The sequence below is a fragment of the Pseudoxanthomonas sp. SE1 genome (genome assembly GCF_029542205.1).
Taxonomy (GTDB): Bacteria; Pseudomonadota; Gammaproteobacteria; order Xanthomonadales; family Xanthomonadaceae; genus Pseudoxanthomonas_A.
The window spans coordinates 2,470,816-2,528,486 of the sequence record NZ_CP113783.1 but is presented as its reverse complement, the minus strand read 5'-3'; the positions used below and the strand labels follow the sequence as shown (position 1 = coordinate 2,528,486).

General features: G+C 66.6%; 44 protein-coding genes (2 of these 44 only partly in view). 30 read left to right on the top strand and 14 right to left on the bottom strand.

Translation table 11 applies throughout. The features are described 5' to 3' along the window. Together OY559_RS11885 and pbpC are read left to right on the top strand one after the other, a co-directional pair. Positions 1 to 1,240: the 3' end of an alpha-2-macroglobulin family protein gene (locus OY559_RS11885; protein WP_277729994.1), read on the top strand. 3,659 nt of this gene lie to the left of the window's left edge; the window shows 1,240 of its 4,899 coding nt (coding positions 3,660-4,899); its start codon lies beyond the left edge, outside the window; the stop codon is at positions 1,238 to 1,240. A gap of 804 nt (positions 1,241 to 2,044) precedes the next feature. Continuing rightward, positions 2,045 to 4,369, top strand: a complete 2,325-nt coding sequence (gene pbpC / locus OY559_RS11880) for a penicillin-binding protein 1C (protein ID WP_277729993.1) — start codon at positions 2,045 to 2,047, stop codon at positions 4,367 to 4,369. Between the two features lie 123 nt (positions 4,370 to 4,492). On the opposite strand, the gene OY559_RS11875 is transcribed toward pbpC, so the two are convergent. Further along, positions 4,493 to 4,972, bottom strand: a complete 480-nt coding sequence (locus OY559_RS11875; protein WP_277726465.1) for a peroxiredoxin — start codon at positions 4,970 to 4,972, stop codon at positions 4,493 to 4,495. A gap of 148 nt (positions 4,973 to 5,120) precedes the next feature. On the opposite strand from OY559_RS11875, the gene OY559_RS11870 reads away from it, so the two are divergent. Together OY559_RS11870 and OY559_RS11865 are read left to right on the top strand one after the other, a co-directional pair. Next, positions 5,121 to 5,561: an Hsp20/alpha crystallin family protein gene (locus OY559_RS11870; protein WP_277726464.1), complete on the top strand. Its 441-nt coding sequence runs from the start codon at positions 5,121 to 5,123 to the stop codon at positions 5,559 to 5,561. Between the two features lie 147 nt (positions 5,562 to 5,708). Then, positions 5,709 to 6,593: a DnaJ C-terminal domain-containing protein gene (locus OY559_RS11865; RefSeq protein ID WP_277726463.1), complete on the top strand. Its 885-nt coding sequence runs from the start codon at positions 5,709 to 5,711 to the stop codon at positions 6,591 to 6,593. 310 nt (positions 6,594 to 6,903) lie between these two features. Here the strand turns inward: OY559_RS11865 and OY559_RS11860 are convergent, their stop codons facing one another. Next, on the bottom strand, positions 6,904 to 9,093 hold the full coding sequence (locus tag OY559_RS11860) for a M3 family metallopeptidase (RefSeq protein ID WP_277726462.1): 2,190 nt from the start codon (positions 9,091 to 9,093) through the stop codon (positions 6,904 to 6,906). 142 nt (positions 9,094 to 9,235) lie between these two features. Between OY559_RS11860 and OY559_RS11855 the strand changes: the two genes are divergently transcribed. Beyond that, complete coding sequence (locus OY559_RS11855) at positions 9,236 to 11,269, top strand: amidohydrolase family protein (protein WP_277726461.1); 2,034 nt, start codon at positions 9,236 to 9,238, stop codon at positions 11,267 to 11,269. 96 nt (positions 11,270 to 11,365) lie between these two features. On the opposite strand, the gene OY559_RS11850 is transcribed toward OY559_RS11855, so the two are convergent. Continuing rightward, positions 11,366 to 11,962 carry a hypothetical protein gene (locus tag OY559_RS11850; protein WP_277726460.1) on the bottom strand — a complete coding sequence of 199 codons (597 nt, stop codon included), beginning with the start codon at positions 11,960 to 11,962 and terminating at the stop codon, positions 11,366 to 11,368. A 126-nt stretch (positions 11,963 to 12,088) separates the two neighbouring features. Between OY559_RS11850 and OY559_RS11845 the strand changes: the two genes are divergently transcribed. Further along, the gene (locus OY559_RS11845) at positions 12,089 to 12,571 is read left to right on the top strand and encodes a glutathione peroxidase (RefSeq protein WP_277726459.1); all 483 of its coding nucleotides are present in this window, start codon (positions 12,089 to 12,091) and stop codon (positions 12,569 to 12,571) included. Next, complete coding sequence (locus tag OY559_RS11840) at positions 12,555 to 12,974, top strand: hypothetical protein (protein ID WP_277726458.1); 420 nt, start codon at positions 12,555 to 12,557, stop codon at positions 12,972 to 12,974. The genes OY559_RS11845 and OY559_RS11840 overlap by 17 nt, the downstream gene beginning before the upstream one ends. Here OY559_RS11840 and OY559_RS11835 read toward each other — a convergent pair. From OY559_RS11835 to OY559_RS11810, 6 genes are all read right to left on the bottom strand, one after another. After that, a complete protein-coding gene (locus tag OY559_RS11835; protein ID WP_277726457.1) occupies positions 12,959 to 13,504 on the bottom strand; it encodes a TlpA disulfide reductase family protein in 546 nt (181 codons plus the stop codon). The two genes, OY559_RS11840 and OY559_RS11835, sit on opposite strands and share 16 nt — an antisense overlap. Before the next feature lie 112 nt (positions 13,505 to 13,616). Further along, on the bottom strand, positions 13,617 to 14,396 hold the full coding sequence (locus tag OY559_RS11830) for a ferredoxin--NADP reductase (protein ID WP_277726456.1): 780 nt from the start codon (positions 14,394 to 14,396) through the stop codon (positions 13,617 to 13,619). A gap of 68 nt (positions 14,397 to 14,464) precedes the next feature. Beyond that, positions 14,465 to 15,577: an NAD(P)/FAD-dependent oxidoreductase gene (locus OY559_RS11825; RefSeq protein WP_277726455.1), complete on the bottom strand. Its 1,113-nt coding sequence runs from the start codon at positions 15,575 to 15,577 to the stop codon at positions 14,465 to 14,467. A gap of 139 nt (positions 15,578 to 15,716) precedes the next feature. Then, positions 15,717 to 17,369 carry a pseudouridine synthase gene (locus tag OY559_RS11820; RefSeq protein WP_277726454.1) on the bottom strand — a complete coding sequence of 551 codons (1,653 nt, stop codon included), beginning with the start codon at positions 17,367 to 17,369 and terminating at the stop codon, positions 15,717 to 15,719. Continuing rightward, positions 17,366 to 18,199, bottom strand: coding sequence for an SMC-Scp complex subunit ScpB (gene scpB / locus OY559_RS11815; RefSeq protein WP_277726453.1), 834 nt, complete (start codon positions 18,197 to 18,199; stop codon positions 17,366 to 17,368). The genes OY559_RS11820 and scpB overlap by 4 nt, the downstream gene beginning before the upstream one ends. 46 nt (positions 18,200 to 18,245) lie before the next feature. After that, on the bottom strand, positions 18,246 to 19,151 hold the full coding sequence (locus OY559_RS11810; protein WP_277726452.1) for a segregation and condensation protein A: 906 nt from the start codon (positions 19,149 to 19,151) through the stop codon (positions 18,246 to 18,248). A gap of 377 nt (positions 19,152 to 19,528) precedes the next feature. Between OY559_RS11810 and OY559_RS11805 the strand changes: the two genes are divergently transcribed. The 3 genes from OY559_RS11805 to bglX all read left to right on the top strand — a co-directional run bounded on the left by OY559_RS11805 (position 19,529) and on the right by bglX (position 22,442). Further along, the gene (locus tag OY559_RS11805) at positions 19,529 to 19,828 is read left to right on the top strand and encodes a YciI family protein (protein WP_277726451.1); all 300 of its coding nucleotides are present in this window, start codon (positions 19,529 to 19,531) and stop codon (positions 19,826 to 19,828) included. Further along, the gene (locus OY559_RS11800) at positions 19,825 to 20,094 is read left to right on the top strand and encodes a BolA family protein (RefSeq protein WP_277726450.1); all 270 of its coding nucleotides are present in this window, start codon (positions 19,825 to 19,827) and stop codon (positions 20,092 to 20,094) included. Before OY559_RS11805 ends, OY559_RS11800 begins: the two co-directional genes overlap by 4 nt. 86 nt (positions 20,095 to 20,180) lie before the next feature. Beyond that, positions 20,181 to 22,442 (top strand): beta-glucosidase BglX, encoded by a 2,262-nt coding sequence (gene bglX / locus OY559_RS11795; RefSeq protein WP_277726449.1) that lies wholly within the window; start codon positions 20,181 to 20,183, stop codon positions 22,440 to 22,442. A gap of 15 nt (positions 22,443 to 22,457) precedes the next feature. Here bglX and OY559_RS11790 read toward each other — a convergent pair whose 3' ends face one another. Further along, entirely contained in the window at positions 22,458 to 23,996 is a 1,539-nt protein-coding gene (locus OY559_RS11790) for a sulfatase family protein (RefSeq protein WP_277726448.1), read from the bottom strand. A 264-nt stretch (positions 23,997 to 24,260) separates the two neighbouring features. Between OY559_RS11790 and OY559_RS11785 the strand changes: the two genes are divergently transcribed. The 8 genes from OY559_RS11785 (at position 24,261) to OY559_RS11750 (ending at position 37,236) form a co-directional block, all read left to right on the top strand. After that, complete coding sequence (locus tag OY559_RS11785) at positions 24,261 to 25,289, top strand: LacI family DNA-binding transcriptional regulator (protein ID WP_277726447.1); 1,029 nt, start codon at positions 24,261 to 24,263, stop codon at positions 25,287 to 25,289. 96 nt (positions 25,290 to 25,385) lie between these two features. Continuing rightward, entirely contained in the window at positions 25,386 to 28,400 is a 3,015-nt protein-coding gene (locus OY559_RS11780) for a TonB-dependent receptor (protein ID WP_277726446.1), read from the top strand. A 93-nt stretch (positions 28,401 to 28,493) separates the two neighbouring features. Further along, positions 28,494 to 30,128 carry a glucoamylase family protein gene (locus OY559_RS11775; protein WP_277726445.1) on the top strand — a complete coding sequence of 545 codons (1,635 nt, stop codon included), beginning with the start codon at positions 28,494 to 28,496 and terminating at the stop codon, positions 30,126 to 30,128. Positions 30,129 to 30,209: 81 nt separating this feature from the next. Beyond that, entirely contained in the window at positions 30,210 to 31,493 is a 1,284-nt protein-coding gene (locus OY559_RS11770; protein ID WP_277726444.1) for a sugar ABC transporter substrate-binding protein, read from the top strand. After that, positions 31,490 to 32,374 carry a carbohydrate ABC transporter permease gene (locus OY559_RS11765; RefSeq protein WP_277726443.1) on the top strand — a complete coding sequence of 295 codons (885 nt, stop codon included), beginning with the start codon at positions 31,490 to 31,492 and terminating at the stop codon, positions 32,372 to 32,374. Before OY559_RS11770 ends, OY559_RS11765 begins: the two co-directional genes overlap by 4 nt. After that, positions 32,371 to 33,192: a carbohydrate ABC transporter permease gene (locus OY559_RS11760; RefSeq protein ID WP_277726442.1), complete on the top strand. Its 822-nt coding sequence runs from the start codon at positions 32,371 to 32,373 to the stop codon at positions 33,190 to 33,192. Before OY559_RS11765 ends, OY559_RS11760 begins: the two co-directional genes overlap by 4 nt. 35 nt (positions 33,193 to 33,227) lie before the next feature. Then, a complete protein-coding gene (locus OY559_RS11755; RefSeq protein WP_277726441.1) occupies positions 33,228 to 36,425 on the top strand; it encodes a discoidin domain-containing protein in 3,198 nt (1,065 codons plus the stop codon). A gap of 133 nt (positions 36,426 to 36,558) precedes the next feature. Beyond that, positions 36,559 to 37,236, top strand: a complete 678-nt coding sequence (locus OY559_RS11750; protein WP_277726440.1) for a hypothetical protein — start codon at positions 36,559 to 36,561, stop codon at positions 37,234 to 37,236. A gap of 157 nt (positions 37,237 to 37,393) precedes the next feature. Here the strand turns inward: OY559_RS11750 and OY559_RS11745 are convergent, their stop codons facing one another. From OY559_RS11745 to glk, 3 genes are all read right to left on the bottom strand, one after another. After that, positions 37,394 to 38,050, bottom strand: a complete 657-nt coding sequence (locus OY559_RS11745; protein ID WP_277726439.1) for a bifunctional 4-hydroxy-2-oxoglutarate aldolase/2-dehydro-3-deoxy-phosphogluconate aldolase — start codon at positions 38,048 to 38,050, stop codon at positions 37,394 to 37,396. Positions 38,051 to 38,167: 117 nt separating this feature from the next. Next, positions 38,168 to 40,078 (bottom strand): phosphogluconate dehydratase, encoded by a 1,911-nt coding sequence (edd, locus tag OY559_RS11740; RefSeq protein WP_277726438.1) that lies wholly within the window; start codon positions 40,076 to 40,078, stop codon positions 38,168 to 38,170. A gap of 232 nt (positions 40,079 to 40,310) precedes the next feature. Beyond that, positions 40,311 to 41,333, bottom strand: a complete 1,023-nt coding sequence (glk, locus tag OY559_RS11735; protein WP_277726437.1) for a glucokinase — start codon at positions 41,331 to 41,333, stop codon at positions 40,311 to 40,313. A gap of 433 nt (positions 41,334 to 41,766) precedes the next feature. On the opposite strand from glk, the gene ugpC reads away from it, so the two are divergent. Beyond that, positions 41,767 to 42,849 (top strand): ABC transporter ATP-binding protein, encoded by a 1,083-nt coding sequence (gene ugpC / locus OY559_RS11730; protein WP_277726436.1) that lies wholly within the window; start codon positions 41,767 to 41,769, stop codon positions 42,847 to 42,849. Between the two features lie 359 nt (positions 42,850 to 43,208). On the opposite strand, the gene OY559_RS11725 is transcribed toward ugpC, so the two are convergent. Continuing rightward, a complete protein-coding gene (locus tag OY559_RS11725; protein WP_277726435.1) occupies positions 43,209 to 44,411 on the bottom strand; it encodes an amino acid aminotransferase in 1,203 nt (400 codons plus the stop codon). Between the two features lie 275 nt (positions 44,412 to 44,686). Here OY559_RS11725 and smc point away from each other — a divergent pair, with 275 nt between their 5' ends. The 11 genes from smc to OY559_RS11670 form a co-directional block, all read left to right on the top strand. Continuing rightward, positions 44,687 to 48,190, top strand: a complete 3,504-nt coding sequence (gene smc / locus OY559_RS11720) for a chromosome segregation protein SMC (protein ID WP_277726434.1) — start codon at positions 44,687 to 44,689, stop codon at positions 48,188 to 48,190. Between the two features lie 34 nt (positions 48,191 to 48,224). Continuing rightward, positions 48,225 to 48,959, top strand: a complete 735-nt coding sequence (gene zipA, locus OY559_RS11715) for a cell division protein ZipA (RefSeq protein WP_277726433.1) — start codon at positions 48,225 to 48,227, stop codon at positions 48,957 to 48,959. Positions 48,960 to 48,986: 27 nt separating this feature from the next. Continuing rightward, a complete protein-coding gene (locus OY559_RS11710) occupies positions 48,987 to 49,604 on the top strand; it encodes a hypothetical protein (RefSeq protein ID WP_277726432.1) in 618 nt (205 codons plus the stop codon). A gap of 150 nt (positions 49,605 to 49,754) precedes the next feature. Then, on the top strand, positions 49,755 to 50,102 hold the full coding sequence (locus OY559_RS11705; protein ID WP_277726431.1) for a DUF2200 domain-containing protein: 348 nt from the start codon (positions 49,755 to 49,757) through the stop codon (positions 50,100 to 50,102). 94 nt (positions 50,103 to 50,196) lie between these two features. Then, positions 50,197 to 50,529 (top strand): low molecular weight protein tyrosine phosphatase family protein, encoded by a 333-nt coding sequence (locus OY559_RS11700; RefSeq protein ID WP_277726430.1) that lies wholly within the window; start codon positions 50,197 to 50,199, stop codon positions 50,527 to 50,529. Positions 50,530 to 50,720: 191 nt separating this feature from the next. Then, a complete protein-coding gene (locus tag OY559_RS11695) occupies positions 50,721 to 51,080 on the top strand; it encodes a GFA family protein (RefSeq protein ID WP_277726429.1) in 360 nt (119 codons plus the stop codon). A gap of 529 nt (positions 51,081 to 51,609) precedes the next feature. After that, complete coding sequence (gene ligA, locus OY559_RS11690) at positions 51,610 to 53,952, top strand: NAD-dependent DNA ligase LigA (protein ID WP_277726428.1); 2,343 nt, start codon at positions 51,610 to 51,612, stop codon at positions 53,950 to 53,952. A 154-nt stretch (positions 53,953 to 54,106) separates the two neighbouring features. Continuing rightward, a complete protein-coding gene (gene epmA / locus OY559_RS11685) occupies positions 54,107 to 55,075 on the top strand; it encodes an EF-P lysine aminoacylase EpmA (protein ID WP_277726427.1) in 969 nt (322 codons plus the stop codon). Positions 55,076 to 55,184: 109 nt separating this feature from the next. After that, entirely contained in the window at positions 55,185 to 55,922 is a 738-nt protein-coding gene (locus OY559_RS11680; protein WP_277726426.1) for a DUF3011 domain-containing protein, read from the top strand. Between the two features lie 48 nt (positions 55,923 to 55,970). Continuing rightward, complete coding sequence (gene mtnA / locus OY559_RS11675) at positions 55,971 to 57,029, top strand: S-methyl-5-thioribose-1-phosphate isomerase (RefSeq protein WP_277726425.1); 1,059 nt, start codon at positions 55,971 to 55,973, stop codon at positions 57,027 to 57,029. A gap of 175 nt (positions 57,030 to 57,204) precedes the next feature. Continuing rightward, on the top strand, positions 57,205 to 57,671 hold the 5' end (the start) of the coding sequence (locus tag OY559_RS11670; protein ID WP_277726424.1) for a GGDEF domain-containing protein. Its footprint extends 673 nt past the window's final position; only the first 467 of its 1,140 coding nucleotides appear in the window; it begins with the start codon at positions 57,205 to 57,207; its stop codon lies beyond the right edge, outside the window.

Below are 57,671 nucleotides of genomic sequence, written 5' to 3'. Positions count from 1 at the left end.
CAATCCGGGCCTGACGCCTTACATCGCCGAGTTCCTTCTGGATGCGCGTGAAGGGGGCTTTGCCGTGCCGGACGCGGTGCTGCAGAAGGCACTGACGCGCCTCAACGAAGATCTGCTGGCCGGTGGCGCGCAGTTCTACGGCTACGATCGGCGCGACCACCTCAAGTTCGCCAACCAGGCCTACGCCGGCTACGTGCTCGCGCGCGTCAACCGGGCGCCGCTGGGTACGCTGCGTGCGTTGTACGACAACGAGCGCGGCAAGAGCCTGACCGGCCTGCCGCTGGTGCACCTGGGCATCGCGTTGTCGCTGCAGGGCGACAAGAACCGTGGCGCGAAGGCGATCACCGAAGGCTTCGCCAGGACGGGCGACCGCCCGGAATACCTGGGCGACTACGGGACGAAACTGCGCGACGACGCCTTGATGATCGCGCTGGTGCACGAACGCAAGCTGGCCAAGCCGGAGTTCGACCGTCGCGCCATCTCGTTGGGACGCGAACTGGATGCACGCCGCAACAGTGGCTGGCTGTGGCTGAGCACGCAGGAGCAGGTAGCCTTGGCGCGCTTGGGTAAGGCGCTGATGGTCGACCAGAAGAAGCTGGTGTCCGGCCAATGGAGTATCGGTGGCGATGCGGAGGCTGTCGCGCCGGTCCGGCTGTTCGGCCGCAGCGTCGACCACGCCGCGCTGGCCCGTGGCCTGCGCTTCGTGCCCGAGGGTTCGCCGCCGCTGTACGCATCGCTCGACGTGGCCGGCATCCCGCGCAGCGCGCCGGCGCCGGACAACCGGCAGATCGGCATCGAGCGTCGCTACTACACGACGGATGGCAAAGAGTGGAAAGGCGGCACGCTGAAGGAAGGCGAGGCGCTGATCGTGCGCGTCGGCATCACCGCCAACGTCGCCATGCCGGATGCATTGTTCACCGACCTGCTGCCGGCGGGGCTGGAAATCGAGAACTTCAACCTGGGCGATGCCAAGCAGTGGGCTGAGGTGGTGGTGGATGGCATCTCGATCAGCGACCGTGGTGGCGCGGCGGACGTCAAGCACGAGGAGTTCCGCGACGACCGCTATGTGGCGGCACTGAAACTGGATCGCGGCGACACCGCCAAGGTGTTCTACCTAGTGCGCGCGGTGACCCCGGGCACGTACACCGTGCCGCCCTCGCTGGTGGAGGACATGTACCGTCCGGACATCCGCGGTGTCGGCAAGGCGTCGCCAGCGACGATCACGGTGGTGCAGCCGTAGCGCGTGCTTCTTCCGTCACCCAGCCGAACGTCGGATCTCTCTTGATCTTCCGAATCGGCAGGGATGACGGTGTGGAGCCGGAGCGGAGATGGATTCCAGCGTGCGCTGGAATGACGGTGTGGATGGCGCGGGAGTTCCTCCGGCCGTCATCCCGGCGAACGCCGGGATCCATCTTGATCTTCAGCCTTCCGTGGTCCCATGACACAGCGGATCAAAAGCAAAATGGATTCCAGCGTGCGCTGTAATGACGGGATCGGAGGGACGAAGGGTTCCCCTGGCGTCATTCCGGCGAGCGCCGGGATCCATCTTGATCTTCAGGCCTCCGTGGTCCCATGACACAGTGGATCAGAAGCGAAATGGATTCCAGCATGCGCTGGAATGACGAGGTTGGAGGAGACGAGTGGTTTCCCTGGCGCCATCCCGGCGAATGCCGGGATCCATCTTGATCTTCAGGCTTTTGTGGTCCCATGACTCAACCGACCAAAAGCGAAATGGATTCCAGCGTGCGCTGGAATGACGGGATCGGGGGGGTGAAGGGTTCCCCTGGCGTCATCCCGGCGCACGCCGGGATCCATCTTGATCTTCAGGCTTTTGTGGTCCCATGACTCAACCGATCAAAAGCGAAATGGATTCCAGCGTGCGCTGGAATGACGGGATCGGGGGGTGAAGGGTTCCTTGGCGTCATCCCGGCGAACGCCGGGATCCATCTTGATCTTCAGCCATCCATGGGCCATGACACAGCGGAGCAAAAGCAAAAGGGATTCCAACGTGCGCTGGAATGACGGAGGTCGCCCACGCCGCTGGCTGACCCGCCTGCGATGGTCGACGGTGGTGGTGCTTGTCGCACTGCTGGTGGCGGACCTTGCGTTCCCGCCGCCGCTGCCGAAGAGCCGCGACACCAGCACCCTGGTCGTCGCACGCGACGGCACGCCGCTGCGCGCCTTCGCCGATCGCGACGGGGTCTGGCGCTATCCCGCATCTCCCGACACGGTATCGCCGCTCTACCTGCAGGCGCTGCTGAACTACGAAGACCGCTGGTTCTGGAAGCATCCCGGCATCAATCCGTGGGCGCTCATGCGCGCGGCCGGGCAGTTCGTCCGTCACGGACGGGTGGTGTCGGGAGGCTCCACGCTGACCATGCAGGTGGCGCGCATGCTGGATCGCCACTCGCGCACGCCCTGGGGCAAAGCCAAGCAGATGCTGCGGGCGGTGCAGTTGGAAGTGCACCTGTCCAAGCGCGAGATCCTGACGCTCTACCTGGAGCGCGCGCCATTCGGCGGCACCATCGAAGGCGTGGATGCGGCGAGCTGGGCGTATCTCGGCAAGCCGGCATCGCGGCTCTCGCATGCAGAGGCAGCACTGCTCGCGGTGCTGCCGCAGTCGCCCAGCCGGCTGCGCCCGGACCGCCATCCGGATGCGGCGCGCATCGCGCGGGACAAGGTGCTGCAGCGCATGGTCGACCTTGGCGCATGGTCGAGGGCCGAGGTTGATGACGCACGTATCGAGCCCGTCGTCGCCCGCAGCCTGCAGGCACCGTTGAGCGCCGCCCTGCTGGCCGAACGCCTGCGCCGCCAGCAACCACGGGCATCACGCATCACGTCCACCATCGACGCGGGCCTGCAGCGCACGTTGGAGGAACGCGTGCAGGGCTACTTCTCCACATTGCCCGCGCGCACGTCGGCCGCGTTGTTGGTGGTCGACAACGCCACGATGGAAGCGCGCGCCTATGTCGGCTCGGTGGCGTTCGGTGACCGCGAACGGCTTGGCCATGTGGACATGGTGCAGGCGTGGCGTTCGCCCGGCTCGACGCTGAAGCCGTTCCTGTACGGACTGGCGCTCGATGATGGACTGATCCATTCCGAAAGCCTGTTGATCGACGCGCCGCAGTCGTTCGGCGGTTACCGGCCCGGCAACTTCGACGCCGCCTTCAACGGCCCTGTCGGCGCGGCCGACGCGCTGCGGTTGTCGCTCAACGTACCGGCAGTGGACCTGCTGGATCGTGTGGGTCCGGCGCGTTTCTCCGCGCGATTGGCGAACAACGGCCTGGTGCTGCGCTATCCGCGCGGCGAGCAGCCCAACCTGTCGCTGATCCTCGGCGGCACGGGCGCGCGCCTGGAGGATCTGGTCGGTGCATATGCGGGGCTCAATCGCGGTGGACTGTCGGGCCGCGTGCGCTACAGCGCGCAGGATCCTTCGTCCGATCGGCGCCTGCTGTCGCCCGGCGCTGCCTGGATCATCCGCGAAGTACTCGAAGCGCACCCGCGCCCCGGTTATGGCAGCGGCGTGCTGGACACCGGCAGCCGGCCGCGCGTGGCGTGGAAGACCGGCACCAGTTACGGCTTCCGCGACGCGTGGGCGCTCGGCAGCACGCGTCGCCATACCGTCGGCGTGTGGGTGGGCAGGCCCGATGGCACGCCGCTGCCGGGCCAGTACGGCGCGGTCACTGCGCTGCCGTTGATGTTCGAGGTGATCGACAGCCTGCCGCGTGGCCAAGGCGATGCGGGTCCGGCTCCGCCACCCGCCGACGTGGCGGAGCGCGCCATCTGCTGGCCGCTGGGCACACAGGTGGAAGCCGAGTCGCCGCAGCTCTGCCAGCGCAGGCGTGATGCGTGGACGCTGGGCGGCAATGTGCCGCCCACGTTCGCCGAACGCGACGCGCGCCTGTGGAGCGCCGGCCGAGAGCGCTTCGAGGTGGATGCGCGGACCGGGCTGCGTCTCTCAGGCGAGTGCGCGCGCACGCACGACGCGCGCGGCACGGAAATCGCGCGCTGGCCTGCATTGGCGTCGCCGTGGCTGCCTGCGCGCGAGCGGACGGCGTCGCGGCTGCCACCGTTGTCGCCGGATTGCCAGCCCGACGGCCGCGATGCGGCCGAGGAACTGCGCATCGAGGGCTTGAATGACCTCGCCACGCTGGCGCGTGCGCCGGGCAGTGAGCATGGCGTCCGGCTGCAGTTGCGCGCACTGGGCACCGACACGCGCGTGCAGTGGTTGCTGGACGGGCGCTGGATCGCGGAGACCCGGGGCGCGCAGGCATTCCGGCGGGACTTCACCGAGGCGGGCGAACACCAGCTCACCGCACTGGCCGACAGCGGCGCGTGGGCGAGGGCGCGGTTCAAGGTGCTGCGGTAGGGCGGCAGAACCCACGCAATCTTGTAGGAGCGGACCATGCCCGCGATGCTTTTCCGTAGCATGGGCGAAAGGCGTCGCGCCCGAGGGCGCTCCTACAGGACAAGCGGTGAGAGGCGCGTTGACTCAGCCGATCTGTTCCAGCACATGCTCCGCGCCGGAGACCTTGTACTCGCCGGGCGCTTCGACGAACACGTTCTTCACCACGCCGTCTTCCACATACAGAGCGAAGCGCTTGGCGCGGATGCCCATGCCGTAGGCGCTGGCGTCCATCTCCAGGCCGAGCGCCTTGGCCAGGTCGGCATTGCCGTCGGCGAGCATCTGCAGGCCATCCGGCACGTGCTGGGTCTTGCCCCAGGCCTGCATGACGAAGGGATCGTTGACGGACACGCAGAAGACTTCGATGCCGCGGTGGCGGAAATCGTCGAAGTGCTGCACATAACTGGGCAAATGCTTTTCCGAACAGGTCGGGGTGAATGCGCCCGGCACGGCGAACAGCACCGCCTTGCGGCCGTCGAACAGGGTGGTGGTATCCACCGTTTCCACGCCTTCTCGGATGCGCTTGAGGGTCACTTCGGGAATGCGCTCGCCAACCTGGATGCTCATGGGAATGCCTTGTGTGGAGGAAAACTGAATGCAGTTTAGCGTGTCGGTGTGGTCGGGCCGTGACGGGCTTGAAATGCTTGGGCAAGCGCCTATTTTCCCGCCATCGGCGCCTGGCGGTAGCGGCGCCACTTCCAGAGGAGAAACCGACATGAGCATCGTGCAGTACAACCCGTGGGGCAATGCCCGTGGCCTGCAGGACGAGATCAAGCAGGTCTTCGACCGCTTCCTGGGCGAGGCCGACGCCGACCAGTCCAACGTGGTGACCAGCCAGTGGGCGCCGCGCGTGGACATCCGCGAGGACAGCGACCGTTTCGTGATCCTGGCCGACATCCCGGGCGTGGACCCGAAGGACATCGAGATCCACATGGACAAGGGCATCCTGACCCTGCGGGGCGAACGGGTGTCCGAGAAGGAAGAGGGCGCGCGTTATTCCCGCATGGAACGCGTCCACGGCACCTTCTACCGCCGCTTCTCGCTGCCGGACAGCGCCAACGCCGACGGCATCACCGCCACCGGCCGGCATGGCGTCCTGCAGATCGACATCCCCAAGAAGCCTGAAACCACGCCGCGCCGCATCCAGGTGCAGTAGCCGTGCCTGGGCCCCGCCGGTCGACACGGCGGGGCAACGGGCGGAGCGATAGAATCGGCCCGTGGCGCCCGCGTCGCGGGCCTTTTCTTTTTCCGGATGCCTCCCCGCCATGGTGGACGGCATCCCGCGTGATCGTGCGGAGATTCCATGCAGTTCAAGGACTATTACGCGGTGCTGGGCGTCGAGCCCACGGCCGGCGACGCCGAGATCAAGACGGCGTACCGTCGCTTGGCCCGCAAGTACCACCCCGACGTCAGCAAGGAGCCCGGCGCCGAGGATCAGTTCAAGGCCGTCAACGAGGCGTACGAGGCCCTGCGTGACCCGCAGAAGCGGTCCGCGTATGACCAGTTGCGTGCGCGCGGCTACCGGCCCGGCGAGGAATTCCGTCCACCGCCGGATTTCGGGCGCGGCGGACCGGGATCGCAGGACTTCGATTACGAGGAGATCTTCGGCGGCGCAGGTGGCGGCAGCGGCGGATTCAGTGATTTCTTCGAAGGGCTGTTCGGCAGGCGCGCCCGCGCGGAGCAGGCGCAGTCGCGCGGACCGCAGCCGATGCGGGATTCGCGCGCGAAGCTGTCGGTACCGTTGCAGGCGGTGCATGACGGCGGCAGCGTGCGGGTGAACGTCAACGGGCGGCAGCTCGATGTCCGCGTGCCGACGGGCGTGAAGCCGGGGCAGGTGATCCGCCTGGCCGGGCAGGGCGTGCAGGGCGGCAACCTGCTGCTGGAAGTGGAGTACGCGCCGCACCCGCAGTTCGAGGTGGACGGCCGCAACATCATCCACGTGCTGTCGTTGACGCCGTGGCAGGCGGCCCTGGGCGCAACCGTCAGTGTCCCCACGCTGGGTGGTGCAGTGGACCTGAAGATCCCGGCGGACTCGGATTCCGGCCGCAAGCTGCGCCTGCGTGGGCGCGGCCTGCCCGGCACGCCGGCGGGTGACCAGATCGTGGAACTGGAGATCACGGCGCCGCGTGCGGAGACCGATGAGCAGCGCCAGGCCTACGCGGCACTGGGCAAGGCCTTCGACGCCTGATCCCACTCGCGGAGACTTCGGGAGGGCCGTGGCGTGCCACGTTCCCGATCGACCCTCAGGACATCGATGGCGCCGTGAAGGTGCGCCAGGGTGCACACGACGTTTGACGGCAAGGGGCGGTGAAAATTTCGCCACCCGTCTTGACACGTCCGCCGCACAAGGCGGGCAGAGGGTTATCCACAGTTTCGTCCAGGTTCCATCCACATGCATTGTGGAAAACCCCGCCGGCCACCCGGCGATTCCCGTGCCCTGAAAGCACCACGCCACCCGAAGGTGGCGTGGGAAACAGCATGCGACTTCGCAGGTTCGCTTACTTGACCTGCGTGGCCGCCGGCGCAGCGCTGGCGGGTGCCGTCAGGCCGCGCTTCTCCAGCAGGGGCTCGATCCTGGGATCGTGGCCGGCGAAGTCGCGGAACAGCTTCATCGCATCCTGGCTGCCGCCCTGCGACAGCAGCGTCTTGCGGAAGTGATCGCCGTTCTCGCGCTTCAGGCCGCCGTTGCTCTTGAACCATTCCACGCTGTTCGCGTCCAGCACTTCAGACCAGATGTAGGCGTAGTAGCCGGCCGAGTAGCCGCCCATGATGTGGCTGAAGTAGGGCGTCTTGTAGCGCGGCGGCACCGGCGTGTAGTTGATGCCGTCGGCGGTCAGCGCGGCGGCCTCGAACTTCATCACGCCGGCGGCGTCCGGCACCTGGTCGGCGGTGATCTGGTGCCAGCGCTGGTCCAGCATCGCGGCGCCCAGGTACTCGGTGGTGGCGAAGCCCTGGTTGAACTTGGACGCGGCGATCACCTTGTCCAGCAGTGCCTGCGGCATGGCCTCGCCGGTCTTGTGGTGCTTGGCGTAGTTGGCCAGGATCGACGGCCAGTCGGCCCACATCTCGTTGACCTGCGACGGGTATTCCACGAAGTCGCGCGGCACGCTGGTGCCGCTGAAGTACGGATACTTCACGTCGGAGAACATGCCGTGCAGCGCATGGCCGAACTCATGGAACGTGGTGGTCACTTCGTCCCACGTCATCAGCGTCGGCTCGCCGGCCGGCGGCTTCGGCACGTTCAGATGGTTGGCGACCACCGGCTTGTCGCCGGTCAGGCCCGACTGCGACACGTACGAGTTCATCCATGCGCCGCCGCGCTTGGAGTCGCGCGCATACGGGTCGAAGATGAAGATGGCCAACTGCGAACCGTCGGCGTTGAACACGTCGTAGGTCCAGGTGTCGGCGTGGTACTTCGGCAGGTCGGTGCGTTCCTTGAACGTCAGGCCGTACAGCTGGGTGGCGGCGTAGAACACGCCGTTTTCCAGCACGTTCTTCATCTCGAAGTACGGCTTCAGCTGCGACTCGTCGAAGTTGTACTTCGCCCCGCGCACCTTCTCGGTGTAGAACGCCCAGTCCCACGGTTCCAGCGCGAAGGTCGGCTCGCCCTTGGCCTTCTGCTCCTGGTCGATCATCGCCTGCAGGTCGGCGGCCTCGCGCTTGGCATTGGCCACGGCGGCCGGGGCCAGCTTGCCCAGCATGGCGTTGACGGCTTCCGGCGTGCGCGCGGTCTGGTCTTCCAGGCCGTAGGCCGCGTGGTTGGGGTAGCCCAGCAGCTTCGCGCGGTCGGCGCGCAGCTTCATGATGCGCGAGACCAGCGCGGTGGTGTCGAACTCGCCGCCGCGGCTGCCGCGTACGACAGACGCTTCGTGCAGGCGCTGGCGCAGCGTGCGGTTGGTCAGTTGCGACTCCGGCGGCTGGCCGGTGGTGTTGAGCAGCGTCAGGACGTACTTGCCTTCCAGACCGCGCTTCTTGGCGACCTCGGCTGCGGTGGCGATCTGGCCTTCGGTCAGGCCGTCGAGCTGCTTCACATCATCGACGACGACCGCCGAGGCGTTGACTTCCTTCAGCACGTTGTCGCTGAAGGTGGTGCCCAGCGACGCCAGTTCACCGTTCATCTTCTTCAGCGTCGCCTTGTCGGCTTCGTTGAGGTTGGCGCCGGAGCGCACGAAGCTGGTGTGGTAGCGCTCGATCAGGCGCACGCCCTGCGCGTCCAGGCCCAGGTCGTTGCGCTGGTCGTAAAGCGCCTTGATGCGGGCGAACAGCTTCGGATTCAGGCTGATGGCGTCGCCGTGGGCGGCGAACTTCGCCGAGTAATCGGCGCGCAGCTTGTTGCGCGCATCGTTGGTGTCGGTGCCCACCAGGTTGAAGAACACGGTGGTGGCGCGGTCCAGCACCTGGCCGCTCTTCTCCATCGCGATGATGGTGTTCTCGAAGGTGGGCGCGGCCGGGTCGTTGGCGATGGCGTCCATTTCCTTCAGCTGCTCGGCCATGCCGGCGTCGAAGGCGGGCGCGAAGTCGCTGTCCTTGATCTTGTCGAACTGCGGGTAGTGCAGCGGCAGCGGGCTTTCGGCGAAGAAGGGATTGGCGGCTTGTGCGGTCTGGGTGGCCGGTGTGGCGGCCTGGCTGTAGGCGGGCATGGCGAGTCCAAGGGTCGCGGCAAGCGCGATGGCAAGGCGGGTGGTCATGAAGCGCAACGTCCTGGCAGAGTGGATTTCCAAGGGTAACCCAGGGGGGCAGACGGGACCCATGACGAAAGGCATGGGCGATGGGGAGGGCAGGGCCTCAATCTGCGGCAGAATGCGCCGAGCGCCCCTTCCGGAGAATCCTGTGAAGCCCGTCCTTGCCCTGTGCTACGCGTTGTTGCTGGCTCCTTCGGCACTGGCCGCCGAAACCCTGAAGTACGTGGCGCTGGTGGATGGCGGCAAGAAGGCCGGTGAGCAGACGGTCACCGTGGGGGATGATGGCGTCACCCGGGTGGACTTCATCTTCAAGGACAACGGGCGTGGGCCGGAGTTGAAGGAGGAATACCAGCTCGCGGCCGATGGCACCTTCCAGCGCTATCAGGTGAAGGGCGTCTCGACCTTCGGTGCGCCGGTGGACGAAACCTTCGCCCGCGACGGCGATCGTGGCCAATGGAAGAGTACCTCCGACGCAGGCACGCATACCTTCACCGGCACGGCGCTGTACACGCCGCTCGGCGGCACGCCGGCCACGTCGTCGGTAGCGCTGGCGGCGCTGGCCCGGCAGGCCGATGGCAAGTTGCCGCTGGTTCCCAGCGGCACGCTGACACAACGCAAGCTCGCGTCGATGGAGATCCGCACTGGCACGCAGTCGCGCACGGTCGACCTGCTGGCGCTGACCGGCATCGGCTTCACGCCGAGCTTCGTATGGGTGACGCGCGATGCCGAGCCGCGCCTGTTCGCCTACATCTATCCGGGCTTCCTGCAGCTGATCGAGGACGGCTGGCAAGGGGTGGCGAACACGCTGGAAGATCGCCAGAAGATCGCAGAGCGCGAGGCGCTGGTGGCGCTGCAGCAACGCTTGGCGCATCCGTTGCCGGGCACCACGCTGATCCGGAACGCGCGGGTTTTCGACAGCGAGAAGGCCGTGCTCGGGGCTTCCTCCGACGTGGTCGTGCGCGATGGCAGGATCGTGTCGGTATCGCCAGCCGGGCAGGCGACGATGGAGGCACAACAGGTTGTCGACGCCGGCAACCGCGTGCTGCTGCCAGGGCTCTACGACATGCACGTGCATGCGGGCAGCTGGGAGGGCGGCCTGCACCTGGCCGCGGGCGTCACCAGCGCGCGCGACATGGGCAACGACAACGCCACGCTGCAACAGTTGATGGCGGAAGAGAAGGCCGGCACGCTGATGCATCCGCGCGTGATTCCCGCCGGCTACATCGAAGGCCAGAGCCCGCATTCGTCTCAGGGCGGTTTCGTGGTGAAGGACCTGGCCGGCGCCAAGCAGGCGATCGACTGGTACGCCGATCATGGCTACCCACAGATCAAGATCTACAACTCCTTCCCGAAGGAGATCCTGCGCGACACCACCGCCCATGCGCACCAGCGCGGCATCCGCGTCAGCGGCCACGTGCCCGCCTTCATGCGGGCGCAGGACGTGGTGGAACAGGGCTATGACGAGATCCAGCACATCAACCAGGTGATGCTGAACTTCTTCGTCACGCCGGAAACCGACACGCGCACGCTGGCGCGCTTCTACCTGGTGGCGGACAAGACGGACGGGCTGGATTTCGACAGCAGGCCGGTCCAGGACTTCATCGCCGAACTGGCGAACAAGCAGATCGTCATCGACCCCACGCTGGCGACCTTCGAGTTCCTGCACCAGCGCGAGGGGCAGCTGTCGCCCATCGTCGCCGATGTAGCCGATCACCTCCCGCCGGATGTGCAGCGGGGTCGCCGCGCTGCGGAACTGAACATTCCTGACGACGTCACCGGCGCCCGGTACAAGCGCAGCTTCGACAAGCTGGTCGACTTCACCGGCCGCATGTATCGCGCCGGCGTGCCGCTGGTCGCGGGCACCGACGAACTGCCGGGCTTCACGCTGCAACGGGAGTTGGAGTTGTACGTGCAGGCAGGCCTGACGCCATCGCAGGTGCTGCAGGTGGCGACCTGGAACGGCGCGAAGTACAGCCGCACGCTGGACGATGCCGGGTCCATCGCACCCGGCAAGCGCGCCGACCTGGTGCTGGTGGATGGCGACCCGACGCAGGACATCAGCGACATCCGCAAGCTCGCGCTGGTGATCAAGGACGGGCGTGCGTACTACCCGGCCGAGATCCACGAGGCGCTGGGCATCAGGCCGTTTGCGCCTGCACTGGAAGTGCAATCCGTTCGCTGACGCAACTGTTGTAGGAGCGACGTCAGTCGCGACCGTATACCTTGAGAATTCCCAGTCTGCGGTCGCGACTGCCGTCGCTCCTGCAGGAGGACAGGGCTACGCCAGGATCTCGTAACGCCGCCAGATCCACGACAACTCGTACAGCAGCGCCATCACCGCGAACGTGGCGTGGAAGCGCGGGTTGCGGGTGGCGATGGCCACCAGGCTGCCGACGATGTACAGCGCATTGCGCACCCAGTACTCCGGGCCGAGTTGCTGCGCGTATGGCTGGCCTTTGATCAGGGTGTCCCCGACATCCACCACGAACATCAGCGCGAGCAGACCGAAGAACCAGGTCCGCCGGTCATAGTAGTAGTCGCGGTAGCCGCTTCCTTCGGCCAATGATTCGGGGAACACCAGCGCGCACAGCAGGTAGAGCAGCAGGGCGTACAGGGTGACGTACAGGTAGAGCATGAAGCTCCAGTGCGCCTGGTGGGAGAGGCTGAATTCCCACCACCAGAAGTGCAGCATGTAGACGAACATGAAACCTGCCCAGACCAGGTGCACGCTGTAGATCCGGTGCGCGCGGGGACGTTCGACGATGCGTGCCACGTGGCGCAGCAGGTGGGTCAGGCCCAGGCCCACGATCATCCCGAGCAGGATGCGGACATGGATGTACAGGTTGGCGTGGCTGGCGGGATCGGCGGCTTGCATGGGCGTCCACGGTCCGGTGCAGGTGGCTACGTTAGCGGATCGTCGCCACGCTGCCCATCCGGTGAAGGGGAGCCTTGCCCTGTTCGCGCGGGAGGTGTCTGATAGCGGCTTTCCCGGAGGGAACGCATGACCATCGCCTACGACTTTTCCGCCCAGGACCTCGATGGCCGGGAGCGCTCGCTGTCCGAGTACCAGGGCAAGGCCCTGCTGATCGTCAACGTGGCCTCCAGGTGCGGCTTCACGCCGCAGTACACCGGCCTGGAAGCACTGTGGCGCGAGTTCGGACCGCAGGGGCTGGTGGTGCTGGGATTCCCGTGCGACCAGTTCGGCCACCAGGAGCCGGGCGATGAAGCCGAGATCCGCAATTTCTGTTCGCTGAACTACGACGTGACGTTCCCGATGTTCGCCAAGATCGACGTCAACGGCGATGGTGCGCATCCGCTGTGGAAGTGGCTGAAGCAGGAGAAGAGCGGGCTGCTCGGCATCAGCGCGATCAAGTGGAATTTCAGCAAGTTCCTCGTGGGCCGCGACGGCAAGGTGATCAAGCGTTATGCGCCGACCGATGCACCGGCGTCCCTGGCGGGCGACGTCCGTGCAGCATTGGCCTGAAGCAGTGGGCGAGCGCGTGGACGGCCGGCTGTTCCATATCGAGTTCGCCACCACCGACTACGGGTTGCGCGCGTGGGTGACCGGCGTCAATGGCACGCTGGAGACCACGCTGGCGTACTGGCAGGTCATCGCGGGGGAGATCCGCAGGCTGGCGCCACGCGCGCTGCTGGTGGTGGATGACATGGAAGGCGAGCCACCGCCGCCGGGACAATTGCTGGAGTTCGTGCAGGCGATGCAGGGCCAGGGCATGGAAGCCGTGCGCATCGCCTACGTCGAACGGCATGTCGACCAGCTGCCGCAGGTCGAGTTCGCGGGCCTGCTGGCCAACGAACACGGGTTCAACGCGCAGGTGTTCGCGGATGAAGCGGCGGCCGTGATCTGGCTGCGCTACGGCGGTGGCTGAGCGGGGACGCGCCGCTGCAGCGCCTCCTCGGGCAGCAGCGCGAGCAACTCCCGGGAGAAGGATTCCAGCACGGCCTCCGAGTAGCCACGATGCGCACGCACGATGAGGCCATCCTGGCCGATGACGAACATGTTCGGCAGTGCGGTGACGCCGTAACGGTCCGTCACCACGCCGCGGACGTCATGGACGAAGGTCAGGTCCAGATCCTTGTTGGCGCGAAGGACGCCGAGGTAGTCGCTGCGCGGTTCCTTCATGTTGATGGCGATGACTTCCAGATGCTCCCGGCCGACGATCTTCTGCATGTGGCCGAGCATCGGCAACTCGCGCCGGCAGGGGCCACACCATGATGCCCAGAACGTCACCACGACCACCTTGCCCTTGAGCGCATCGAGATCGACGGGATTGCCCTCGCGGTCCTTGAGCGTGATGGGGGGCGGCACTTCGCCCACGCCAGGCTGCCGGACGGCATCCGTGGCGTGCGCACACGGGACAGCGGCCAACAGCATGGCCAGCAGCAGATTCCGGATCACGGTACGTCCTCCCCAGGACTTCGTGTCGGCAGCGTAGCAGTTGGCGGCGCGGTCGTCCCGCGTGGCTTGTCTCCGATGCGCGCCGGACATGGATCCGGCGCGTGCCTCGCGCCTATTTCTCGACGAAGGCGCGCTCGAACACGTACTGCCCGGCGGTGCCGATGCGGGGTGCGGCGGTGAAGCCGCGGCCATCCAGCAGGGCGCGGAAGTCGGCCAGCATCTGCGGGCTGCCGCAGATCATCGCGCGGTCGTGCTCCGCATCCAGCGGCGCGATGCCGAGGCTCTCCATCATGCTGCCGGTGGCCATCAGGTCGGTCAGGCGTCCCCGATTGGGGAAGTCCTCGCGGGTGACTGCGGGGTAGTACAGCAGCTTCTCGCGGATGGTTTCGCCGAGGAACTCGTGCTGCGGCAGTTCCTTTTCGAAATAGTCGCGGTAGGCCAGGTCTTCGGCATGGCGCACGCCGTGGGTCAGGATGACCTTGTCGAAGCGCTCGTAAGTCGCCGGGTCCTTGATGATCGACAGCCACGGCGCCAGTCCGGTCCCCGTGCCCAGCAGATAGAGGTTGCGGCCCGGATGCAGGTCGCTGATCAGCAGGGTGCCGGTGGGCTTGCGTCCGATCAGCACGCTGTCGCCCGGCTTGATGTGCTGGAGGCGCGAGGTCAGCGGGCCGTTCTGCACCTTGATGCTGAAGAACTCGAGCTGTTCTTCCCAGTTCGCGCTGGCGATCGAGTAGGCGCGCAGCAGCGGCGTGCCGTCGACTTCCAGCCCGATCATGACGAACTGGCCGTTCTCGAAGCGGAAACCGTCGTCGCGGGTGGTGGTGAAGCTGAAGTAGGCGTCCGTCCAGTGACGGACGTCGAGCACCGTCTCGGTGCCGAACGCAGAGGACATGGGGGAGTCTGGGCTATCGAATCAACGCGCCATTGTAGCCGACCGCCGCAGCGCGGCCTTGATCGTACTCAATCCGCGCCGCCCGGGTCGGGCGCCAGGCCGCCGCGTCGATGGAAGCAGAGGTGCTCGACGGCGCGACGCATGGGGCGTGTTGTCAGCAGCAGGTCCATCGGGGCGTCGAATTGCCCCTGGTCGAACGCCCATCGCAACAGGCGCTTGAAGGCGAAACCCGGGACAGGTGGCGTCATTGAAGCGCCCGATGCCGCTTCGCCGGTCAGGTGGCCGGCCAGCATGCGCCCGATGGCCGCGCCGTGGCGAAGACCGGAATGGATGCCGCCGGCGGTCAGTGGCGACACCATGCCGGCCGCGTCGCCCACAAGCACTACGTCCTCCCCCGACATCGGCCGGACCGCACCACCGCAGGGAATCAGGCCGGCGCGGATGCTGTCCGGTCGCCGTGTCGCCGGCAGTCCCGTCATCGGGGCGACATGGTGCAGGAAGCCGACCATGTCCGGTGCCTGCGTGTTGCCCGGCCGATAACGCCGCGCCAGGCCGGCCTGCACGCCGGTCGGTGTCTGTGCCACCCAGCCCAGGTAGCCGGGAGCGAAGCGCTTGCTGATGAAGCAATGCAGGGCATCGGGTTCGCGCAGGGCGATGCCATCGAACTCGTATTCCACGCCGTGGAGGAACTCGCCCACGCGGCCGAGTCCGAGCCGCTCGGCGACACGCGAGCGTGCGCCATCGGCACCGACCAGGAAACGGGCTTGCCCGACGCCTTCCACCCGCCATCCAGAGGTGGTGCGCACGGCATCGCGGAACGCGTGGCCGCGCTTCAATTCGACGCCGCAAGCCTCGGTGCGCTCGCCCAGCCAGCGCATCAGTGCCGGCGTGTCCGTGGTGTGGAAGCGATACCCGGCCGCACCGAGCCGCACGCTGCGCAGGTTGGGCGCGTACAGGCGGACATGGGGAACGGCACGCACCAGTGCCTGCGGCAGGTCGGCCAGCAGCGGTGCATCGCATGCCTCCTGCACCAGGATGCCGGTGGTGTGGATGCGCTCGCCGAGGTCCTGCTTGCGATCGATCACGCAGGCGCGCAGGCCATGGGAAGCAAGCTCGCCCGCACAGGCGAGGCCGGCGAATCCTGCACCCACCACGATCACGTCGTATCGGTTGTCCTGCATCGTCGGGCATGCGCGCCATCACGGGATGGCGCGCAGCGTGCAGACGTTGCGGGGAGTCGCGATGAAGTCGCCATGAAGTCAGCGCGACCGATCCGCGGAAAACGGAGAAGGCGCCGATGGGCGCCTTCTCCTTGTTGCTTCAACCGTGGCCGCCGCCACCGCGGGGGCCGCGCTGTCCGCCGCCGCCGGGGCGACCGCCCGGACCCCGTCCGCCTGCCGGACGCCCGCCAGGGCGCGGACCGGCGTGTTGCGGACGATTGCCGCCGCCACCCGGACGACCTTGCGGACGCGGACCGCGCGGCTGCTGGCCGTAGGGACTGAAGCCGGGGTTGGCGTGGTCGGACGGGAAGCTGGGTGCGCTGGCGGGATGGCCGTAGGGACGCGCCGCGCGCTGCGGCTTGCCCGCACCTTGCGCGCCACGCGGACCACGTTCGCCCGCAGGGCCTGCACGGTCGCTGCCGAAGCGGTCGCCACCGAAGCCACCCGGCCCACCACCCGGACCGCGCTTGCCCGCGCCGCCGCCCGGCTTGCCACCGGCACCGGGACGTCCGCCCGGCTTGCCGCCGTAGGGCTTCTTCGGGCCGCCGGGGCCGGCGTTGCGGTGACCGGCGGGGCCGGTATCCACACCATCAGGCACGTACCAGCTGCGGAACGCGGCCGGATTGCCATCCGGCAACGGCTTCGGGCCCTTGGGTGTGCGCTGCTTGAACGGACGTTGCGACTGCTTGGCCGCCTGCTCGCCACTGACGGTCAGGCCGCCATGCGGCTTCTTGCCGCGACCACCGCGGCCACGGTCTTCGCGCACGTGGTCGAAGCGGCGCAGTTCGCGGCCTTCGTCGGCGCTGTTGTGGCCGTTGACGTACGCGCTGCCGCTGCGGCCTCCGCCCACATGCACGGTGGACTTGGATGCCTTGCGCTGGCCGATCACGGGCTGCAGCGTCAGCGCGGCGGGCGTGCCGTCTTCAAGGCCCAGTTCCTTGCGCAACGCCTGCACCTGCGCGTCGGCCAGTTCCTGCGACTGGCCTCGCAGCAGCGGCTGCGGCAGGCTGACCTTGCCATAGCGCACGCGCTTCAGGCGGCTGACCTGGCAGCCCTGCGACTCCCACAGGCGGCGCACTTCGCGATTGCGGCCTTCCTTGACCACCACGCTGAACCAGTCGTGCGAGTCGGTGCCGCCGATGCGCTCGATGCTGTCGAACTTGGCCGGGCCGTCTTCCAGCGCCACGCCGCGGCGCAGCCGGTCGACGACGTTGTCCGGCACGCTGTCCTGGCCTTCCGGCGCCCGCACGCGCACCACGTACTCGCGTTCGACTTCGTAGGACGGATGCATCATCGCGTTGGCGAGTTCGCCATCGGTGGTCAGCAGCAGCAGGCCGGTGGTGTTGATGTCCAGGCGGCCGATGGCGATCCAGCGCGCGCCCTTCAGGGCCGGCAGCGCTTCGAAGATCGTCGGGCGGCCTTCGGGGTCTTCGCGCGTGGTCACTTCGCCTTCCGGCTTGTTGTAGATCAGCACGCGGGAGGGTTCGGTCAGTGCGCTGGCGACGAAGGTCTTGCCGTCCAGCTCGATGCGGTCGCCGCCCTTGACCGACATGCCGGTCTGCGCGACTTCGCCGTTGACCTTGACCAGGCCATCGGCGATGCGCTGTTCCAGCGCACGGCGCGAGCCCAGGCCGGCCTGCGCCAGCACTTTGTGCAGGCGCTCTTCCAGTCGGTTCGTTTCAGGCGCGTCGGCGCCTTCGCCGCGCTTCAGCGACAACTTGCCGAGTGAGGGTTTTTTCGGGGTGTTGCTCATTGTTTCTGCTCCGACGGTGCCTGGTGTTCCTCGTTGGAAACTGCGGCGTCGTCATCTTGGGGTTGAGGTTCATCGTGGGAAGCGTGTGCGGCGGTGTCGCCGGCTTCCGTCGGGGTGTCGTCATTGGCGGCCTCGTCCTGCGACGCGTCCGCGGGGTCCTGCGTATCGGTATCCGTTCCGTCGTCCCTGTCGCCGGCATCGTCGTCCGACGGCGCGGCCTGTTCTTCGCCATCCGCGGCATCGCCGCTGGCGATACTGACCGGCAACGGCGCGCCGTCCAGCGGCAGTTGCGGCTCCAGTTCGCCGATGTCCTTGAGTTCGGACAACGGCGGCAATTCGTCCAGGCGCTTCAGGCCGAAGTAGTCGAGGAAGCCCTTGGTGGTGCCGAACAGCGCCGGCTTGCCCGGTACATCGCGGTGGCCCACCACGCGGATCCATTCGCGCTCTTCCAGGGCCTGGATGATGTTGCTGCTCACTGCCACGCCACGGACCTGCTCGATCTCGCCACGCGTGATCGGCTGGCGGTAGGCGATCAGCGCCAGGGTTTCCAGCGTGGCGCGGGTGTACTTGGTCTTGCGTTCCGTCCACAGCCGGGCGACCCAGGCGTGCACGTCGGCCTTGACCTGGTAGCGGTAGCCGGAGGCGACTTCGACCAGTTCCACGCCGCGGTCGGCGCAGGCATCGGCGAGCTGCTGCAGCGCCTGCTCGACACTGCCTTCCGGCGCCGGCTCGTCCTCGGGGAACAGGCCGTGCAACTGCGCGAGTGCCAGCGGCTGGGTCGCCGCCAGCAGGGCGGCTTCCACGATGCGGTTGATGAGCGATTGATCCATGCGGTCCTGTCGTTCGGAAGTGCGGCGGGCGCAAGGCCCGGCCGCGTCACGGGCTGTCGTTGGCGGCGTCGGTATCGTCGAATTCGCTGGAGAACTGCAGCGGTTCGTTGGTGTTGTTCAGCGCCAGCGACTTGATGTAGATCGGGGCAAGCGGGGCTTCCTGCACGATGTCCAGCAACTGCTCCTTGGCCAGTTCCAGCATGGCCAGGAAGGTCACCAGCACGCCCAGCTTGCCTTCCTCCGGTGTGAACATGCTTTCGAAGCGGTGGAACTTGCCGTCCTCCAGCCGCGTCAGCACATCGCCCATGCGCTGGCGCACGCTGAGCGCTTCGCGCTTGATCGCGTGGCCGCTGAACAGCTCGGCGCGCTTCAGCACGTCGTGCAGCGCCAGCAGCATTTCCTTCAGCTCCACCGGGGGCGGCAACCTGACCGCTGCCCGGTCGGGAACCTCCGCGCTGACCGGGGTGGTGTCGCGGTCCTGGCGGGGCAGGGCGTCCAGGTCCTCGGCCGCCTGTTTGAAGCGTTCGTATTCCTGCAGGCGGCGCACCAGCTCGGCGCGCGGATCGCCTTCTTCGCCATCCTCGCTCACCGGCCGCGGCAGCAGCATGCGTGACTTGATCTCGGCCAGGATGGCCGCCATCAGCAGGTATTCGGCGGCCAGTTCGAACCGCAGTTCCTGCATCACATTGATGTAGTCCACGTACTGCCGGGTGATTTCGGCGACGGGGATGTCCAGGATGTCCAGGTTCTGCCGGCGGATCAGGTACAACAGCAGGTCCAGGGGGCCTTCGAACGCGTCCAGGATGACTTCGAGCGCATCCGGCGGGATGTACAGGTCCTGCGGGATCTGCAGCACCGGCTGCCCATGCACCATCGCCAGCGGCATTTCCTGCTGCTGCGGATGCGTGGACGGGGATTGTGGGGTCGCGTCGGACGCGAGTTCTGGGCTCATCAAGAAACAGTCATCGTGCTAACCACCGATCCATCCTGCACGCGGCAGGGCCGGCTTGGTGCCGTCATTCCGCAAACCAACATCATGCGTCGCAGGGCGAACGCTTCCCTTGAAGCAACCAGCAAAGCACACCGCAGGATGCGGCGGCGGACAGCGTGAGGTCGTCGGGCGCGGGCGGGTATGGGCAGCGAATCGAACGTCCCGGTGGTCCCCGTGCCGGGGATCGGGGAGGGCGGCGTGGCCGGTTCTTCCCCTGGACGGGCCGCTGCTTCCGGCCGTGCAATGAAGGACAGGGTAAGCCTTGGCCGGGAGTGTGTCCAGCACCTGGCCCGGGGGAGGGCACGTACAATTCAGGCCCAGCTTCCGGAGTGAACCGCATGTGGTACGCCATCGAAGGGCATGACGCCCCCGACGTCCTTTCCAAGCGCCTGGCTTCGCGGCCCGCGCACCTGGCCCGCCTGACCGCGCTGCGCGACGAGGGTCGCCTGTTGCTGGCGGGTCCGTGTCCGGCCATCGATGCCGAGGATCCGGGTCCGGCCGGCTTCAGTGGCAGCATCGTGATTGCCGAGTTCGACTCGCTGGAAGACGCGCGTGCCTGGGCCGATGCCGATCCCTACGCCGCCGCCGGCGTCTATGCGCGCACCGACGTCCGGCCCTTCCGCAAGGTTCTGCCGTGAACCGGATCGAGCGCATCCGGGCAGCCCTCGAGTCCGCCCTGCAACCGGTGTCGATGGAGGTGCTGGACGACAGCCACAAGCACGCGGGCCACGAAGGCGCCCGCGATGGCCGGGGACACTTCACGGTCCGCATCACCAGCGCGGCCTTCGCCGGCAAGCCCCCGCTGGCCCGCCACCGCGTGGTCTACGCCGCCCTGGGCGAGATGATGCAGACCGATATCCACGCCTTGGCCATCGAGGCACGTACACCCGACGAGGCCCGCTGAGCGCCGCCGGCCTTTCCGGCGCTGCCGCATGCAGTCGCCGCTGAAAACGTTTACATTCGCGCCCTTCGCTATGCCGGGAGGGCGCCATGAAGCATCACAATCCCCGAATCCCCCATGCACTGCTGGCCGGACTGGTGGCGACGCTGCTGGCCTCGACCGCCGACGCCAGGCCGCCGGTCTACGCGACGCCGGCCGAAAAGGCGTTCGTCGACGCCCTGCTGGCGAAGATGACGGTGGAGGAGAAGCTCGGCCAGCTGAACCAGCCGCCCGGCGTGGGCAACAACACCGGGCCGGCCGCGATGGCGGGCAGCGAGGACCAGATCCGTCGTGGCGAGATCGGCTCCTACCTCGGCACGCAGGGTGCGGTGCTGACCTGCCGCCTGCAGCGCATCGCGGTGGAACAGTCCCGGCTCGGGATTCCCCTGTTGTTCGGGTACGACGTCATCCATGGACACCGCACGGTGTTCCCGGTGCCGCTGGGCGAATCGGCCAGCTTCGATCCGGTGGAAGTGCAGCACGCCGCCCGGGTTGCGGCGATCGAGGCCTCGGCGCACGGCATTCACTGGACGTACGCGCCGATGGTCGACATTTCGCGCGATCCGCGCTGGGGGCGCGTCGTGGAAGGCGCAGGCGAAGATCCGTACCTGGGCTCCGTGCTGGCCGCAGCGCGGGTGCGCGGCTTCCAGGGCGACGACCTGCGCGCGCCGGATGCGGTGCTCGCCACCGCCAAGCATTTCGTCGCCTATGGCGCGGCCGAGGCGGGGCGCGACTACAACGTCGCCGACATCTCCGAGCGCACGCTGCACGAACTCTACCTGCCCCCGTTCAAAGCCGCCGTCGATGCAGGCGCGCAATCGATCATGGCCGCCTTCAACGAGATCGCCGGCGTGCCCATGCATGCACACCAGCCGCTGATCGAGGATCTCCTGCGCAAGCAGTGGGACTGGGACGGCCTGCTGGTCAGCGACTACACCGGCGTGATGGAACTGATGCCGCACGGCGTGGCCGCCGACCGCGAACAGGCCGGCAGCCTCGGCCTGCGCGCGGGCGTGGATGTCGACATGGTCAGCCAGATCTACCTGAAGGACCTGCCGGCGGCGGTGAAGGCCGGGCGTGTTCCGATGGCGCAAGTGGATGCGTCGGTGCGTCGCGTGCTGAACGCGAAGTACCGCCTGGGCCTGTTCGATGATCCCTATCGCTCCTGCACCGACGATGGCGCCCGTGAGCGCGCGCTGACGCTGACGCCGGAGCACCGTGCCGATGCGCGCCGGATGGCGCAGAAGTCGCTGGTGCTGCTTGAGAACGACAACCAGGTGCTCCCGCTCGCCAAGTCGGTGCGCACGCTGGCGGTGATCGGACCGCTGGCCGACCATCGCCGCGCCATGCTGGGCAACTGGGCGGTGGCCGGGCGCGAGGAAGATGCGGTCACGCCGCTCGAAGGCTTGAAGGCCGCGCTCGGCGACAGGACGCGCCTTGTCGTGGCGAAGGGTGCCGAGATCGACAGCCAGGACACCCGCGGCTTCGCCGACGCCGTCGCCGCCGCGAAGCAGGCGGACGCGGTAGTGATGTTCCTTGGTGAACACCCCGACATGAGCGCGGAGGCGAACAACCGCACCTCGCTGGACCTGCCAGGCGTGCAGGAGCAGCTCGCGCTTGCGGTCGCGGCCACCGGCAAGCCCGTCGTGGTGGTGCTGTTGAATGGCCGGCCGCTGTCGATCGGAGGGCTGAAAGGCAAGGTGCCGGCGATCCTGGAGGCCTGGTTCCCGGGCATCGAGGGCGGGCACGCGATCGCCGACGTGCTGTTCGGCGACGTGAATCCCTCCGCGAAACTGCCGATCACCTTCCCGCACAATGTCGGCCAGGTGCCGATCTACTACGCGCACAAGAACACCGGCCGTCCGCCGCGCATGGAAGAGAAGTACACCAGCAAGTACCTCGATGTCCCGTGGACGCCGCTCTATGCCTTCGGTCACGGCCTCAGCTACACCACGTTCCGGTACGACGCGCCGGTGGTGTCATCGGCGACGTTGAAGCCGGACGCGCTGGAGCAGCGCGTCAGCGTGCGCGTCACCAACACCGGCAAGCGCGCAGGCGAGGAAGTGGTGCAGCTCTACGTGCGCGACGACGTGGCCAGCGTTACGCGGCCGGTGAAGCAGTTGCGCGGCTTCCAGCGCGTGTCGCTGCAGCCGGGCGAGTCGAAGACCCTCACGTTCACCCTCGGCTTCGACGACCTGGCGATGTACGACGCGCGCATGCAGCAGGTGGTGGAGCCGGGGACATTCACCGTGTTCGTGGGCGGAAGCTCCGACCGCACGCAACAGGCGGAGTTTCGCGTCGCCGGCCCGTAACCTCGGTGGGAAGCCTCATGCCGGGCATTTGCCTGGCGTGAGGGGCGGTGCGACGTAGCCCGGCGGATCCACATCGCCGATGTCGGACCGGAGTTGTACGATGCGTTGCTTCAACGCCGCGATCCTGTCGGCATGCTCCGGCCGGTCAATGAGATTGACCTGCTCGTCGGGATCACTGGACAGGTCGTACAGCGCCCATTCCTCGGGCTGCTCCCAGAAGTGGATCAGCTTCCAGCGTTCGGTTCGCACGCCCCGATGCTTGCGCGCGCAATGCACTGCCGGGTACTCGTACCATTCGTAGAGGAAGTCCTCGCGCCAATCGGTCCTGCTTTCTTCCAGCAGGGGCTTCCAGCTGCGTCCCTGCATCCAGTCCGGGGGCGCCACGCCCGCCAGTTCCAGCAGGGTGGGCGCCACGTCGATGTTCAACACCATGTGGTCGTCCACGCGGCCCGGCTTGATGCGCTTCGGCCAGCGCATCAGCGTCGGTACGCGGATGGAGGGCTCGAGCATCAGGCGCTTGTCGTAGAAACCATGTTCACCCATGAACATGCCGTTGTCCGAGGTGTAGACCACGATGGTGTTGTCGGCAAGGCCGTTCTGGTCGAGGTAGTCCAGCACGCGGCCCACGTTCTCATCCACGCCCAGCAGGACCTGGTAGTAATTGCGGATGTAGGCCTGCAGCACGGCACGCAGGCGTTCTTCTTCGGGAAGATTCTCGTCCACCTGCGCCTTGCGGCGTTCCTTGTCGCGGAAGAAGTCGCCCATGTGGGCGATCTCCTGCGTGGTCTTCGAGAAGGCTGCCGGCGCCCCCTCCGGTTGAGGTTCCCCGAACCCCGGCGGCAGCGGGATATCGATGTCCTTGAAGGCATCGTAGAAGCGCGGGTCGGGTTCCCATGGGCCATGCGGGGCCTTGAACTGGTAGCACAGGCAGAAGGGTCGGTCCTTCGGTCGTTGTTGCAGATAGGCGATGGCCTGGTCGCCGATCACGTCGTCGGTATGGCCGCGGAAGCGGACGGGCGCATCGTTGACGATGAACTGCGGATCGAAATAGCTGCCCTGGCCTCGCAGGATGGCCCAGTGGTCGAAGCCGGTGGGCATCGACTTGATGTGCCATTTGCCGACGATTGCCGTGTGATATCCGGCCTGCTGCAGCAGCATCGGGTAGGTGATCTGGTCGTGGCGCAAACCCATCTGCTCGTACCAGCCCGGTTCCTCGCCGTTGCTGGTCACGCCATGCGTGTGTGCGTACAGACCGGTGAGATAGCTGGCGCGGCTGGGTGCGCAGACCGAGGTGGTGACGAAGGACCGGTCGAAACGGATGCCTTCGTTGCCGATGCGGTCCATGTTCGGTGTCTTGAGGATCGTGTTGCCATAGATGCTCAGGGCGTTCCGTGCCTGGTCGTCGGTCATGATGAAGATGATGTTCGGCGCATCCCGCTGCGGTGTCGCGGCACGCGAGTCGCGCGGCTTGGCCGCCAACGCCCGCAGCAAGGCCAGGCTCGATGCACCTCCACCCAGCAGTTGCAGGGCGCGACGGCGATTGATCCCGCTCATGGCGGCCTCCGGTTCCTGTTCGTTCCGCGGACACCCTAACGCAGGATGGAAACGATTTCAGGCTGTGCATGCCATGCTCGCAGAGCATGGGTGTGTCGCTGCTTTTGCGCTGCAATGCAGCATCTTCCAGGGGCATTGAAAGCCAGTCTATCTCTTTGATTCGAAAGCTTTTTCAAGGCTTCATAACAAGTGCTTTACACGTTTCCGTGAAAACGGTTACAGTCCGCGCCACCAACAGCAGTCATCACCGCGGAGGGGCGGGGAATGGCGCGAACCTCGGTCACCATCAAGGATGTCGCACGTGAGGCCCGGGTATCCGTGGCTACCGTGTCGCGTGCCTTGAACGGGCACGAGAACGTGGCCGAATCGGTGCGCCAGCAGGTCCTGGCCACGGCCGATCGCCTGCGCTACCAGCCGCACGCCGCTGCACGCAGCCTCAGCAGCCGCCGCACCCAGACCATCGGCGTGGTGTTGCCCGACCTGTATGGCGAGTTCTTTTCCGAACTGATCCGCGGCGTCGACCAGATCGCCCGCGCGCGTCGCCAGCATCTGCTGGTGTCCAGCTACCACGGCCACCCGGAAGAGCAGGGCGAGGCCTTGCGCGCGATGCGCGGCCGCGTGGACGGCCTGCTGGTGCTGTCGCCCTATACCGACCAGCCGGGTTTCCTGGTGGACAACCTGCCGTCGTCGCTGCCGGTCGTGCTCATCAACAGTGATGTACAGGACGCGACGTATCCCACGCTGACCATCGACAACTACGGCGCGGCCGTGGCGATGGTGGAACACCTGGCGCAGGCCGGCCATGCCCGCATCGCGTTCATCGGCGGACCGGATGGCAACTTCGATGCGCGCGAACGCCTGCGCGGGTATCGCGATGCGTTGGCGCGTTTCGTGCCGGATGCATCGCCGTTGGAATTCCCGGGTGATTTCAGTGAGTCCATGGGCTACGAAGCCGGCAAGCGCATCGCGCAGATGGCCGAGAGGCCGCAGGCCGTATTCGCGGCGAACGACATGATGGCACTGGGTTGCCTGTATGCGTTCAACGAAGCCGGCGTGCGCGTGCCGCAGGACGTGGCGCTGGCGGGTTTCGACGACATTCCGCTGGCGCGCTTCGTTCACCCGACCTTGACCACGATGCGCGTCAGTATTGCCGAGTTGGGTGGCCAGGCCATGAGCCGCCTGCTGGATGCCATCGACTCGGATGGCGCGCGCGTGGCGCCATCGGCGATGTTGACTCCCGAATTGATCGTCAGGGCTTCGAGTGTGGGAGAGGGCCGGCACGCAAAGACTTAGGCAGAGGCAGGACCGCTTTTTTTTGGGCGGGGATGTAATCGATTACAAGCGGCATCAAGCCGATATGCAGTACATCAATCTTTGGAGGGAGAGCCAATGAAACAGAGCAACCGCACTACGTTCCAACCCAATCGCAAGTTGCTGTCCTGCGCCCTGGCCAGCTGTCTGGCCATGGCCGCGCCGCACGTCATGGCGCAGTCCACGTCGGCCACGCTGCGTGGCGTTGTCGCACAGGATGCAACGGTCACGGTCACCAACGTGGACACCGGCCTGACGCGTACATCGAAGGCTGCCAATGGCAGCTACAACATCGGTGGCCTGCCGCCTGGCACCTATCGCATTGAAGTGAACGCGGGCGGCCAGACCAGCAGCCGCGCGGTGACACTGGCCGTGGGCCAGACCGCGACGCTGAACCTGCAGGAAGCGCCGCCGGTGTCGGCACCCGCGGGTGATGCGACCACGCTGGAGACCGTCCGCGTTACCGCCCCCATACTGGTGGAGACCAAGACGTCGGAAGTGGCCACGTACGTCAGCCAGAAGCAGATCGATGCTTTGCCTCAGGCTTCGCGCAACTTCCTAGCTTTCGCGGATACCGTACCCGGCATGATCTTTGAGCAGGGCGCGGATGGTTCCACCAAACTGCGTGGTGGTGGCCAGAATTCCAACGGCATCAATGTCTTCATCGACGGTGTAGGTCAGAAGAACTACGTCCTGAAGGGCGGCATCAGCGGTCAGGATTCATCCAGCGGCAATCCGTTCCCCCAGTTGGCCATCGGCGAATACAAGGTCATCACCTCCAATTACAAGGCGGAGTATGACCAGATCAGCAGCGCTGCGGTCACTGCGGTGACCAAGTCCGGCACAAACGAGTTCAGTGGAAGCTTCTTTTGGGATTACGCCCCGAGCGATTGGCGCAAACCTACGTTTGCGGAAGAGGTTTCGGGTCAGAAAGTCCGCTCCAAGGAAGAGCAGTACGGCGCCGCATTCGGCGGACCTATCATCCAGGACAGGCTGTTCTTCTTTGTTACTTACGAAGCCAAGGAGATCAACCGTCCGCGTACGGTCGGTCTGGGCACCAGCGCATTTGATCCTTCGTACCTGACGCCGGAAATCCTGTCTTACCTCGGGCCTGCGATCGCGCCGTTCAAGCAGGACAACTACTTCGGCAAGCTGACATGGCAACTGGGCGACAACCACCTGATAGACCTGTCCGCAAAATACCGTGAGGAAGAGGAGATCACGGGCGTCGGCGACGGTCCGAACACGCCGGAATACGGCAGTGCCAAGAGCAACGAGAGCACTCGCGTCGACCTCCGTTGGCAGTGGACCGGCGAGAATTGGCTCAACGACATGCATCTTACGTCCGAGGACGATACTTGGAGTCCGCGTCCCGTCACGATCGCGCCGGGTCGTTCCATCCGGTCCACGCTGACCAACATGAACGACGGCAACACGCTGATCAATCTTGGTGGCGGCGCGGACTATCAGGACAAGGGGCAGAAGGGTATCTCTTTCCAGAACGACTTCACTTTCACCGGCTTCAGCGCTCATACCCTCAAGACCGGCGTGAAGTTCAAAAGTGTCGAGATCAACGCGTTCGAGCAGCAGCCATACAACGCCCAGTTCCGCTACGACCTCGCGGAGAACATCGACGATGGCCGTACTGCGATCGACGATTTCATCCCTTGGCGCGTGGAATTCGGCGCACCGCTGGGTGGGGCTGATCGCGACATCACCTCGAAGAACAAGCAGTACGGCATCTACATCCAGGATGACTGGGAGGTCAATGATCACCTGACGTTGAACCTCGGCCTGCGATATGACTACGAAGAAACGCCGGGCTTCGAGAACTATGTGACGCCTGCCGGCATAGCCTCCGCACTGCGGGGCTGGAGCAACATCCATGGTCCGAACGTCGACTACAACATAGAGGACTACATCAGCAATGGTGGAAACCGGAAGGCTGATGATGACAACTGGGCGCCGAGGCTTGGTTTCTCCTACGACATTGGCGGCGATCAGCGCCACGTCATCTTCGGCGGCGCGGGCCGCTCCTACGACCGAAATCTGTTCGACTATCTTGCGCTTGAGCAGTCCAAGAGCACGTTCCCGCGTTACAACTACTTCTTCAACACCACGGATCACCCGTGCACGGTTGGGGCGGGAACATGCATCGCATGGGATCCGGCGTACTACGACATCGAAAACCTGTATGCGTTGACTACTGCGAATCCGAATCTGGGTTCTGAGGTCAATCTCATCAACAACGATCTCGAGACTCCGTACTCAGACCAGTTCAGCATCGGTATGCGCAACGTCTTCACCGTCTGGGGCAACGACTGGAACACGTCGGCCACCATTGCGCACGTCCGTAGCAAAGACGGCATTGTGTTCACGCTTGGTAACCGCTGGCCCGACGGCAGCTTCCGCAATCCTGCTGTGCCGGGTGCGACGTGGGGCAGCCAACCATGGGGTTTCCCGATCCCGGGTTACGGTACGCTGATCTTGGCCGACAACGGCATCGAAACCAAGACCAACCAGCTTTTGCTGTCCCTTGAGAAGCCGTACACCCAGAGTTCGCCGTGGGGCTTCACGGTCGCGTACACTTTCAGCGACGCCAAGGAAAATCGTTCCAACGCGGTCAACAACGATGAACACTATTCGTTCGACTACCCGAACCTGGACGGCCTGCCGTTCCTGCGGTCGGTCGGAGTGCCGAAGCATCGTCTGGTCGCCACCGGCATTTACGAGATCTACGACATCACGTTCTCGAGCAAGCTGACGCTGGAAAGCCCACGTCCGAAGGACGCGACGGATTGCTTCAACGCCTCCAGTTTCGACAACTGCTTCTTCAACCCGGCGACGCCGCGTGGGACGATCGGATACAAGTCGTTTGATCTTGCCGTGCAGAAGGTATGGAACACGGGCACCGACCTTCGGGTCCGCGCGCGTGTCGACATGTTCAACGTGTTCAACTGGCAAACCTATACGGATTTCGACACATGGCGTGGCGGTGTCGGTTCGCCCAACCCGAACTACTTGAATCGCAACGGCGTTGGAAGCATGTGGTCTCCGCGCATGGTCAAGTTGTCGCTAGGCTTCGACTGGTAATACATACCCGCCCTCGGGCGGCGCCTCAGGGCGCCGCCCGACCGGCGGGTTTGTTTTGTGCTCTTCTGTAATCGGTTACAACGGGAAAACGTTTTGAACAAGATCACCCCAGCCCCGCGCACGTCCTGGTTCATCGGCGTCGCGCTGACTCTGTTGATCGCCGGCTGCCAGAAAGCGCCGGAGGATAAAGCGGCGCCCGTCGCCAAGCCTGCCGCGCCTGCGGTCGCCGCCAAGCCCGAACCCCCGGCGAAACCGGAATTGCCGCCGCTGTTCCGCGACATCGAACGCCGCACGTTCCAGTTCTTCTGGGACACCACCAACGAGGTGAACGGACTTACGCCCGACCGCTACCCGTCGCGCCCGTTCGCCAGCATCGCGTCGATCGGTTACGCACTGACGGCGTATCCCATCGGCATCGAGAATGGCTGGGTCAGCCGCACCCAGGCGGTCGACCGCACGCTGACCACGCTGAAATTCCTGCGTGACGTGCCGCAAGGTCCCCAGAAGGACGGCAAGGGTGGCCACAAGGGTTTCTACTACCACTTCCTGGACATGAACACGGGTCACCGTTTCAACACCTGGGTGGAACTGTCCAGCGTCGATACGTCGCTGCTGCTGATGGGCGTACTGTTCGCGCAGTCGTACTACGACCGCGACGATGCGCGCGAGAAGGAGATCCGCGCCCTTGCCGACACGATCTACAAACGCGTTGACTGGACCTTCCTGCAGAACAACAAGCCGCTGATCTCGATGGGCTGGTTCCCCGAGAGCGGCACCATCCCGCACGACTGGAAGGGCTACAACGAGGCCATGATGGTCTACGTGCTGGCGATGGCCTCGCCGACGCATCCGGTGGGTCCCGAGGCGTGGGAAGTGTGGACGCGCAGCTACAGCGAGCTGTGGGGCGTGTTCCAGGGCCAGGAATACCTCACCTTTGCGCCGCATTTCGGCCACCAGTACAGCCATGTCTGGATCGACTTCCGCGGCATCCAGGACGCCTACATGCGCGAGCGCGGCATGGACTATTTCGAGAACAGCCGGCGCGCCACCTACGCACAGCGCGCGTATGCCATCGAAAACCCGATGAAGTGGAAGGACTACGGCGAGAACGTGTGGGGCCTGACCGCCTCCGACGGTCCGCAGCAGACCACGCAGGAGTATCGCGGCGAACAGCGCCCATTCCGCCACTACTCCGCTCGCGGCGCCGGCTTCCGCGAGAACTTCGACGACGGCACCATCGCGCCGACCGCTGCAGTGGCCTCGCTGCCATTCGCACCGGAGATCGTCATTCCGGCCACCGAGGAAATGCACCGCCGCTACGGCGATTACCTCTACTCCAGTTACGGTTTCCTGGATTCGTTCAACCCCAGCTTCGACTACGACATCCCGCTGAAGACGGGGCGCATCGTCCCGGGCAAGGGCTGGGTGGCCAGCGACTACATCGGCATCGACCAGGGCCCGATCCTGGCGATGATCGCGAACTACCGGAACGACTTCGTCTGGAGCGTGATGAAGAAGAACCCGTACATCCGCGATGGCTTGAAGAAGGCGGGCTTCGAAGGAGGCTGGCTGGACGCGAAGACGGAACAGGCGGCGGCGAACGCCGCGACCACGCCGACGGCGCCGCCCGATCTCGATGCGGCCGCCGCACGCGCGCTGGGTACCGCGGAGTCGCGCGCCAACCAGGCCTCACAGCCCGAGGCGGCGCGTCCGCAGCAGCCAGAGTAAGCTGACCGCATGGATCGGCGTGCGCCAGCAAGGGTCTCTCCGGCACGCATCAGGGTCTTCTCCGGTGGAAGGAGGGCCCTGGTGCGCTGCTGTTTTTTCGTGATCCTGGCGTCCGCGCTGATGATCATCGCGGGGTGCGCACGCCCGCAGGACGACCGCACCACCGTGCGGTTCTGGGTGATGGGCTACGAAGGAGAGGTCGTCGCCAAACTGCTGCCCGAATTCGAGCGCCAGCACCCCGACATCCATGTCGACCTGCAGATCGTGCCGTGGCTGTCGGCGCACGAGAAACTCCTGACGGCGTTCGCTGGCGAATCGCTCCCGGACGTCAGCCCGATCGGGAACACCTGGATCCCGGAATTCGCCGCGCTGGGCGCGCTTGAGCCGCTCGACGACGAGATCGCCGTGACCTCCGGCTTCGACCAGCAAGACTTCTTCCCTGGTGTGTGGGACACGGGCGTGATCGACGGTCGCGCCTATGCGGTGCCCTGGTATGTCGAGACACGGCTGCCGTTCTATCGCCGCGACATGCTGGCCAAGGCCGGTGTGGAGACGCTGCCCGCAAGCTGGGACCAGTGGCGCAGCGCCATGCAGCAGGTCAAGCGGGTCGCGGGGCAGGGCAACTATTCCATCCTGCTGCCTCTCAATGAATTCGAGCCGCTGCTCAGCCTGGCGATCCAGCAACCCGAGCCGCTGCTGCGCGACGGCGGGCGCTACGGCAATTTCCGCAGTGAAGGGTTCCGGCAATCGCTGGGCTTCTACAAGGAGATGTTCGAACAGGGCTGGGCGCCGATCGTCACCAACAACCAGATCTCCAATGTCTGGGACGAGTTCGGCAAGGGCTTCTATTCGTTCTACATTTCGGGCCCCTGGAACATCGCCAAGTTCAAGGAGCGCTTGCCCGTGTCGCAACAGGACGACTGGATGACGATGCCGCTGCCTGGCCCGAACGGCCCCGGTGCATCGCTGGCCAACGGCACCAGTTTCGTCGTGTTCAAGGATTCGCCGAACAAGGCCGCGGCGTGGGAGCTGATCGCGTGGCTGTCGTCGCCATCGGTGCAGGCCGAATTCCATGCGCTGACCGGTGATCTTCCGCCGCGTCGTTCGCCGTGGCAGACGCCTGCGTTGGCGAACGATCCGTATGCCCGTGCATTCCGCGAGCAGCTGGAACGTGCGGTCTCCACGCCCAAGGTGCCCGAGTGGGAGCGTATCGCCACCGAGATGCGGCTGGTCGGCGAACAGGTCGCGAACGGCCGCATGACCGTGGACCAGGCGGCGGAAGAACTGGACCGCCGTGCCGACCGCATCCTGGAGAAGCGGCGCTGGATGCTGGACCAGGCGGCGAAGCCGGGGGCTGCGCCATGAGATCGAGGCACTCCCTTGCCGGCTGGCTGTTCGCCGCGCCCGCATTGACGGTCATCGTGGTCTTCTTCGGTCTGCCGGTGCTGGCCGCGCTCGCGCTCAGCGTGACCGATTTCGACATCTACGCGCTGGCCGACATCGGCAACCTGCGCTTCGTGGGCCTGGACAACTACGTCGGCCTGCTGCAGAACCCGATGTTCTGGAAGTCGCTGGGCAACACCGTCTACTTCGTGGTCGTCGGCGTTCCGCTGTCGGTGGCCCTGTCGCTGGGCGCAGCCCTGTTGCTGCATTCGAAGCTGGGGCGCTTCAAGGGCTTCTTCCGTACCGCGTTCTTCGCGCCGGTCGTCACCACCGTGGTCGCTGTCGCGGTGATCTGGCGCTACCTGTTCCACACCAGGTACGGGCTGGTGAACTGGGGCCTGTCCTGGGTCGGCATTGATCCCATCGACTGGCTGGGCGATCCCACATGGGCCATGCCGACCATCATCCTGTTCGCCGTCTGGAAGAACTTCGGCTACAACATGATCATCTTCCTCGCCGGCCTGCAGAGCATCCCCGAAGACCTGTATGAAGCCGCGCGCATCGATGGCGCGTCGCGCTGGGCGCAGTTCCGCCACGTCACCCTGCCGCAACTCGGGCCGGTGCTGCTGCTGGTCGGCATCCTGACCATGGCCGGTTACTTCCAGCTGTTCGCCGAACCTTACGTGATGACGCAGGGCGGGCCGCTGGAGAGCACCAAGAGCGTGCTGTACCTGATGTACGAAGAAGGCTTCAAGTGGTGGAACCTGGGCAATGCGTCGGCGGTGGCATTCCTGCTGTTCGTGCTGATGACCGTCGTGACCAGCGCCCTGCTGTGGTTCGCGCGCAAGCGGGGGGTGGAATGAACCAGCGCCTGGCTGCCGTCGTCGTCAACGCGCTGCTGGTGGCGCTGGCCGTGATCAGCCTCGGGCCATTGCTGTGGATGCTTTCCGTCTCCTTCATGCAGACCGGCGAGGCGGGCCACTTCCCGCCACCGTTGCTGCCGTCCGCGCCAACGCTGGACAACTACCGCGAGCTGTTCGTGCGCGCCGGCATGGGCCGCTACCTGCTGAACAGCTTCATCGTGTCCACCAGCGTCATGCTGCTGTCGCTGCTGTTCAACACCATGGCCGGCTACGCTTTCGCCAAGCTGCGCTTCAAGGGCCGCGACCGGACGTTCCGTGCATTGCTGGCGGCGCTGGTCATCCCGGCCCAGGTGGCGATGATGCCGCTGTTCCTGCTGCTCAAGCAGATGGGGCTGGTGAACACCTACGCAGGCGCCATCGTGCCCGGCATGGCGGCGATCTTCGGCATCTTCCTGGTGCGCCAGTACGCGCGTTCGATCCCGGACGAACTGCTGGAAGCCGCGCGCATCGACGGCGCCAGTGAAGCCCGCATCTTCTTCCAGATCGTGTTGCCGGGCTTGAAGCCGATCCTGGTGACGCTGGCGATCTTCAGTTTCCTCGGCGCATGGAACGATTTCATGTGGCCGCTGATCGTGTTGAGCGACGACGCCCTGCAGACCTTGCCGGTCGCGCTGGCGGGCCTGTCGCGCGAGCACGTGATGGACTACGAATTGATGATGGCCGGCTCGGTCGTCACCATCCTGCCGGTGCTGTTGCTGTTCCTTGCGTTGCAGCGCTACTACATCCAGGGCCTGTTGCTGGGTAGCGTGAAGGGCTGACCCGGGAACCGGATCGTCGCGGAGCTTGAATCACCATGAACATTGAATCGTCATTCCCGCGCAGGCGGGAACCCAGTGACTTCGCCTTTCGCAAGGCTGCGCTGGCTTGTAGCGTGCTGCTCGCGTCGGCTGCACCCGCGTTCGCTGCGCAGGACGGAGTCCGCATCCTCGACGACTTCAGCGATCCCTCGGCATGGCGCGTGGTGACCTCCAACCAGGTCAGTGGCGCGCTGCGCACGGTGGATGGCGTGGAGGGCAAGGCCCTGTGCCTTGACTACGACTTCAACGGCGTGTCGGGCCATGCCGGCATCCAGCGCGACCTGCCGTTGTCGTATCCGGCCAATTACAGGTTCGGTTTCCAGCTGCGCGGAGATTCGCCGCGCAACGATCTGCAGTTCAAGGTGGTCGACGCCAGCGGCGACAACGTCTGGTGGGTCAACCGGCCGAAGTACGAGTATCCGTCCGTGTGGACGCCCGTGCGCTACAAGCAGCGCCACATCGACAAGGCGTGGGGCCCGGACCCGGACCGCGTACTGCGCCGGAGCGAGAAACTCGAGTTCACCGTCTACAACAACGCGGGCGGCAAGGGGTCGGTCTGCTTCGACCAGCTGACGTTCGAGCCGCTGCCGGTGGACGATGGCGCCCCGTTGACCGGCCAGGCAAGCGCTACCGTCGCGTTTCCCGCAGGCCCGGCGGCGATGGCCATCGATGGCAGACCGGAGACGGCCTGGTCGGCCGACCTGCATGGAGACACGGATCCCCAGCTGACGCTGGACCTGGGCAGGGTACGCGAGTTCGGTGGACTGGTACTGCGCTGGAAAGCCGGTCAGCACGCATCGGATTACCTGGTGCAGCTGTCCGACGACGGCGCTCGCTGGCGCGACGTGCGCACCGTGGTGGGTGGCAACGGCGGCAACGATTATCTGGCGCTGCCGGAATCGGAGGCGCGCTATGTGCGCGTCAATGTCGGCGATGGCCCCGGGCGTTCGTTCGCACTGTCGGCACTGGAAGTGAAGCCGTTGGCATTCGCCGCGCATCCGAACGATCTGATCAAGGCGATGGCGGCCGAGTCGCCGAAGGGCTGGTTCCCGCGTGGCTTCAGCGGCGAACAGCCGTACTGGACGATCGTGGGGCTCGATGGTGGACGCGAGCAGGGGCTGATCGGCGAGGACGGTGCCATCGAGATCGCCAAGGGCGGCATCAGCGTCGAGCCGTTCGTGCAGGTCGATGGGCGCTGGATCGGCTGGGCGGACGTGAAGGCGACGCAGTCGCTGCAGGATGGCTATCTGCCGATCCCGACGGTCGCCTGGACGCACGCCGACTTCGCGCTTTCCACCACGGCTTTCGCCGCGGGCAGGCCCGGCGACTCGCGCGTCGTCGCCCGCCATCGCCTGACCAACACGGGCGTTGCGACGCGCGAGTACGTGCTGGCGCTGGCTGTGCAGCCCTGGCAAGTGAATCCCCCCAGCCAGTTCCTCAACACGACGGGGGGGTTCAGCCCGGTCAACGCGCTGGAGTTGCGTGGCGGCGTGGCCACCGTCAACGGGCGCGACAGCATGCGCTTCGCGCCGCCCGACACGGTGCTGGCATCGCGGTTCGATGAAGGGCTGGTCCGCGAGCGGCTTGACGTCGTCGATGCCGGGAGGGAATGGGGCAGCGCGCAGGTGACGGGCGATGCGACCGGTCTTGCCTCGGGCGCGGTGCTGTACCGGTTCACCCTGGCGCCGGGCGAAAGCCGCGACATCGACTGGGTCGCACCGCTGGAAGGTGCGCTGCCTGCACGCATCGACGCGGCACGCGACCAGCAGGCCACCGCGGCCGTGTGGCGGGAAAAACTCGGCGAAATGAAGCTGCAGGTACCGGCGGAAGGCCAGCCGGTGGCAGACACGCTGCGTACCGCGCTGGCGCACATGCTGATCTCGCGCATCGGCCCGCGCCTGCAACCGGGCACGCGTTCCTATTCGCGCAGCTGGATCCGCGACGGCGCGATGATTTCCGAGGGACTGCTCCGCCTGGGCCGCCCGGAGGTGGTCAAGGAATACGTCGAGTACTACGCGCCCTACCAGTTCGAGAATGGCAAGGTGCCGTGCTGTGTCGACGACCGCGGCAGCGATCCGGTGCCGGAGAACGACAGCCACGGCGAGCTGATCTTCAACATCGCCGAGTACTACCGCTACACCGGCGACAAGGCCTTCCTGCGGAAGATGTGGCCGCACGTGCAGGGCGCCTTCGCCTACATGGAAGAACTGCGCCTCAGCGAGCGCACCGAGGCCAACCGCGCGGTCAATGCAGCGTTCTACGGCATGATGCCGGCCTCGATCAGCCACGAAGGCTATTCGGCCAAGCCGATGCATTCGTACTGGGACAACTTCTGGGCGCTGCGCGGCTACAAAGATGCCGTCGAGGTGGCCGACGCGCTGGGTGAAGCCGCTGTGTCGAAGCGCATGGCCGCGTCACGCGACCAGTTCCGCGATGATCTGTACGCGTCGCTGCGCGCGGCTACGCAGCTTCATCGCATCAACTACCTGCCGGGTGCGGCGGAGATCGGCGACTTCGACCCCACCTCGACCACCATCGCGCTTGCACCGGGCGGCGAGCAGGGCGAGCTGCCTGCCGACCTGCTGCATGGCACGTTCGAACGCTACTGGACCGAGTTCGTGCAGCGCCGCGACGGCAAGCGCGAATGGAAGGATTACACGCCATACGAATGGCGCAACGTGGCGGCCTTCGTCCGGCTGGGCTGGCGGGAGCGGGCGTGGGAGGTGCTGGATTTCTTCTTCAAGGACCGTGCGCCGCAGCCCTGGAACCAGTGGGCGGAGGTGGTGTCGCGCACGCCGCGCACGCCGTTCTTCGTCGGCGACCTGCCGCATGCGTGGGTCGCGTCGGACTTCGTGCGTTCGGCGCTGGACATGTTCGCCTACACGCGAGAGCTGGACGACAGCCTCGTGCTGGCCGCAGGTGTCCCGGCCGCATGGCTGGACGGCGAGGGCATCGCCATCGAGGGCCTGCGTACCCCCAACGGCGTGCTCGGCTATTCGCTGCGCAACGGTGGTGGCGAGGTCGTGCTGGACGCGAAGGCCGGATTGAAACTGCCAGCCGGTGGACTGGTGCTGCCGTGGCCGTACAGGCAGGCACCCGGCGAGACGCGCATCAACGGCAAGCCGGCGCAGTGGAAGGATGGCGAACTGCGCATCTCCACGCTGCCCGCGCGCGTAGTGGTCAAGATGCCCTGACCATAGAGCAGGGCCCGCTCCGCTGCTGTGGTCGGGATGCCTGCTGCATGCTTGAGCCGGGCAAGCCCGGCGCTACGTCGTTCGCGGGACGGAGTACATTGCGACGTACCGCCCGTCCTGCCGCGTCGCCGCCATGCTCGCCGACTCCACGCGCATCCCGCTCTGGCCGCTGCCCCTGCTGATCACGCTGCTGTTCCTGGTCGCCGCGCATGCCGCCTACCTGCTGTCGATCCAGGGCGGCCATGTGCCGGCCTGCATGCCATACACGGAAGGTTGCGTCTCGATCAGTCGTGCGGCTCGGCACGGACTGGGCAATCACCTGTTCCGCTTGATGGTGATTCCGTGCGCGGTACTGCATGCACTGGTGTGGTGGCTGTCCATGCGCTGGTTGCACGGCGGGCGGGCGATGGTGCTGTTGGGTGTCCTGTCCGCGCTCGCACTGGCGGTGTACGCCACGTTTCTTGGCACCGAGGGCGAGACCTACCGTTTCCTGAGGCGCTACGGCGTGGTCGTCTACTTCGGATTCGGTTATCTGGCGCAGCTGGCGTTGATGCGTCGCGCGTCGCGGATGCGCGCACTCTTGTCGGGGACGATCACGGCGATGTCGTGGATCTCGCTGGCAATGCTGTTGCTCGGCGTGGCGAATGTCGCGGCCGGTTTGCTCGTCGCCGACACGGCCGCGAAGGACAGGTGGGAGAACGTCTTCGAGTGGTGGCTCGGACTGCTGATGGTGGGCTGGTATGCCGTGCTCGCATGGGGATGGAGGCGGCAGGGCCTGGCAGCGGACCTCAAGCCCCATGCTCCACTGTAGGAGCGACGTGAGTCGCGACCGCACGGCAGCCGAGTGCGGTGGTGTCAGCACAAGCATGATGCTCCCGGCGGCAGCCCCCCGGTTGCAGCCAACTTCACGATGCCTCATTTCCGCGGTCGCGACTCACGTCGCTCCTACACCCCCGCCAGCGGAGCTGTCAGCTGCGCACGCGCTGCACGATGCCGGCGGCCTTGGCCGAACTCTCGGTGACCTTGTCCCACTCTTCGTTGTCCAGCCAACCCTTCGGGACCATCCACGAGCCGCCGATGCAGACCACGTTGGGCTGCGACAGGTAGTCGGCCGCGGTGTCTTCGGTGATGCCGCCGGTGGGGCAGATCTTCAGTTCCGACAGCGGGCCGGCGAGGCCTTTCAGCATCGCCAGTCCGCCGACGGCGGTGGCGGGGAACAGCTTGCACACACGGAAGCCGCGCGCCATCAGAGACAGCAGTTCGGTCGGTGTGGCGGCACCGGGCACCACCGGGATGTCGGCGGCAGCCAGCGCCTCCGCCATCTCCGGCGGCGTGCCGGGTGTCACCAGGAAATCCGCGCCCGCCGCGATGGACTGCTCCATCTGTTCGATGGTCAGCACCGTGCCCGCGCCGATCACGATGTCCGGCAACTCCTGTTTCAGCATCGCCAGCGCTTCCATCGCCACCGGCGTGCGCAGCGTCAGTTCGATCGCGGGCAGGCCGCCTTTCAGCAGCGCTTCGGACACCTTGCGCGCTTCGCCCAGCGTGTGGACGGTGACGACCGGCAGGATGCCGGCGGCGCGGAGGAGGGATTCGGCTTTCTGCTGGCGGGCTTCGATGGTCATAGTGGAATGTTCGGCTGGAAGGAGAACTGTAGGAGCGCCCTCGGGCGCGATGCTTTTCGGGAATGGCGAGAAGAAGAGCATCGCGCCCGAGGGCGCTCCTACAGAGGGAACAGGATGCTACGCATCCTTGGCTTCATGCGGCGCCTCGGCCGCATGCGCGGCATCGCCCAGTTCGTACTCGGCATCGTATTCCCACGTGCCGTCGTGGTACGGCAGGCCGCAGGAAATCGACATGGCGCCGCGATCGGCAGGCGTGACCACGTCGCGACTGACCGCGAACAGGTTGCGGCCCAGGTCCAGCGCGGCCGGCGAGGTGTTCGGCGCGATGTCGCGTGCCGCCCATTCCGCCGCATCGACCAGGGCTTCCAGCGTGCCGGCCTCCGCATCCAGGCGCACGATGTCGCCCTCGCGCAGTTTGGCCAGCGGACCGCCGCGCGCGGCCTCCGGGGTCAGGTGGATGGCGGCGGGAATCTTGCCCGAAGCGCCGGAGAGGCGGCCGTCGGTCACGAGTGCCACGCGCCGGCCCTGGTTCTGCAGCAGGCCCAGCAGCGGCGCCAGCGAATGCAGTTCCGGCATGCCATTGGCGCGGGGGCCCTGATAGCGGACCACGGCCACGAAGTCCTGCGGCAATACGCCGGCGGCGTGCAGTTTGTTCAGTGCGCGCGGATCATCGACCACCACCGCAGGCGCTTCGATGTAGCGGTACTCCGCCTTCACCGCCGATGTCTTGATCAGCGAACGGCCCAGGTTGCCACGCAGCAGGCGCAGCCCGCCCTGTGGCTCGAACGCACGCGAGACGGGACGCGCGACCTCCTCGTCGGCGCTCTGGGCAACGCCGGGCGCGTAGGCCAGCTTGCCGTCCTGCAGACGCGGTTCGTCGCAGAACGCGCGCAGGCCGCCGGGCACGATGGTGGTGATGTCGTGCATCAGGCCGGCATCCAGCAGTTCACGGAACACGAACTGGGTGCCGCCAGCCGCGGCGAAGCGGTTCACGTCCGCTTCGCCATTGGGGTAGACGCGCGCCAGCAGCGGCACCGTCTGCGCGATCAGGTCCATGTCGTCCCAGGTCAGCACGATGCCGGCCGAGCGCGCGACGGCGATCCAGTGGATCGTGTGGTTGGTGGATCCGCCGGTCGCCATCAGCGCGGCCATCGCGTTGACGATGGCGCATTCGTCGATCAGGCGGCCGATCGGACGGTAGTCATCGCCCAGCGCAGTGATGCGCAGCGCGCGCTCGGCGGCGGCGCGCGTCAGCACGTCCCGCAGTGGCTGGTCGGGATTGACGAACGACGTGCCGGGCAACTGCAGGCCCATCGCTTCCAGCAGCACCTGGTTGGAGTTGGCGGTGCCGTAGAAGGTGCAGGTGCCGGCGGCGTGGTAACTGGCGGCCTCGGCTTCCAGCAGTTCCTCGCGGGTCGCTTCGCCGGCGGCATAGCGCTCGCGGACGGCCGCTTTTTCCTTGTTGGGGATGCCCGGCGACATCGGGCCGGCCGGTACGAACACCGCCGGCAGGTGGCCGAACGCCAATGCCCCCATCAGCAGGCCCGGCACGATCTTGTCGCACACGCCCAGGTAGAGCGCGGCGTCGAACATGTCGTGGCTCAGCGAAATCGCCGTGGCCTGCGCGATCACGTCGCGCGAGAACAGCGACAACTCCATGCCGGGACGGCCCTGCGTCACGCCATCGCACATGGCGGGTACGCCACCGGCGACCTGCGCGGTGGCGCCGAGGTCGCGCGCCACCTGGCGGATGATCTCCGGGTAGTGCTCGAACGGCTGGTGAGCCGAGAGCATGTCGTTGTAGGCGTTGATGATGCCGAGGTTCGGCGTCACGTCAGCGCGCAGCCGGCCCTTGTCGGTGGGGCCGCAGGCGGCGAAGGCATGCGCAAGATTGCCGCAGCTCAGGCGGGCGCGTTGAGGGCCATCGCGATGGGCGGCATCGATGCCGTCGATGTAGGCGCGGCGCAGGGGTGCGCTGCGCTGGCGGATGCGTTCGGTGACTTCCTGGATACGGGGGTGCAGGCTCATGGGCGTAGGGCTAGGCTGCAGACGCGGACATTCTGCATGGCGTGGCGAGATGAGGCCGTGAGGCGCAGCCTTCCGGCATCTCCAGCGCGTGGAGGGGAAGGGCGGGGAACGACGGCGACGGCATGATGCTTTCTACCGCCTTTGACGCAGGCGCGAAAGCGACCAAAGGCAGACCAGTCCCTGCAGCGGAGCATTGCGCGTGTTGCGTTGCAGCGCGCATCTGCGCAAAACCTCAGGCGCGCGCGGGGGGCCTGGGGCCGAACAGTTCGACTGCGTACGCCGCCGCGCCCAGCAGGCCCGGGCGCGGATGCATGTTCGCGAGCGTAGGCACGCGGCCCATCGCGGGCGAGAAGCGCCCCTTGTGTTCGAAGCGCTGGCGGAAGCCGGAATGTTGCAGCGAGGTCAGCAGCTTCGGCACCAGCCCGCCGGTGAGGAACACGCCGTCCCATGCGCCCGTGGTCAGCACCAGGTCGCCGGCAATGGCGCCGAATACCGCACAGAACACATCCAATGTGCGCACGCAGCGCGGATCGCCAGCGGCGGCGCGCGCCGTGACGTCCTTCGGTTCCAGCGGGCCGCCGGGATCCTCACCCGCGATCTCGCTGAGCGCGCGGTACAGGTTCACCAGGCCCGGGCCGCAGATCAGGCGTTCGTTCGACACGCGGCCGAACTGCGCGGACAGGATGTCGAGGATGCGGATTTCTTCCGGCGTACCGGGCGGAAAACTGACGTGGCCGCCTTCGGTCTCCAGCGGATACGCGCGTCCGTCGCGGATTACCAGCGCCGCCACGCCCAGGCCCGTGCCGGGGCCGATCACCGCATACGTGCGCGGTACCGACAGCGGCGCCGGCGCCCACTGCGCGCCGCCGATGGCGACCACATCGCGGGGCGTCAGCAGCGATACCGCCATCGCCTGCGCGGCGAAGTCGTTGACCAGCTTCAGGCCCTGGAATCCCAGTGCCTGCCGCGTGCGGTTCACCGAGATCACCCACGGATGATTGGTGATGCGGGCTTCGTCGCCATCGACGCGCCCAGCAACGGCGAACACGCCATTCAAAGGCTGGCCGTTCTGCGCCGTGGCGCCGGTTTCATCGAGGTAGTGCTGCGCGGCCTCGGCGAGCGACGGGAAATCGGCCACCACGAACTCGCGCACGCTGTCGTCCAGCAGCGGAACGGATGCCGCGGCATCGGCCAGCGCGAAGCGCGCATTGGTACCGCCGATATCGGCGAGAAGGACGTGCTCGGCGTTGCTCATGCGGCAAACATCCTGTTCGATGCGGGGTGGCTTCCAAAACGGGTCCGCTGCATTCGCCTGGTCGATCCTGTGCTGCCGGAGAAGGGCCACATCGCGTGGGCGGCGCATGATAGCGCGCACCTGCGCCGGCGGGATGTCGGCGTGCGCGTCCATGCGGCATCCGTATACGTATGCGCCATTCCGGAATAGGAGGACGTGCGGTCGGAGGCGCAGAGAGACGTGGGGGACATGGCGTGCGTGGGCTGTGCGACCCGCCCATGTGCACCAGCGCGCAGGGGACGGCTTGCGTTGTGAAAACGGTTACATGGCAGAATAGCCGAACTTCCCCGCCTGCGGAACGGGAAGCCGAACGCATCGCCCGCGAGGGCATGCCTGCACCCGGGAGGGCCGGAATGCAGCGAACCAGCACGGGCGACGCCCGACCGGAGCAATGATGGCCAGTGTCCAACTCGACCGCGTGCGCAAGGTGTACGACAACGGCCAGGTGGCCGTGCACGGGGCCAGTTTCGAGATCGCCGATGGCGAACTCATGGTGCTGGTCGGCCCGTCCGGCTGCGGCAAGTCCACGCTGCTGCGCATGATCGCCGGGCTGGAGGAAATCTCCGACGGCAACCTGCTGATCGGCGAACGGCGCGTCAACGACGTGGCGCCGAAGGACCGCGACATCGCGATGGTGTTCCAGAGTTATGCGCTGTACCCGCACATGACGGTGGCCGAGAACCTGGCCTTCGGACTGAAGCTGCGCGGGGCGCCGCGTGCCGAGATCGATCGGCGCGTCAACGCCGCTGCCGAGACCCTGGGCATGACGCACATGCTGGGCAAGCTACCGCGCGAAATGTCCGGCGGCCAGCGCCAGCGCGTGGCGCTGGGTCGTGCGCTGGTGCGCGAGCCGTCGGTGTTCCTGCTGGACGAGCCGCTGTCGAACCTGGACGCCAAGCTGCGCCATTCCGTGCGCACCGAGATCGGCCGCCTGCACCGGCAGCTCGGCGCCACCATGGTCTACGTGACCCATGACCAGGTGGAAGCCATGACGCTGGGCCAGCGCATCGTGGTGCTGAAGGATGGCGAGATCCAGCAGATCGACACGCCGATGGCGCTGTACGAGAAGCCGGCCAACCTGTTCGTCGCCGGTTTCCTCGGTAGTCCGGCGATGAACGTGCTGTACGGCACGCTGCACCAGGCCGATGGCCTGCATCTGTCACTCGAAGACGGCACCCAACTGCCGCTCGGCCATGCCCTGGCGGCCGATGCATGGAGCGGACGACGCGTGGCGCTGGGCCTGCGCCCCGAGCACCTGCTGCCCGCCGGCATCGGCAAGCCCGCGTTCGAGGCGCAGGTGGAACTGATCGAACCGGTGGGCAATGAAGTCTTCGTCAACCTGACCTATGCCGGCCACGCGCTGGTTGCCCGCATGCCGCCGCAGCGCCTGCCGGAACCCGGCGAGACGCTGCGCGTTACCGTCGAAGGCGCGACCTTGCATTTCTTCGACCCGGATACCGGATTGCGGCTGTCGTAGAGACGCATCTTGCCTACGCCGTAAAGGGCCAGCGTGCCGTTCCGCATCGCTGTCATGGTAGGGGCGCCCTGGGGCGCGATGCTTTCCTATCCGCTTGACGAAGAGCATCGCGGGCATGGCCCGCTCCTACAATGAAGGGAAGCAGGGTCGCCTCGGTGTTGTAGGAGCGCCCCATGGGCGCGATGCTTTTCGATCAGGTTGCGGAAGAGCATCGCGGGCATGGCCCGCCCCTACAATCAGGGTCGCTTCGGTGTTGTAGGAGCGCACTCGGGCGCGATGCTTTTCAGTACGTTGTGCAAAAAGCATCGCGGGCATGGCCCGCTCCTACAGTTTCTCTTGCGCGGGGCAGGGCCCCAGGGTCAGCCGCGGCTGACCGTGCGCACCGCTTCCGCCACATACCCGAGGTTCTGCTGGTTCAGCGCCGCCACGCAGATGCGGCCGGTGCCGACCGCATAGATGCCGAACTCGTCGCGCAACCGATCCACCTGCGTCTTGCTCAGGCCGGAATACGAGAACATGCCCGCCTGCCGCTGGATGAAGGCGAACTCCGGCGCGCCAAGGGCGGCCAGCTTGTCCACCAGCCCGGCGCGCAGGGCATGAATGCGCTCGCGCATGCCGCCCAACTCGCTTTCCCAGACCGCACGCAGTTCGCTGCTCGCCAGCACCCCGGCCACCAGTGCGGCGCCGTGCGTGGACGGGCTGGAGTAGATGGTGCGGATGATGCGCTTGACCTGCGACTGCACGGCCTTGGTCGCGTTGGCGTCCGGCCCGACCACCGACAGCGCGCCGACGCGCTCGCCGTACAGCGAGAACGACTTGGAATACGAGTTGGCGACGATGAAGCTGTCGATGCCGGCCTCGGCGACGATGCGCACGGCGGCCCCATCTTCAGTGATGCCCTTGTCGAAGCCCTGGTAAGCCATGTCGATGAAGGGGAACAGCCCGCGGTCCTTCATCAGCGCCGCGACCTGCTTCCACTGCTCGACCGTCAGGTCGGCGCCGGTGGGGTTGTGGCAGCAGGCGTGCAGCAGCACGACGGTGCCCGGCTTCAGCTGGCCCAGGTCGGCGAGCATGCCCGCGAAATCCAGGCCATGGGTGGCGGCGTCGAAGTAGGTGTAGTCGACGATGTCGAACCCGGCCGCGCCGAACACGGCGCGATGGTTCTCCCAGCTCGGATTGCTGATCGCGATGGTGGCGTGCGGCAGCAGCTTCTTCAGCAGGTCCGCGCCCACGCGCAGCGCGCCGCTGCCGCCGACGGTCTGCGTGGTGGCCACGCGGCCGGCGGCGACCAGGTCGGACTCCTTGCCGAACACCAGTTCGCGGGTGGCGGCGTCATAGGCGGCCAGGCCGTCGATCGGCAGGTAGCCGCGCGGTTTGGCGGCCTCGGCGAGAGCCTGTTCCACCTGGCGGACGCAATCGAGCAGGGGGATGCGGCCCTGTTCGTCGTAATAGATGCCGACGCCCAGGTTGACCTTCTGGGTGCGGGGATCGGCGTTGTAAGCCTCGGTCAGCCCCAGGATGGGGTCGCCGGGCACCAGTTCGACGGATGCAAAAAGAGACACGGAGTGGGGACCGTTGTTGAGTGAGGAGGAGGGGTGAAGCGGCCTGCGATGCTAACAGGCGCAGGCCTCTCCGTACGCCGGCAGTGGTGCGGCGTGCGTCACCGGACGGCCCGGGCATCCCATGGCAGGGGCGGCTATACTCATCCGTTGGCGTGCCCCAAGGCAGGCCTGATTGCCAGTCAAATCAATGAATTGGCAATCGAAGCTGATCCCACTTCACACTTGCGGCAGCGCGCCGGCCCGGTCCGGTCGCGGTGCCCGGAAGACACCGCCGCATGCGCCTTTCCACCATCAAGCTGTCCGGTTTCAAGTCGTTCGTCGATCCCACCGTGCTGCACCTGCCGACCAACATGACCGGCGTGGTCGGCCCGAACGGCTGCGGCAAGTCGAACATCATCGACGCGGTGCGCTGGGTCATGGGCGAGAGTTCGGCCAGCCGCCTGCGCGGCGATTCGCTGACCGACGTGATTTTCTCCGGCTCGGCTGCGCGCAAGCCCGTCTCGCAGGCCTCGGTCGAACTGATCTTCGACAACAGCGACCACACCATCAGCGGCGAGTTCGCCGCCTTCAACGAAATCTCGGTCCGGCGCCTGGTCAGCCGCGACGGCCAGAGCAACTACTACCTCAACGGCACCAAGTGCCGCCGCCGCGACATCACCGACCTGTTCCTCGGCACCGGTCTGGGCCCGCGCAGCTACTCGATCATCGAGCAGGGCATGATCAGCCAGATCATCGAGGCCCGCCCGGAAGACCTGCGCGTGTACCTGGAGGAGGCCGCCGGCATCTCCAAGTACAAGGAGCGCCGCAAGGAAACCGAAACCCGCATCCGCCACACCCGCGAGAACCTCGACCGCCTCAACGACCTGCGCGAGGAGATCGGCAAGCAGCTCGAGCACCTCAAGCGCCAGGCCAAGCAGGCCGAGCAGTACAAGGCCCTGCAGGAAGAACGCCGGGTCAAGGACGCCGAGTGGAAGGCGCTGGAATACCGCGGACTGGACGGCAAGCTGCAGGGCCTGCGCGAAGCGCTGTCGCAGGAAGAAACCAGGCTGCAGCAGCTGATCGCCGAACAGCGCGAAGCCGAGCGCCTGCTCGAAACCGACCGCGTGCGTCGCGAGGAAGCCGCCGACGCGCTCAACAAGGCGCAGGGCGAGGTCTACCAGGTCGGCAGCACGCTGGCCCGCATCGAACAGCAGATCCAGCACCAGCGCGAACTCGGCGACCGCCTGAAGAAGGCCCGCGACGAAGCCCACAACGCGCTGCAGGAACTCGGCCAGCACATCAGCGGCGACGAAACGCGACTCAACGTGCTGCGCGAGTCGGTCGCCGATGCCGAACCGCAACTGGAGCAGTTGCGCGAGGAAGACGTGTTCCGCCAGGACGCGCTGCGCGAGGCCGAGACCCGGCTTTCCGACTGGCAGCAACGCTGGGAAACCCATAGCCGCGAATCCGCTGAAGCCTCGCGTGCGGGCGATGTCGAACGCACCCGCGTGGATTACCTCGACCGCCAGTCGCTGGAAGCCGAACGTCGCCGCGAGGCATTGGCCAACGAGCGCCTCGGGCTGGACCTCGACGCGCTGGCATCCGCCTTCGAACAACTGCAGCTGCAGCACGATACCCAGAAGGAATCACTGGACACGCTGGCCGAGCAGGTCGAGGCGCGCAAGCAGGGCGCCGCCGACATGCAGGAACAGCAACGCGCCACCCAGACCGAACTGTCCGACGTGCGCAAGCGCGCGCAGGAAGCCCGCGGCCGTCTGTCCTCGCTGGAGACCCTGCAGCACGCCGCGCTGGGCCAGGAGCAGGGCGCCGCGATGAGCTGGCTGAAGGCGCGCGGACTGGACAACGCTTCACGCGTCGGCGAAAAGCTGACCGTCGAGCCGGGCTGGGAGAACGCCGTCGAAGGCGCGCTCGGCCAGCTGATCGAAGGCGTGCTGGTGGATGCCCCCGAAGCGCTCGTCGATGCGCTGGGCGAACTCGGCGACGGCCGCATCGCACTGGTATCCGATGACCGCAGCGATGTCGCGTTCGCACCGACCTCCCTGGCCGCCAAGGTGCAGGGCCCGGCGGCGATCCGTCGCCTGCTGGCCCGCCTGCACGTGGCCGAGGACCTGGGCGAAGCCCGCCGCCTGCAATCGCAGCTCGGCGAGGGCGATTCCGTCATCACCCGCAACGGCGAACGCCTCGGTGCAGGCTGGGTGCGCGTGCTGCGCTCTGGCGCGGCCAAGCAGGGCGCGCTGCTGCGCGAGCGCGAGATCCAGGCGCTGCGCGGCGAGATCGAAACCCTGCAGGCGCGCGAAGCCGAACTGGAAGAGCGTCTGGCGCAGTTGCGCGACCAGCTGCTGGCCGCCGAGCAGCAGCGCGAAGACGCGCAGCGCACGCTCTACATGGCCCATCGCGGCGTGTCGGAACTGGCCGGCCAGCTGCAGAGCCAGCAGGGCAAGGTGGAGTCCACCCGCACCCGTCTGGAACGCATCGATGGCGAGATCGCGCAACTGGTCGAAACGCTGAACACCAGCCGCGAACAGGCCCGCGAGGCGCGCGCCAAGCTGGAGGATGCAGTCACCCGCATGGGCGACCTGGAATCGGCCCGACAGGCACTGGAAGGCGAACGCCGCCAGCTGGTCGACGCCCGCGACCAGGCCCGCGAGGCCGCCCGCAGTTCGCGCGACACCGTGCACGCGCTGGCACTGACACTGGAATCGCAGCGCGCCCAGATCGTCTCGCTGAGCCAGGCGCTGGACCGCATGGGCGGGCAGCGCGGGCAGCTGGACTCACGTCTGGAAGAACTCACCCTGCAGCTGAGCGAAGGCGATTCACCGGTGCAGGAGCTGGATGCCCAGCGCCAGGCCGCGCTGGAACACCGCGTCACAGCCGACCGCCAGCTGGCCGAAGCGCGCTCGCTGCTGGAAGGCATCGACAACGAACTGCGCCAGTACGAACAGACCCGCCAGCAGCGCGACGAACAGGCGCTGGCCCAGCGCGAGCGCATCTCGCAGCGTAAGCTCGACCAGCAGGCGCTCGCGCTGAAGGCCGAGCAGCTGTCCGAAGCCGTCGTCGCCGGCGGTTTCGTACTGGACGACGTCATCAACACGCTGCCCGAAGTTGCCGACATCCGCGAATGGGAGCAGGCCGTCACCCAGATCGACGGCCGCATGCGCCGGCTGGAGCCGGTCAACCTGGCCGCCATCCACGAGTACGGCGAAGCCAGCCAGCGTTCGGAGTACCTGGATGCGCAGAACGTCGACCTGACCACCGCACTGGAAACGCTGGAAGAAGCCATCCGCAAGATCGACCGCGAGACCCGCGGCCGTTTCAAGGACACTTTCGACCGCGTCAACGCTGGCGTGCAGCAGCTGTACCCGCGCTTGTTCGGCGGCGGCCATGCCTATCTGGAACTCACCGGCGAAGACCTGCTTGATACCGGCGTGGCCATCATGGCGCGCCCGCCCGGCAAGCGCGTGTCCAACATCTCCCTGCTGTCCGGTGGCGAGAAGGCGATGACCGCCGTGGCGCTGGTGTTCGCCATCTTCCAGCTCAATCCCGCGCCGTTCTGCCTGCTGGACGAAGTCGATGCACCGCTCGACGAGGCCAACGTGGGCCGCTTCACCAACATGGTGAAGGAGATGAGCGAGAAGGTGCAGTTCCTGTTCGTGTCGCACAACAAGGCCACGATGGAAGCCGCACACCAGCTCAGTGGCGTTACCATGCGGGAACCCGGTGTCAGCCGGCTGGTGTCGGTGGACCTGGAAGAGGCCGCCCGCCTGGCCGGCGCCGCCTGACCCTGATCGATCCCACCCTGCCGGAGAAACCCCTGTGTCCGACATGGCCATGCTTCGTTTCGGAATCATCATCGCCGGCGTCCTGCTGGTGGCGGCGATCTTCCTGTTCGGTCGTCCCAAGAAGCCCGCCCAGGGCCGCCGCATCGAGAGCACCGAGCGCGACACCGCCCGCGTCGAGCCCAGCCTTGCGGGCGACGACACCAGTGAGCAGTTGCAGGACTACAGCGACGACCGCGTCAGCCAACCCGAGCTGGGCCTGCCCGGCGGCACCCCGGTGGCAGGCGTCGAAAGCGACCTGGGCAAGCGGCCCAGCCAGGATTTCGACAAGATCGTCTCGCTGTACGTCGCGGCCAAGGCCGGGCAGGTGCTGCGCGGCGAGGACATCGTGGTCGCCGCCGAGAAGACCGGCCTGACCTTCGGCCACATGAATGTCTTCCACCGGCTGGTGGAAGGGCATCCGGAACGCGGCCCGGTCTTCAGCATGGCCAACATCATGCAGCCCGGCAGCTTCGACATGGCCAACATCCGCACCCTGGAAACCCCGGCCATCGCGTTCTTCCTCACGCTGCCCGCGCCGATGACCGCACTGGAAGCCTGGGAGAAGCTGCTGCCCAACGTCGAGCGCATGGCCGAACTGCTCGGCGGCGTGGTCCTCGACGACAGTCGCAACACCCTCGGCCGCCAGCGCATCCAGCACATCCGCGAAGAACTGCGTGCGTACGACAGGCAGCATGAGGCGCCGCCGCTGACTAAGGCGCCGCGGTGGTGAGCCGCGCGGCCCGTTAGTTCCATTCGCATGACGTCCTCACTCGATACTAATCGCGAGTTGTATCTGGCGATCACACGACTCGCTGGTGAGCACAAGGAAGACGAGCGTTCCCTCGAAGTCTTTCTCCTCGCTCTGCTCCGGAAGGCCGAGGCGTTCGGCGCACACCGTTCGCTAACGCTAGTGGAAGTCTACGATCTGATAAGCGCCGGCTTCACGCACGACCCGGCATCGTTCCAGGAGGAGTGGCGTCAAGCGTATGACGGGCTACCTGCTGAGGAAGAGGGCTACGCGGGCTGGCATGCCACGCTCGTGCGTCAGATCGTGGACCTGCGCGAAATGGATGAGAGTGGCGCATTGGAAGACAAGATGAGGTATTTCGGCCTCACTTCGCCGCGAGTGACGTCCTGGTACAACTTCGATCCGTGCGGATACCTTGAATGTGCGATGGCGGGCTCGTTCGGGGGCTGGGAGCCGGGCGATGCGACGGGCCGGAGCTTCGTTCCGGGCTTGGTGGCAGTGCTCGCAGAGGACGGCTCGACGGTGGCCGTGGATCCCGCCACGCTGGAAAGGCGAGTGTCCTTATTGCCTGAAATAAGCTGGGACCAATTCAAGGATTTCCTCGTATGCGGTCAGATCTACGAGTAGGGGTATCTGACCGGTAGCACGTAGGATGGGTTGAGCGAAGCGATACCCATCATCTTGAATCCTGAGGTATCTTGATGGGTATCGCCTGCGGCTCAACCCATCCTACGATTGCGTTCCATCGCTTCGTTGCGTGCCTCTGAAGGAATGACGATGTCCGGCCACCGCATCTTCACCACCTCCTTCGCCAGCGTGTATCCGCTGTACGTGCACAAGGCCGAGCGCAAGGGGCGGACGAAAGCCGAGGTCGATGAGGTCATCCGCTGGCTGACCGGCTACGACCAGGCCGGGCTTGAGCGTCAGATCGATGCCAGGATCGATTTCGAGACCTTCTTCACCGAGGCCCCGCAGCTCCACCCCCATGCGTCGCTTATCAAAGGCGTGGTCTGCGGGGTGCGTGTGGAAGACGTCGACGATCCGCTGATGCAGAAGATCCGCTACCTCGACAAGCTGGTGGACGACCTGGCGAAAGGGAAGGCGATGGAGAAGATCCTGCGGTGATCTCGGACGGCGGGCCATGGCCCGCCCTACGCGAGTCAGGTCTTGCGTAGGGTGGGCCTTGGCCCACCACCACACGATCCCGCACACTCCCGCCATGCCCCGCAACATCCTCTTCATCTGCACCCAGAACCGCCTGCGCAGCCCGACGGCGGAGCAGGTGTTCGCCGACTGGCCGGGGATCGAGACGGCGTCTGCGGGGCTGGGCAACGATGCCGAAGTGCCGGTCTCGCCCGAGTTGCTGGCGTGGGCGGATATCGTGTTCGTGATGGAGAAGGTCCATCGCAATCGCCTGTCGGCGAAGTTCGGCAGTCATCTCAAGGGCGCGCGGGTGATCTGCCTGGATATCCCGGACGAGTACGAATACATGGACCCTCACCTGGTCCGCCTGTTGAAGCAGAAGGTCACGCGCTTCCTGCCTGGGTCATGAGGACCGCACCATGATCGACCTGGAACTCACCCACGTCCGCCCCTTCATCGGAAGCAAGGACTTCGACACCTCCAAGGCCTTTTACGAAGCGCTCGGTTGGACGACGGCTGCTTGTTGATGGTCTGGTCCAGCCTCGCGTGTTGGGGTTCGCGCTGCTCATCCCAACCTGTCAAAACCCGATGGAATACCCCATGAGCCGTTCCCTGCAGACCTTCACCGGCAACTGCCACTGCGGCGCGACCCGCTTCGAGATCACCACCGATTTCCCCGAGCTGACGCAGTGCGACTGCTCCATCTGTCGCAAGAAGAACGCGCTGATGGTGAAGGTGCACGAAAGCGCCTTCCGCCTGCTGGCCGGCGAAGACGCGCTCACCGAGTACCAGTTCCACACCCATACCGCCCACCACTACTTCTGCAAGGTGTGCGGCATCTATCCCTTCCACCGCAAGCGCGTCACGCCGGAGTACTACGGCATCAACGTGTTCTGCCTGGACGGCTTCGATCCCGACGGCATCCCGGTGCGGATGACGGTGGGCGCGGGCATGGACTGACGTCCTGTTCAGCCGGTATGGCGGGCTTGAGCCCGCCCTACGCCACTCTCACATTCCCGTCGCCAGATCGGGCTCCGAGCCTTATCGATGGCCCTCCGGGCCTTGCACGCAAGGCGCTGCGCCCCGTCGATCGGGCCCGCAAAGCCATCGATGGTTCTCGGGAAGCCATCGATCGCTTTCAAAGACCCATCGATCGCATTCCGAGCTCCATCGATGGAGCGGCCGTGCTCCGTCGATGGCATTCCGAAAGCCATCGATCGCACTCTGAAACCCATCGATCGCTTGTGGAATGCCATCGATCGCTCTCAAAGACCCATCGATGGCTTTCCGGGCTCGATCCATAGGGCAGGGGAGCCCGGCGGTTGGGATTCCGGGCGCCGCGCGCGGCACTCAGCACCTTGCGCATGGGGTTCGGAATGCCATCCCGGACCTGCCGGTACGCGCACGCGATGCGCCGGAGGTCCGCCCTGGCCCTCGAATGCGGCCACGCGGCAACTCCCCTCACGCCCGCCGGCTTTAGAATTCCCCCATGACGCCGACCCCTGCCGCCCGCATCGCCGACCTCCGCCGCCAGCTGGAGGACGCCAACCACCGCTACCACGTGCTCGACGAGCCCAACATCCCGGACGCCGAGTACGACCGCCTGTTGCGCGAACTGGACGAACTGGAAGTCGCGCATCCCGAGCTGGTCACCGCCGATTCGCCCACCCAGCGCGTTGGCAACGCCCCGGCCGGCAAGTTCGCCGAGGTGCGCCACGCCATCCCCATGCTGTCGCTGGGCAATGCCTTCAGCGACGAGGAAGTGCAGGACTTCGTCCGCCGCATCGCCGACAAGCTGAAGCGGCCCACGCTGCTGTTCTCCGCCGAGCCCAAGCTGGACGGGCTGGCCATCAGCCTGCGCTACGAAGGCGGTGCGTTCGTGCAGGGCGCCACGCGCGGCGATGGCGCCACCGGCGAGGACGTCACCCTCAACCTGCGCACGGTCAAGGCCATTCCGTTGAAGCTGCGCGGCAAAGGCTGGCCTGACGTGCTGGAAGTGCGCGGCGAGGTGTACATGCCGCGCGCCGATTTCGAGAAGTACAACGAACACGCCCGCCTGCACGGCGGCAAGGTGCTGGCCAACCCCCGCAACGGCGCCGCCGGTTCGCTGCGCCAGCTGGACCCGCGCATCACCGCGCAGCGGCCGCTGGCGTTCTTCGCCTACGGCACCGGCCTGGTGGAAGGCGGCGAATTGCCGGACTCGCATTCGGCCGCACTGAAGCAGTTGCGTGAGTGGGGCTTCCCGGTCAGCAGCCTCAGCGAGACCGTGGAAGGCGCCGATGGGCTGCTGGACTATTACCGCCGCATCGGCGAACGCCGCGACGCCTTGCCGTTCGACATCGACGGTGTGGTCTACAAGCTGGACGACGGGGAAGGGCAACGCGAGATGGGGTTTGTCTCGCGCGCGCCGCGCTGGGCCATCGCGCACAAGTTCCCGGCGCAGGAACAGATGACGGTGCTCGATTCCATCGAGGTCAACGTCGGCCGGACCGGCGCGGTGACGCCGTGGGCGCTGATGCAGCCGGTGCACGTGGGTGGCGTGACGGTGACGCGCGCCACGCTGCACAACGCCGACCAGGTGGCGCGCCTGGATGTACGCAATGGCGACACGGTGATCATCCGCCGTGCCGGCGATGTCATTCCCGAAGTGGTGGGTGTGGTGCTGGAACGCCGTCCCGCAAAGACCGAGCCGTGGCAGATGCCGACGGCGTGCCCCGTCTGCGGCTCGGAGATCGTGCGCGAAGAGGGTGCGGCCGTCTGGCGCTGCAGCGGCGAGCTGACCTGCCCGGCGCAACGCAAGGAGACGATCATCCACTTCGCCTCGCGCCGCGCGATGGACATCGAGGGGCTGGGCGAACGCTTCGTGGAGGACCTGAGCGACCTCGGCATCGTCCAGCGCATCGCCGACCTGTATACGCTGACCGTGGACGACCTGCTGGAGATGAAGCGGCGCGCGGACGAGCGCGACGGCACCACCCCTGAGACCGTCAAGGCCGGCAAGGTGGCAACCAAGTGGGCCGAAAACCTGATCGAGGCCATCGACCGCAGCCGGCACACCACGCTGGAACGTTTCCTGTTCGGGCTCGGCATCCAGCACGTGGGCGAGAGCACGGCCAAGGCGCTGGCGCAGTGGTTCGGCGACCTGCAGCTGATCCGCCGCCTGCCATGGCCGCTGTTCAAGCGCGTGCCGGACATCGGTGGCGAGGTGGCGCGCTCGCTGGGCCATTTCCTGGACCAGCCGGGCAACCAGCAGGCCATCGACGACCTGCTGGCGCGCGGCGTGGTGATCGGCGACACGCATGCGCCCTCGGGCAAGCTGCGCGCCGGCCTGGACCTGGCCACGCTGCTGGTGGACCTGGAGATCCCCAAGGTCACCCGCGTGCGTGCCGAACAGCTGGCGTCGGCGTTCCCGTCGGTGCAGGCGCTGCTGGACGCGCCGGTGCACAACTTCGTCACCGCCGGCCTGCCGAGCGATTCGGCCAACGCCTTTGCCGCGTGGCTGGAAGACGAGGCGAATGCGCAGTTGCTGACGCGCAGCGGTGCGGCGCTGGAAGAGCTGCTGCAGGTTACGCCGGAAGACGTTGCCGTCTCTGCCGGCCCGCTCGACGGCAAGACCGTGGTGCTGACCGGTGGCCTGGCGGCGATGAGCCGCGACGAAGCCGGCGAGAAGCTGGAAGCGCTGGGCGCGAAGATCGCCGGCAGCGTGTCGAAGAAGACGCATCTGGTGGTGGCCGGCGAAGCCGCCGGCTCCAAGCTGGCCAAGGCGCAGGAACTGGGCATCGAGATCTGGGACGAAGCCCAGCTGCTGGCGTTCCTGGAGCAGCACGCATGAGGCGGCGTCCGCTTCCCTGTAGGAGCGACGTCAGTCGCGACCGCACGCCTACAGTGCCCGGACCCTTCGATACAGGCGTGCACAACATGCTGCATCACAGGGGAATTCTTCCGGTCGCGACTGACGTCGCTCCTACAAGGGCAGGGGGATTGTCTTGACCTGGCAGCCCTCCGCTTCCCTCGACGCACTGCGCCTGCGCGCCTCGCTCAACCGGCTGATCCGCGAGTTCTTCCACGCCCGCGACGTGCTGGAGGTGGAGACGCCGATGATGTCGCGGGCGGGCAACACCGATCCGAACATCGCCTCGTTCTCGCTGGAATTCTCCGGGCGCACTGATGGCGCGTCGCGCACGCGCTGGCTGCGGACCTCGCCGGAGTTTCCATTGAAGCGGCTGCTGGCGGCCGGCGTGGGCGACTGCTACGAGCTTGGCCGCGTGTTCCGCGACGGCGAGGCGGGCGGGCGGCACAACCCGGAATTCACGATGCTGGAGTGGTACCGCGTGGGCTGGACGCTGGCGCCGCTGATCGATGAAACCATGGCGCTGGTGCAGGCCGCGCTGGCGCTGGTCGGCCGCACGGCCACGGCGTCGCGCATCCGTTTCCGCGACCTCTACCAGCAACGGCTGGGCTTCGATCCGTTGACCGCCGACCTGGACACGTTGCGCAACGCGGCCAGCGGCATCGCCATCGACGGCGAGGGCCTGACGCGGGACGACTGGCTGGACCTGCTGATGACGCACCGGATCCAGCCGGACTTCCCGCGCGACCAACTGCTGGCGGTATACGACTACCCGGCCTCGCAGTGCGCGCTGGCGCGCATCCGCCACGATGATGTGCCGGTGGCCGAGCGTTTCGAGCTTTACCTGGGGCCGTTGGAACTGGCCAACGGGTACCACGAACTCGCCGATGGCATCGAACAGGGCCAGCGCTTCCAGCGCGACGTAGCCACGCGTTTGGCGCGCGGCGCGCCGTCGCCGGCGATCGACGCGCACCTGTTGGCGGCGTTGTCCCATGGCTTTCCCGATTGCTCGGGCGTCGCGCTGGGCATGGACCGGTTGTTGATGGCCATGCAGGACTCCCCGCGCATCGCCGATGTGCTGGCGTTCGATTTCGCGCGGGCCTGAAAGCCAGCCAAACACGCCATCAGCGGATCGATTCCTGCAAACGGTTTCGTGGGTTCACGTTCATGATGGCTGCGTAGATTTCAGGACAACACACACGAGGATGCATGCCATGGAACGTCGACTTCTTGCTTCGCTGACGCTGGGCGCCGCCGCGCTGCTCGGCACCGCTGCTGCCCACGCCGCGCCGCAGTACGGCAGTGATGGCTACGCACGCAACGGGCAGATGATCCGCTGCGAATCCAACGATGGCCGCTATCGCGAATGCCGCATGGACACGCGCGGCCGCGTGCAGGTGGTGAGGCAGTTGTCGAAGACGCGCTGCGAGGAAGGCAGCACCTGGGGCCAGACCCGCGATGGCGTGTGGGTGAATCGTGGTTGCCGCGCGGAGTTCGCCAGCGGGCGCGGCGGTTGGAATGGCGGTAGCAGCGGGCAGCGCATCCGCTGTGAATCGGACAATGGCCGCACGCGCACCTGCGCGATCTCCACGCGTGGCGATGTGCGTCTGGTGCGCCAGCTCTCCAGCGCGCGCTGCGTCGAAGGGCGGAGCTGGGGCCAGGACCGTAACGGGATATGGGTGTCGCAGGGGTGCCGTGCGGAGTTCGAGGTCCAGGGGCGCGGCAACGGCTGGGGCGGTGGCGGCTGGAACAACGGAGGGGGCTACGGCCAGGTATTCCGTTGCGAGTCCGACCGCGACCGCACCCGTGTATGCGACGTGCAGGGCCGGGGTGGTGTGCAGTTGGTGCGCCAGCTGTCCAGCGCGCCCTGCATCGAAGGCCGCACCTGGGGCCGTGATGGCCGCGGGGTGTGGGTCACGGCAGGCTGCCGGGCGGAGTTCCGCAGCCGCTGATATCGCGGCAGGAAGAGGGCTTTCACGGCGGGTCGTTACAATGGCGGCATGACCAATGCCATCGACTACGCCCGTTACGATCACGTCCGTCCGATCCGCTGGACCGGCAACGCCCTGGAGTTGCTGGACCAGCGCAGGTTGCCCTTCGTGGTGGAGTACCTGAGTTGCGCCACCAGCGACGAAGTGGCCGCCGCCATCCATGCCCTGGCGGTACGCGGCGCGCCGGCCATCGGTATTGCCGCGGCATGGGGCGTGGTCCTCGCGTCGCGCGAGGTGATGGCGACCACGCCCGCGGAAGCGCTGGAGAAGCTGGAGCCCGCGTTGCAGCGATTGAATGACGCGCGCCCCACGGCAGTGAACCTGGCATGGGCGTTGGCGCGGATGCGCGCCGCGCTGAAGACGGCGGGCAACGAATGGCGCGGTGTACTGGAGCTGGAGGCGCTGGCCATCGCAGAGGAAGACCTGGCTGCCAACCGCCACATGGGCGAATTGGGTGCCGGGCTGATTCCCGCCGGCAGTGGCGTGTTGACCCATTGCAACACCGGCTCGCTGGCCACGGCCGGCTTCGGTACGGCACTGGGCGTGATCCGCGCCGGCGTGGCGCAGGGGCGCATCGGCAAGGTCTACGCGGGCGAGACGCGGCCCTGGCAGCAGGGCGCGCGCCTGACTGCATGGGAACTGCTGCAGGACGGCATCCCGGCAACGCTGATCGCCGACTCCGCCGCCGCCCACCTGATGAAGACCGGCGCGGTGCAATGGGTCGTCGTGGGGGCGGACCGCATCTGCGCCAACGGCGACACGGCCAACAAGATCGGCACCTACCAGCTGGCCATCGCGGCGCGCCACCACGGCGTGGGCTTCATGGTGGTGGCGCCATCGTCCACCGTGGACATGGCCACGCCGAGCGGTGACGCGATCCACATCGAGGAGCGCGATCCGGCCGAGCTTCTGGGCGTCGGCGGCACGCGCACGGTGGCCGAGGGCGTGCCGGCGTGGAATCCCGTCTTCGACGTCACCCCGGCGACGCTGATCGATGCCATCGTCACCGAGAAGGGCGTGATCGAGCGGCCGGATGAAACACGCATGCGGGAAGCGTTCGGCGGATGAAGCGGGTCATGCGCCAGCGCCTGTGGGCGGAAAGCGCCCCCGTACGTCAGTTCCGCCGGCATGCCGGCGGCAGCGGGGCGCGCCCCGCGTGACCCGTTGCAGGCGACGGGCGCATTCTGAACGGGTAGTGGCACGCAAGTTGCATCGTGACGGCAGTCCTGTACTGGAACCGCGCATGCGCGCCCGACTGCTCCATGCTCCGATCGCCGCCCCGGGCCTGCTGCACAGCCTGCGCGGACTGCTGTCGCGCAATTCCACCCGCGCGCTGAACGCCGAGGAACGGGAAGACCTCGCGCTGGCGCAACTGCGGGCCACCCGGCCCATCGTCAGTGGCGTGCTGTTGTGCGGCGCCGTGCTGCTGGCGATCACCGCCCTGTTCGACATGGCAGGCGTGACGCCATCGATCGGGTACCCGGTGTGGTCGCAGTTGCTGGCGTCTGCCTTGGTGGCGGGTTGCGCGGCAGGCGTATCGCGGATGGTGAACTGGCAACATCGCCTGGTCCTGATGCTGCTGGCCACGCTGCTGACCGGCATCTTCATGAGCATGCCGTTGCCCGGAGCGACCGGCCAACTGGCGCTGCGGACGGGCCTGTTCCAACTGCTGCCGCTGGCGCTGATGGCGCTGATGGTGCGTCCGGTATC

Excerpts from the sequence above, each read along its gene's own strand:
- OY559_RS11875 (WP_277726465.1), bottom strand. The coding sequence starts at position 4,972 with ATGAGCATCCAGGTTGGCGAGCGCATTCCCGAAGTGACCCTCAAGCGC.
- OY559_RS11870 (WP_277726464.1), top strand. The coding sequence starts at position 5,121 with ATGAGCATCGTGCAGTACAACCCGTGGGGCAATGCCCGTGGCCTGCAG.
- OY559_RS11865 (WP_277726463.1), top strand. The coding sequence starts at position 5,709 with ATGCAGTTCAAGGACTATTACGCGGTGCTGGGCGTCGAGCCCACGGCC.
- OY559_RS11860 (WP_277726462.1), bottom strand. The coding sequence starts at position 9,093 with ATGACCACCCGCCTTGCCATCGCGCTTGCCGCGACCCTTGGACTCGCC.
- OY559_RS11850 (WP_277726460.1), bottom strand. The coding sequence starts at position 11,962 with ATGCAAGCCGCCGATCCCGCCAGCCACGCCAACCTGTACATCCATGTC.
- OY559_RS11845 (WP_277726459.1), top strand. The coding sequence starts at position 12,089 with ATGACCATCGCCTACGACTTTTCCGCCCAGGACCTCGATGGCCGGGAG.
- OY559_RS11830 (WP_277726456.1), bottom strand. The coding sequence starts at position 14,396 with ATGTCCTCTGCGTTCGGCACCGAGACGGTGCTCGACGTCCGTCACTGG.
- OY559_RS11825 (WP_277726455.1), bottom strand. The coding sequence starts at position 15,577 with ATGCAGGACAACCGATACGACGTGATCGTGGTGGGTGCAGGATTCGCC.
- OY559_RS11820 (WP_277726454.1), bottom strand. The coding sequence starts at position 17,369 with ATGAGCAACACCCCGAAAAAACCCTCACTCGGCAAGTTGTCGCTGAAG.
- scpB (WP_277726453.1), bottom strand. The coding sequence starts at position 18,199 with ATGGATCAATCGCTCATCAACCGCATCGTGGAAGCCGCCCTGCTGGCG.
- OY559_RS11810 (WP_277726452.1), bottom strand. The coding sequence starts at position 19,151 with ATGAGCCCAGAACTCGCGTCCGACGCGACCCCACAATCCCCGTCCACG.
- OY559_RS11805 (WP_277726451.1), top strand. The coding sequence starts at position 19,529 with ATGTGGTACGCCATCGAAGGGCATGACGCCCCCGACGTCCTTTCCAAG.
- bglX (WP_277726449.1), top strand. The coding sequence starts at position 20,181 with ATGAAGCATCACAATCCCCGAATCCCCCATGCACTGCTGGCCGGACTG.
- OY559_RS11790 (WP_277726448.1), bottom strand. The coding sequence starts at position 23,996 with ATGAGCGGGATCAATCGCCGTCGCGCCCTGCAACTGCTGGGTGGAGGT.
- OY559_RS11785 (WP_277726447.1), top strand. The coding sequence starts at position 24,261 with ATGGCGCGAACCTCGGTCACCATCAAGGATGTCGCACGTGAGGCCCGG.
- OY559_RS11780 (WP_277726446.1), top strand. The coding sequence starts at position 25,386 with ATGAAACAGAGCAACCGCACTACGTTCCAACCCAATCGCAAGTTGCTG.
- OY559_RS11765 (WP_277726443.1), top strand. The coding sequence starts at position 31,490 with ATGAGATCGAGGCACTCCCTTGCCGGCTGGCTGTTCGCCGCGCCCGCA.
- OY559_RS11760 (WP_277726442.1), top strand. The coding sequence starts at position 32,371 with ATGAACCAGCGCCTGGCTGCCGTCGTCGTCAACGCGCTGCTGGTGGCG.
- OY559_RS11755 (WP_277726441.1), top strand. The coding sequence starts at position 33,228 with ATGAACATTGAATCGTCATTCCCGCGCAGGCGGGAACCCAGTGACTTC.
- OY559_RS11750 (WP_277726440.1), top strand. The coding sequence starts at position 36,559 with ATGCTCGCCGACTCCACGCGCATCCCGCTCTGGCCGCTGCCCCTGCTG.
- OY559_RS11745 (WP_277726439.1), bottom strand. The coding sequence starts at position 38,050 with ATGACCATCGAAGCCCGCCAGCAGAAAGCCGAATCCCTCCTCCGCGCC.
- edd (WP_277726438.1), bottom strand. The coding sequence starts at position 40,078 with ATGAGCCTGCACCCCCGTATCCAGGAAGTCACCGAACGCATCCGCCAG.
- glk (WP_277726437.1), bottom strand. The coding sequence starts at position 41,333 with ATGAGCAACGCCGAGCACGTCCTTCTCGCCGATATCGGCGGTACCAAT.
- ugpC (WP_277726436.1), top strand. The coding sequence starts at position 41,767 with ATGGCCAGTGTCCAACTCGACCGCGTGCGCAAGGTGTACGACAACGGC.
- smc (WP_277726434.1), top strand. The coding sequence starts at position 44,687 with ATGCGCCTTTCCACCATCAAGCTGTCCGGTTTCAAGTCGTTCGTCGAT.
- OY559_RS11710 (WP_277726432.1), top strand. The coding sequence starts at position 48,987 with ATGACGTCCTCACTCGATACTAATCGCGAGTTGTATCTGGCGATCACA.
- OY559_RS11705 (WP_277726431.1), top strand. The coding sequence starts at position 49,755 with ATGTCCGGCCACCGCATCTTCACCACCTCCTTCGCCAGCGTGTATCCG.
- OY559_RS11700 (WP_277726430.1), top strand. The coding sequence starts at position 50,197 with ATGCCCCGCAACATCCTCTTCATCTGCACCCAGAACCGCCTGCGCAGC.
- OY559_RS11695 (WP_277726429.1), top strand. The coding sequence starts at position 50,721 with ATGAGCCGTTCCCTGCAGACCTTCACCGGCAACTGCCACTGCGGCGCG.
- ligA (WP_277726428.1), top strand. The coding sequence starts at position 51,610 with ATGACGCCGACCCCTGCCGCCCGCATCGCCGACCTCCGCCGCCAGCTG.
- OY559_RS11680 (WP_277726426.1), top strand. The coding sequence starts at position 55,185 with ATGGAACGTCGACTTCTTGCTTCGCTGACGCTGGGCGCCGCCGCGCTG.
- mtnA (WP_277726425.1), top strand. The coding sequence starts at position 55,971 with ATGACCAATGCCATCGACTACGCCCGTTACGATCACGTCCGTCCGATC.